Source organism: Comamonas kerstersii (assembly GCF_008801935.1).
In the GTDB taxonomy this organism is placed as follows: domain Bacteria; phylum Pseudomonadota; class Gammaproteobacteria; order Burkholderiales; family Burkholderiaceae_C; genus Comamonas; species Comamonas kerstersii.
Genome location: NZ_VZOT01000004.1, coordinates 112,553 through 169,394 on the forward strand (window position 1 = coordinate 112,553; position 56,842 = coordinate 169,394).

Below are 56,842 nucleotides of genomic sequence, written 5' to 3' on the forward strand. Positions count from 1 at the left end.
GATGGGTGCCGAGAGCCTGCTGGGCATGGGGGACATGCTCTACATGGCCAGCGGCACAGGTCTGCCCATCCGCGTGCACGGCGCGTTTGTGTCGGACGATGAAGTGCACCGCGTGGTAAGTTATCTGAAAGAGCAGGGCGAGCCTGATTACATCGACGGCGTGCTGGAGGCCGCCACCTCTGAAGAGGGCGGCGTGGACGGCGACGGCGAAGTCGGCGGAGAGCGTGACCCCATGTATGACCAGGCCGTGGAAATTGTGCTGAAAGACCGCAAGGCCAGTATTTCCTACGTGCAGCGCAAGCTGCGTATTGGCTACAACCGTTCGGCCAATCTGCTGGAGCAGATGGAAAAAGCAGGGCTGGTCAGCGCACTGACGGCCAGCGGCCAGCGCGAAGTGCTGGTGCCAGCACGGCCGGAATAAAGAGAAAGACAGTTGTCATGAAGAAACAAAGCATAGGCGCATGGGTGCTGCTGGGTCTGCTGCCATTGGCGGCCTGGGCGGATGGGCTGCAGAGCCTGGAGCAATTCATGCGCACGGCCAAGGCTGGGCGGGCGCAGTTCACGCAGACGGTGACAGCCCCTGCAAGGGAAGGCGAGACGGCGCGCAGCAAGGTCAGCAGCGGCAGTTTTGAATTTCAGCGTCCGGGCCAGTTCAAGTTTGTCTACGCCAAGCCTTTTGAGCAGACCATTGTGGCGGACGGCAACAACGTCTGGCTGTATGACGTAGACCTGAACCAGGTCACCCAGCGCAGACAGGCTGATGCGCTGGGCAGCACGCCTGCGGCGGTGCTGGCTTCGGCCAATGACGTGGGGGCGCTGCAAAAGACTTTTCATCTGAAGGCATTGCCTGCAGCGGATGGCCTGGAATGGGTGGAGGCCGAGCCGCGTGAGGCAGACAGCCAGCTCAAGAGCGTGCGCGTAGGCTTTCAGGGTTCTACGCTGGCTGCCATGGACATTCTGGACAGCTTTGGTCAGCGCTCTGTGATCCGCTTTGAGCAGATGCAGGTACTGCCTTCCCTGCCCGCGGTGAATTTCCGATTTGAAGTGCCTGCAGGTGCAGACATCGTGCAGCAGTAAATCAGATGCCGATGCATGCTTTCAAAGCAATAGCTGCTAGCGCTTGAAATTAGAGGGTTTCAGATACTTTTATATCTGAAGTCCTTGATTTATCAGCGCTGGCAGCTTTTCTTTTGATAGTGGCTACGAAAAAAAGCCCTGCGGAGGGCATGTCCGCAGGGCTTTTTTGCTGAAGCAGCAGGCTTTGTGAGGCGCTCAAGCCTTGGCAGGAATGGCGCGAACGCGATCCAGCACGCCTGCCACCACCATGACCACCAGCACGGGCACCAGCCAGCCCAGGCCTACTTCGCTGCCAGGCAGCGAGGCAAACACCTCGGGCACGTTCAGGCCAGCGGCCTTGGCGCCGTCAATCAGGCCAAAGACCAGCGCAGTGCTCATCGCGGGAATGAATACGCGTGCCTTATGGCGCCACAGCTTGGACAGCAGACCCAGTGCAATCAGGGCAATGGCTACGGGGTAGATCAGCACCAGCACGGGTACAGCCACGGCAATCAGCTGGGCCAGGCCCTGGTTGGCCACGGCGGCGCAGAACACCGACATCACCACCACCACGGTGCGGTACTTCACGCCCAGCAGCTGGCTGAAGTAGGCCGAGCAGGCGCTGACCAGGCCCACGCCTGTGGTCAGGCAGGCCAGCAAAATCACGGCCGCCAGCAGCACAATGCCGCTGGTACCAAAAGTGCGCTCTACATAGAGGGTCAGAATCTGCACGCCGCTGGCATCCGCAGGCACGGTGGTGCCGCTCATGGCACCCAGATAGATCAGCGAGACATAGACCAGACCCAGACCCAGCGCAGCAATGATGCCGGCATAGATGGTGTAGCGGGTGTGCAGACGGGTGTCCGTGACGCCTGCGGCCTTGATGGAAGCCACAATCAGGATGCCAAACACCAGTGATGCCAGCGCATCCATGGTCTGATAGCCCATCAGAAAGCCCTGTGCCAGTGCCTTGCCTGCGGCGTCATAGGCGGCTGCAGGGGCGGCGATGTCACCCGCAGGCGCCACGAAGGCGGCAATGCCCAGAATGGCCAGCACAGCAATCAGCGCAGGGGTGATGATCTTGCCGATGTTGTCCATCAGCTTGCCGGGGAACAGTGCCAGCACCATCACCAGCAGGAAGTAGCCAATGGTGAAGATCAGCAGGGCTTCCGGGGTGTTGCCCGTGAAGGGCGCCATGCCCACCTCAAACGACACGGTGGCCGTGCGCGGTGTGGCAAAGAAGGGGCCAATCGTCAGGTAGATGGCCAGGCCCATCAGGGTGCCAGCCAGCTTGCCGATAGGGTGGGTCAGGGTATCCAGACCGCCGCCCACACGTGCCAGCGCAATGACGCCCAGTAGCGGCAGGCCCACGGCTGTCAGCAAAAAGCCAAGCGCTGCCGACCACTGGAACTCACCTGCGGCCAGGCCTACGCTGGGAGGAAAAATGATGTTGCCAGCGCCGAGAAACAGCGCAAATGTCATGAATCCGAGGGCAATGATGTCCCGCGTCTTGAGTGTTTTCATACGAAAAACCGAAATACCTCAGCAACCGCGGCACCGTGGTGCTGCAGTCTGGTGTTAGAACAAGCGATGATTCACGGACTTTGTGAGCGCAGCGTCAGCAGCTGCATGCAGATGGCAGCCAGCGCTGGCTCTCAGATGCGTTGCAGTCGAGGGTCGCAGCGACTGCAAGCGGAGCAGGGAAGATTCGTGCCGTTTAAGCTTGTGGCTTCGCGGAACGAACAAGCAGTGTTGTTGGGCGGTGGTGGTGGCCATCGCGCAAAACATGCAAAGATCCGATGAAACACTGATTCTGCACCATATAAACATCTGTTATATGGCGGCTTTTGTAATACCCGGTAAGAACGAGGCTGATTTGCGTGATATCAAAGCCGATGGCTTGTACCAACCCCTTCCCGAGCGTCTGCGCCCTCGCCATCTGAGCGAGGTGGTTGGCCAGCAGCATGTGCTGGGTGAAGGCATGCCGCTGCGGCTGGCTTTTGAGTCGGGTCGCCCCCACAGCTGCATCCTCTGGGGCCCGCCGGGCGTGGGCAAGACCACGATTGCGCGCCTCATGGCTGATGCCTTTGATGCGCAGTTTCTGACCATCAGTGCCGTGCTCGGCGGCGTCAAGGACATCCGCGAAGCCGTAGAAAAGGCCGAAGCTGCACGCAGCGGCCTGATGCCCCAGTCCACCATTGTGTTTGTGGATGAAGTGCACCGCTTCAACAAAAGCCAGCAGGATGCCTTTTTGCCGCATGTGGAAAGCGGCTTGTTCACCTTTATTGGAGCGACCACGGAAAACCCGTCGTTCGAGGTGAACTCTGCGCTGCTGTCGCGCGCTGCGGTCTATGTGCTGCAAAGTCTGACGCCGGAGGATTTGAAGCAGATTGTGGCCAAGGCGCAGGCGCTGAAAGCGGTTCCAGCTATTGAAGATGAAGCGCTGGAGCGCCTGATTGCCTATGCGGACGGCGATGCTCGCCGCCTGCTCAACACGCTGGAGACGCTGTCCATCACGGCCGAGCAGGCCGGGGTGGCAAGCATTACCGATGCCTGGCTGCTGCAGGTGCTGGGCGAGCGAATGCGCCGCTATGACAAGGGCGGGGAGCAGTTCTACGACAGCATCAGCGCGCTGCACAAGTCGGTGCGCGGCTCCGACCCCGACGCTGCGCTGTATTGGCTGTGCCGCATGCTCGACGGTGGGGCAGATCCGCGCTATATGGCGCGGCGTATTGTGCGCATGGCCTGGGAAGACATTGGCTTGGCAGATCCGCGCGCCATGCAGATTGCCAATGATGCAGCCGCCACCTACGAGCGCCTGGGCAGCCCCGAAGGGGAGCTGGCGCTGGCCCAGGCGGTGATCTATCTGGCAGTGGCGCCCAAGAGCAATGCGGGCTACAAGGCCTACAACCAGATGAAGGCGCTGGTGAAGACCGAAGGCACACGCCCCATTCCCATGCACCTGCGCAATGCACCGACCAAGATGATGCAAGACATGGACTGGGGCAAGGGCTACCGCTATGCGCATGACGAACCCGAGGCCTTTGCGGCGGGTGAGGATTACTTCCCCGAGGGCATGGACAACCCGCATTTTTACCAGCCCGTGCCACGCGGGCTGGAGATCAAGATTGCTGACAAGCTGGCCCGTCTGCAGCAGCTCAATGCACAGTCGCCGCAGCAGCGCAAACCGCCGCGCTAAAGCATGGATGTGCAGCATCCGTGCCTGTTTTTATGACTGGCCAGGGCTCAATGTTTAAATTTGTTGCGGTGCAGCAACGTTTTTTGCATCCTGATGATCGCTGCATGGAAATATGTCTGTGTGCATAATTCATCAGCGATTCAAATGAAGCTGGCACTTACATAGCCCTGTTCGGGTTTGGGTGTTGTCACAGAAATGTCATAAAAAATTCATCCAATCTTCATGCGGTTGTCATGGAGAATTTCTGAAGTTCCATGCACCTGCAATCGGCGTCATGTCGTGGCGCTTTGCAGTCACTGGTCGGCGAGGCACTTTTTTCTGCGCGCTTGCCGTACAACCAAATATTTCAGCAGCCTACGCTTCATGGTGGCGGGACTGCTTAACTTTTACCTGCACATCATCTTTGGGGAATGTCCATGCTGTTTGGCAAACTCTTGCCGCGCGAAGGCAACTTTTTTGAAATGTTCAACCAACATGCGGATCGCATCGTTGAAGCTGCTCGCGCGTTTTCGCAGCTGGTCGCTAACTACAACGATCCGCACTTGCGCGAAAAGTACATCAGCGATGTGGATAACGCAGAGCGTGCCGCAGACCGCGTGACACACGAAGTCACCAAGACGCTGCACCAGACCTTCATCACGCCACTGGACCGTGAGCACATCCACAGCCTGATCAATGGCATGGACGATGTGGCTGACCTGATCCAGGACTCGGCCGAAGCCATGGCGCTGTATGACATCCGCAGCATGAATGAGGAAATCCACCGCCTGACCGATCTGAGCGTCAAGTGCTGCGAGCGCCTGAGCGATGCCGTCAAGCTGCTGGGCAATATTGCAAATCCCGACAACGTGGAAGCGGCCATCAAGACCTGCGAAGAAATCGACCGTCTGGAGTCGGACGCTGACCGCGTGCTGCGCGCAGCCATGAGCAAGCTGTTCCGTGAAGAAGAAGACGTGCGTGAACTGATCAAGCTCAAGGCCGTGTACGAACTGATGGAAACCATCTCCGACAAGTGCGAAGACGTTGCCAACATCATCGAGGGCATCGTCCTCGAAAACTCCTGATTGACCAGCACAGAGACTCCTGATCATGGAAACCGTACAAGCTGCCCTGTGGGTGGTCATTTTGCTGGTGGCAATGGCGCTGATTTTCGACTTCATGAACGGGTTTCATGATGCGGCGAACTCCATTGCAACCGTTGTCTCTACGGGCGTTCTCAAACCCACGCAGGCCGTGGTGTTTGCCGCCTTTTTCAACTTTGTAGCGATTTTTGTCTTTCACCTGAGCGTAGCTGCGACGGTGGGCAAGGGCATTGTGACCCCTGACATCGTGGACACCCATGTGGTGTTCGGTGCGCTGGCGGGTGCCATTGTCTGGAACCTGATTACCTGGTACTACGGCATTCCATCGAGCTCTTCGCACGCGCTCATCGGTGGCATCGTCGGTGCGGTGGTTGCCAAGGCCGGCACTACGCCCTTGATTGCTGCTGGCCTGATCAAGACCGTTGCCTTTATCTTTATCTCGCCATTGCTGGGCTTTGTCTTCGGTTCGCTGCTGATGGTGATCGTGGCCTGGATTTGCCGCCGTGCACGCCCCAACAAGGTGGATAAGTGGTTCCGTCGCCTGCAGCTGGTGTCTGCCGGTGCGTACTCGCTGGGCCACGGTGGTAACGATGCGCAAAAGACCATCGGTATCGTCTGGCTGCTGCTGCTGGCTACGGGCTATATGTCTTCGGGCGATACATCTCCTCCCATGTGGGTGATTGTGAGCTGCTATGCAGCAATTGGCCTGGGCACCATGTTCGGTGGCTGGCGTATCGTCAAGACCATGGGCCAGAAGATCACCAAGCTCAAGCCTGTGGGTGGTTTCTGTGCTGAAACGGGCGGCGCGATCACGCTGTTCACGGCCACCATGCTGGGCGTGCCTGTGTCGACTACGCACACCATCACCGGCGCTATCGTGGGCGTGGGTTCTACGCAGCGCATGAGTGCCGTGCGCTGGGGTGTAGCGGGCAATATTGTGTGGGCCTGGATTCTGACCATCCCCGCCAGTGCCTTTGTGGCCGCGATTGCATACTGGATCAGCCTGCAGCTGTACTAAGTCGCTTTGATAAGCTAGCAAAAACGAAGCTGCTAGCGCTTGAAAATAAAGGACTTTAAGGTGTTTTTGCCTTGAAGTCCTTTTTATTTCAGCGCTAGATGCTCTCTTTTTTGAATAGAGCTCAGACTGGCGCGGTGCTGGAGCCCGCACCCAGGCTTTTTTCCATCATCACCACATCCAGCCAGCGCTCCAACTTCCAGCCCACATTGCGCAGCGTGCCTGCGTGCTCAAAGCCCATCGCACGGTGCACGCCAATGGAGCCCGCGTTGCTGCTGTCGCCAATCACCGCAATCAGTTTGCGCACGCCAGCGGCTTCGCACTCGCGGCACAGGGCTTCGAGCAGCAGGCGGCCAATGCCCCGGCCACGGGCATGCTCGGCCACATAGATGGAGTCTTCCGCAGAAAAGCGAAACGCCGGACGTGGCTTGAACCAGTTGGCATAGGCGTAGCCAAGGATGCTGCCGTCCTCATCTTCGGCCACCAGCCAGGGGAGTTGCTTGTCGAGCACATCCTGGCGGCGTTGCGACATTTCTTGGAGCGACGGAGGTTCGGTTTCAAAGCTGCCCGTGCCGTGCAGTACATGGTGTCGGTAAATGGCCGTAATAGCCGGTAAATCTAAAGGCTGGCTTGCCCGGATGGTAGGCATAAAAATCAGAACCCTATATAATCTTTAGCTTTCGGCGTGTCGCTGGCCGGGTGGCCATGTCGCGTGTCTCAAACGCCGTGAAAAACACTTGCAGTAAATTTGCTGCGACCACCCGAAGGATAAATCATGGTCGTTATTCGACTCTCCCGCGGCGGCTCCAAGGCTCGTCCGTTCTTCAATATCGTTGTTGCTGACAAGCGCGTGCGTCGTGACGGTGCTTTCATCGAGCGCTTGGGTTTCTACAACCCTAACGCCCGTGGCGCTGAAGAAGGCCTGCGTTTGGCTATGGACCGCGTGACTTACTGGAAGAGCGTTGGTGCTCAAGCTTCCGACACAGCGGAGCGCCTGATCAAGCAAGCTGCTGCCAAGGCTGCTGCTTAATCAGTCCTGCTGATTGAAAACGGGTTCCGTTGGCTTGTCTGACGGAACCCGTTTTTTTCTTTTCTTCTGCCTTTTATAGATACCCATGAGCCACATGCCTGAACTTGAGTCCACCACGCTGCCTGCCGATGCCGTGGAGGTAGGGCGTATTGCGGATGCCTGGGGTGTGAAGGGCTGGTTTAAGGTCATTGCCTACAGCGCTGACCCTGAGGCCCTGTTCACCGCCAAGCAATGGTTTTTGCTGCCCGCTGAAAAAGGGGCAAAGAATTTTGCAGGTACCGTGCTGCTGCCTGTGAAGCAGGCGCGTCCTCATTCGGACTCCATTGTGGCGACTTCGCCTGCCGTAGCAGACCGTAATGCTGCGGAAGCGCTGCGCGGCGCCCGTGTGTTCATTGCACGCGAACATTTCCCCAAAACCGATGACGGTGAGTACTACTGGGTGGACTTGCTGGGCCTGAAGGTCAGCAACCGCGAAGGTGTGGCACTGGGTACGGTCAAGGACTTGCTGGCGACTGGCCCTCAGACCACGCTGGTGCTCAGCTATGAAGAGGATGGCAAGGAGCGCGAGCGCATGATCCCCTTTGTGGATGCGTATATCGACCAGGTCGATCTGGCTGCGAAAACCATTGTGGCTGACTGGCAGCCCGATTACTGAGGCCATCTGACATGCGCTTTGACATCATCACCCTGTTCCCCGAGCTGTTTGCCCCATTTCTGGAAAGTGGTGTGACGCGTCGTGCCTATGCCTCCGGGCAGGTGGCCGTGCATCTGTGGAATCCGCGTGATTACGCCCAGGGCAACTACCGCCGTGTGGATGACCGTCCCTTTGGCGGCGGCCCTGGCATGGTGATGATGGCCGAGCCCCTGCAGCACTGCATGGACGCCATCCGTGCAGCGCGCGCTGACAGTGGTGAGACTGAAGCGGTGCCCGTCGTGCTGTTCTCTCCGATTGGCACCACGCTCAAGCATGAGGTGGTGGCGCAGTGGAGCGACAGCCAGGGCGCCATCTTGCTGTGTGGTCGCTACGAAGGCATCGACCAGCGGTTTATCGATAAGCACGTCACGCACCAGATCAGCCTGGGTGACTTTGTGCTCTCGGGTGGCGAGCTGGCGGCCATGGTCATGCTGGATGCAATTGCGCGTTTGCAGCCTGGCGTGCTCAATGATGAAGGCAGCTTTCAGCAGGACAGCTTCAACCCCGCGCTCGACGGCCTGCTGGACTGCCCCCACTACACACGTCCAGAAGTCTGGAATGGGCAGGAAGTGCCGCCAGAACTGCTGTCTGGCCACCATGCCAATATCGAGCGCTGGCGCCGTGAGCAGCGTCTGAAGATCACCGGCCTGCATCGGCCAGAGCTGATCGAGCAGGCACGGGCCAAGGGCTTGCTCACTGCCAAAGATGAAGGGTTTTTGGCAAAAATTGCACAACAGCTATAATTGCCGGTTCTTCGATCCTCTATCCGGCCGCTGCAACGGTTTGAATGCAGCCATAGCACCAATCCCGGTGCTTGCCAATCCTGGCGCGGACAAGATCGATTTGGATGAATCATGAACCTGATCCAAACTCTTGAGCAAGAAGAAATTGCTCGCCTGAACAAGGAAATCCCCGCTTTCGCACCTGGTGACACCGTCATCGTGTCCGTGAATGTGGTGGAAGGTAACCGCAAGCGTGTCCAGGCCTACGAAGGCGTGGTGATCGCTAAGCGTAACCGTGGTCTGAACAGCGCTTTCATCGTGCGCAAGATCTCCTCCGGCGAAGGTGTGGAACGTACATTCCAGACCTACTCTCCTATGATCGCTAAGATCGAAGTGAAGCGCCGTGGTGACGTGCGTCGTGCCAAGCTGTACTACCTGCGTGAGCGCAGCGGTAAGTCCGCACGTATCAAGGAAAAGCTGCCACAGCGCAAGGCTGCTGCAGTTGCTGCTGCTGAGTAATCAGCGCCAGTCTTTCCTGAAGAAAACCGCTACAGTTCGCTGTAGCGGTTTTTTTATGTCTGTACCGAGGGACACTTGTCTTCCAACGATTCTCCGAACCAGCGCTTCAGCTCGCTGACGGCCAGTATTCCCAGCTTTGATCCACGCCAGGTGCCTGTCGTTGGCACGGATGCGCACCTGCCAGCGATTGCTGCGGCTGGCATGACGCCGCAAGCCTTGCGCCAGCGCTTTGCACAGCCTCCGCAGTGGCAGCCCGAGGTGCGCCGTGAAGCACGTTTTGCGCAGCGACAGCCTGTGCCTGCATCCGTGCTGGTGCCCGTGGTGCAGCGGGAAGAGTTGACGGTGCTGCTCACCCAGCGCACGCAGCAGCTGTCTACGCATTCCGGGCAGGTGGCTTTCCCCGGAGGCAAACAGGATCCGGAAGACCGCGACCCCATCATGACGGCCTTGCGCGAGGCGCAGGAGGAAGTGGGGCTGGAGCCGTCGGCCGTGGAAGTGCTGGGCAGCCTGCCGATCTATGAAACGGGTACGGCTTTTATCGTCACGCCCGTGGTGGCGCTGATCTCCCCGCGCATCACTTTGCGGCCCAACCCGCAGGAGGTGGCCGATGTGTTTGAGGTGCCGCTGCGCTTTTTGCTGAACCCGGCCAACCATCGCCGTCATCGCCTGCAGTGGCAGGGCATGGAGCGGGAGTGGTTTTCCATGCCTTATGACGATGGGGGGAAGGAGCGCTATATCTGGGGTGCCACCGCAGGCATGCTGCGCAATTTTTACCGGTTCATGACTGCCTGAGATCAGAGAACTCTCATAGCGCGGTGAGTGCTTGCCGCTATCATAGTCCCATGAGCTTCTTCGCCATCTTGCTTGCCTTGCTGCTGGAGCAGGCCCGACCTCTGTCACGCGATAACCTCGTTCACGCGGGGGCCAGAGCGTGGACCGTGTCCGTACGTCGCAACTTTGATGCGGGACGAGAACACCATGGATGGGTAGCCTGGGGGCTGGCCGTGGTGCCTCCCGCCTTGCTGGCAGTTGGGGTGTACTGGCTGCTGATGCGCTGGGTGGGTTGGCCGGTTGCCATGCTGTGGAATGTGGCGGTGCTGTACGTGACACTGGGCTTTCGCCAGTTCAGCCACAACTTCACGCGCATCCGTGATGCGCTCGATGATGGGGATGAGCAGGCCGCTCGTGAAGCGCTGGCTGAATGGCGTCAGGTGGATGCCTCTGAAGTGCCGCGCAGCGAAGTGGTGCGCCATGTGATTGAGTATTCCGTGCTCAGTGCCCACCGCCATGTGTTTGGTGTGCTGTTCTGGTTTGCCCTGCTGGCTGCGCTGGGCATGGGGCCTGCGGGTGCGGTGATGTACCGCATGGCGGAGTACCTGTCGCGCTACTGGTCGCGTAAATCCATTGCGGGTGCAGCGCCGGTGAGTGAACGCCTGCAGCAGTCGGCCAAGCAGGCCTGGACCGTGATTGACTGGATGCCTGCACGCATGACGGCCATGGGCTTTGCCGTGGTCGGCAGTTTTGAGGATGCGATTGACGGCTGGCGTTTCCACACCAAGTACTTCCCCAACGATAACGATGGCGTGATCCTGGCAGCCACGGCCGGTGCCATCAATGTGCGCCTGGGGGGCGCAGGCCTGAAGATGCGCGAAGACCTGACCGTAGCCCCGATCTACGACGACGAGGATAGCAGGCAGGAGCCCGGGGTGACGCCAGGCCGTGAAGCCGAAGTGGGGCATCTGCGCAGCGTGGTGGGCTTGGTCTGGCGCAGCGTGGTGGTGTGGATGCTGCTGCTGGCGCTGCTGAGTTTGGCGCGTCTGCTTGGCTAATTTGATAGCTGCCAGCGCTTTCTGCATAAGCCTTAGAGCCATATTTGATGCATAAAAAAGCCTGCTGTTTGTACAGCAGGCTTTTTGTTTTTCAGTGGCTGGGCTTCAGTATTTGAAGCCCGCGTTCAGCTCCTCAAACAGCTCGGTATAGATGCGGTAGCGGTTCGGGTGGATGTAGTGTGGGCTGCCTTCATTGTCCACTTCGGCCATGACGGCGCAGCCGGGTTCGTGCAGGTGGGTGCAGTTGTAGAACTTGCACTGGTCGGCCAGTGCGCCAATGTCAGGCATGCACTTGGGCAGGTCGGTGGCTGCAATGTGGTACAGGCCAAACTCCTGAAAGCCGGGAGAGTCAATGATGGCGGTGCTGCGTGCCTCATCCATCCAGTACAGGCTGGTGGTGGTCGTGGTGTGCTTGCCGGTGTTGAGCACGCGCGAGATTTCGTTGGTTGCGGCCTGCGCGCCGGGCACCAGCAGATTGATCAGCGTGCTCTTGCCGACGCCGGAGGGGCCGAGCACAAAGCTGCGCTTGCCCTGCAGCAAATCCATGAGGGCTTCTTTTTGCTCAGGGTCATCGCTGGTCAGGTTCAGCGGGATGATGGGGTAGCGTGCGCTGCCGTCTGCGTTCAGGATGCCGCGGTAAGCCTCCAGCCGCTGCCAGGCCATGGCAAAGGGCTCTTCCAGATCGTACTTGTTGAGCGCAATGATGGGGGTGATGCCAGCATCTTCGGCGGCAATCAGCGCGCGGGCCAGCTGGCTTTCCGAGAACACGGGCTCGGCGGCAATCAGCACCAGCACCTGGTCGATATTGGCGGCAAAGGTCTTGGTGCGGATTTCATCCTGGCGGTACAGCAGGTTGCGGCGCTCGAGCACTTTTTCGATCGTGCCTTCTTCGCCCTGACCCGGAGGTGGCGGCTGCCACAGCACATGGTCGCCAACGACGGCCTGGCTTTTCTTGCCACGGGGGTGGCAGATGCGGCGCTGGCCGTCGGGTGTCTCTACGATGCAGTGGCGGCCATGGCTGCCCACCACCAGACCTTCGGTGGATGCGGCTGCCGAGGCGACTGCTGCTTTGCTATGTCTGCGGCTCATGCGGCGCTCACGGATTCAGGGGCTGTGGGGGCGGGCATGCGTGCCAGGCGCTCCACGGCAGGAGGGTGGGAGTAGTAGTAACGCGCGTACACAGGGTCGGGGGTGAGGGTGGAGGCGTTGTCTTTATAGAGCTTGAGCAGGGCGCTGGCCAGTGCACTGCCTTGGGCTTGCTGCATGGCGTAGGCATCGGCCTCAAATTCATCGCGGCGCGAAAAATGCGCGGTCAGCGGCCCAGCCCAGAAAGTAAAGACGGGCATGGCCAGTGCAAACAGCAGCAGGGCCAGTGCATGGTCATGCGCAGGCAGGCCGAAGGCCATGGCAGGGCTGGGCAGAACGCCCAGGCCCGTAAAGAACCAGACCTGCTGCGACAGCCAGCCCAGCAGGGCAAAGCCAGACAGACTCAAGGCAAACATGCCCAGCATGCGCTTGAGGATGTGCTTGTGCTTGAAGTGGCCCAGCTCGTGGGCGAGCACGGCCTCCACCTCGTCGGCATTGAGCTGCTTGAGCAAAGTGTCATAAAACACCACGCGCTTGGAGTTGCCAAAACCTGTGAAATAGGCATTGGCATGGGCCGAGCGGCGGCTGCCGTCCATGACGAACAGGCCCTTGGCCGCAAAGCCGCAGCGTTGCATCAGCTGTGTCACGCGAGATTTGAGGGATTCATCGGCCAGGGGCTCGAACTTGTTGAACAGCGGGGCGATGAAGCTGGGGAAAATCCACATCAGCAGCAGCTGAAAGCCCGTCCAGATGCACCAGGCCCACAGCCACCACAGGCTGCCAGTGGCTGCCATGAACCACAGAATCACCCATGCAATAGGCAGGCCGATCACAGCGGCCAGCAGGCTGGACTTGAGCAGGTCGCCCAGCCAGATGCCGCGCGTGCTCTTGTTAAAGCCAAAGCGCGCTTCCAGCACAAAGGTCTGGTAGTAGGAGAAAGGCAGGTCCAGCAGGCCGGAAATCAGTGCAAAGCAGCTCAGCAGCACCAGTTGCTGGAGCATGCCGGGTTCCATGGCCTGGAGCAGCAGTTCGTTGAGCAGGTTGAGGCCGCCCAGCAGCGTCCAGCCCAACAAGATCAGTGTGCCCCAGGCCATGTGGGCCAGGCCGAGCCGTGCCTTGGCCAGGGTGTAGTCTGCAGCTTTCTGATGGGACTGCAGGGAAATAAAGGGAGCGAAAACGGCCGGAACAGCATGGCGGTGCTGTGCCACATGGCGCACCTGGCGGGCATTGAGCCAGACCTGCACCAGCAGCTGCAGCACCAGGGCCGCCGCGAAGGCCAGAGTCAATAACATCGAGGGGGAAAGCGAATTTGTTGTCGGCATGTGCCGCGAGTGTAGGCGACAATTTGCGGATGTCTCTTGCTTCTTCCCCTGAAACCCCTGTGTTGCCCAAGTCAGACCTGAACCTGGTGTGGCTGGACTGTGAAATGACGGGGCTGAACCCCGAACATGACCGCATCATTGAAATTGCGGTGGTTGTGACCAATGCCCAGCTCGACATTCGCGTGGAGGGGCCGGTGTTTGCCATTCACCAGAGCGATGCGCTGCTCAATGGCATGGATGCATGGAACAAGGGCACGCACGGCCGCAGTGGTCTGATTGACCGCGTCAAGGCCTCTGAAGTGACCGAGGCCCAGGCGGAAGCCGCGCTGATTGCTTTTCTGAGCAAGTACATCCCCAAGGGCAAGGTGCCGCTGTGTGGCAACAGCATTGGCCAGGATCGCCGCTTTCTGGCGCGCTACATGCCCAAGCTGGAGAGCTATCTGCACTACCGCAATGTGGACGTGAGCACCCTCAAGGAACTGGCCAGACGCTGGAAGCCAGAGGTGGTCAGCCGCTTCAAGAAGGCGCAGCGCCACACGGCACTGGCCGATGTGCTGGAGTCGATTGACGAGCTGGCGCACTATCGCGCGCATTTCCTGGCACTGGCACCTGTGGCGGCTGAATAAAGCCCCTGTCATTGAAGGAAAACCGAGGTCGTGTGATAATCCACCTCTTGCCTTGCTGCGCGAGCAGCTGCATTACACAGGCAATAACGCACATCTCCCATCACTCACCGGGCACCGACACCCGCACGCCGGGCCGCTTGCACAAGCGGCCAGCGCTGCCAGATACGACAGCCCACGGTCTCCACCATGCAGTGGAGCGCATTGTTTGACGGTTGATGTTCCTTCCCTAACCGTCATGAAAGCAGCACCGCCGTTGTGTGTCGTGCAGCTTTCCGTGTGAGAAATACATGAACGACTTTTTGAATGAGCAGGGCCAGCAGGCCGCTGCAGACGTGTCTTTGGACGCAACTTTGGACACCATGCTGGCTGAAATGGATGCGGAAGATACCGCTGCCGCCGCAGAAGAAGTGCCCGCAGGCCCCAATCCTTTTGAAGCACTGGGTCTGGCTCCTGAGCTGGTCCGCGCTGTCACCGACATGGGCTACACCCAGCCTACCCCCGTACAGGCACAGGCCATTCCTCTGGCCATGGGCGAAGGTGCTGATGCGGACGGTTATATCGACCTGATGGTCTCCAGCCAGACAGGTTCGGGCAAGACCGCAGCTTTCCTGCTGCCCGTGCTCAACACCCTGATTCAGCAAAAGGCAGAAGAAGAAGCAGAAGCCAAGGCGGAATACGACCGTCTGGTGGCAGAAGCTGCTGCTCGCGGCGAACCTGCTCCCAAGCGCAACAAGCGCAAGGACCCCACTAATCCTCGCAATTTCAAGGCTGCCGTGCCCGGCGCCCTGATCCTGTGCCCCACACGTGAGCTGGCACAGCAGGTGGCGCATGACGCCATCGAGCTGGTCAAGCACTGCCGTGGCCTGCGCATTGCCAACGTGGTGGGTGGCATGCCTTATCAGGTACAGATTGCCAAGCTGCAGAATGCCAACCTGGTCGTGGCTACGCCAGGCCGCCTGCTGGATCTGCAGCGCTCCATGCAGATCAAGCTGGACAAGGTGCAGTTTCTGGTGGTGGACGAAGCTGACCGCATGCTGGATCTGGGCTTTGCCGATGATCTGGCAGAAGTGAACCAGATGACTGCGCAGCGCAAGCAGACCATGATGTTCTCGGCCACGTTTGCACCACGCGTGCAGCAACTGGCCATGCGTGTGATGCATGATGGTGGTTCCAACGTCAAGAAGGTGACTATCTCTACGGCGCAGGAAAAGCACTCCAATATCAAGCAGGTGCTGTTCTGGGCGGACAACGCCCAGCACAAGCGCAAGCTGCTGGACCACTGGCTGCGTGATGAGTCCATCAACCAAGCCATCGTGTTTGCCTCTACGCAAGTGGAGTGTGATGGTCTGGCAACTGACCTGCAAGAAGCTGGTTTCTCGGCTGCTGCTTTGCACGGCGCTTTGAGCCAAGGTTTGCGTAACCGCCGTCTGATGGCGCTGCGCAATGGCCAGATTCAGGTGCTGGTGGCAACTGACGTTGCTGCGCGAGGTATTGACGTGCCCACCATCACCCACGTGTTCAACTATGGCCTGCCCATGAAGGCAGAAGACTACACCCACCGCATCGGCCGTACTGGTCGTGCCGGTCGTGAAGGTGTGGCTGTGACATTTGCGGAATTCCGCGACCGTCGCCGTGTGTTTGACATTGAAGGCTATACACGCCAGCAGTTCAAGGCAGAAACCATTCCTGGCATGGAGCCTCAGCAGCGCTTCCCAGCCGCTGGCGAGCGCGATGGCCGCCGTGGCGGTGGTGGTCGTGGTGGCTTCGGTGGCCGTCGCGATGGTGATGGCTATGGCCGCAAGCAGGGCTTTGGTGACCGTGGCGGTTTTGGCGGTGGTCGTCGTGAAGGTGGCTTCGGCGGTGATCGTCCTCGATTGGGTGGTGATCGTGACCGTGGTGGCTTCGGTGGTGACCGTCCTCGCTTTGAAGACCGTGGCGGTGATCGCGGTGGCTTCGGCGGTCAGCGTCGCGAAGGTGGTTTTGCAGATCGCAAGCCCGCATTCGGTGACCGTCCTGAGCGCGGTGGCTTCGGTGGCGATCGTCCCCGTTTTGGTGGCGAGCGCGAGCGTGGCAACTTTGGCGGTGACCGTCCTCAGCGCGAGCCTCGCAGCTTTGGCGGTGATCGTTCCCGCTTTGAAGACCGTGGCGGTGACCGTGATCGCGGTGGTTTTGGCGGTGGTCGCCGTGAAGGCAAGTCTTTCGGTGGTCGTGACGACCGTCGCAAGAGCTTCCAGCACGACCGCTAAGCTTGCAAAGCTTTTTGCAAGAAAAAACCGGTTGCGTGCCGGTTTTTTTGTGCCTGTTGTTTTAAAAAGAGAAGCGCCTGGCGCTGGTGAAAAGCCAGTTTCAGAATGCTTTCTATCTGAAAGTGGCTTGCTGCCGGCGCAAGCAGCTATGGTTTGTGTAGAAGGCAACAGCAAAAAAGCCTGTCTTGTTTCCAAGACAGGCTTTGATTTGGTGGGCCCTGAAGGATTCGAACCTTCGACCAACGGATTAAGAGTCCGCTGCTCTACCAACTGAGCTAAGAGCCCTTCTGCAACCAGAAAAGATTCAATGCGCTGTGGCAATGAAGAGAAATTTTGGTGGGCCCTGAAGGATTCGAACCTTCGACCAACGGATTAAGAGTCCGCTGCTCTACCAACTGAGCTAAGAGCCCGACAAGAAACGAAAGCAAGAAGTGGTGGGCCCTGAAGGATTCGAACCTTCGACCAACGGATTAAGAGTCCGCTGCTCTACCAACTGAGCTAAGAGCCCACTTCGTTGCGCTTCGTATCAAGCGAAGCCGCAATTATGCACCAATTTTTTTATCCCTGCGGGAAAACACTTGCAATTTTTGAAAAAGTAGCGGCCTTACTGCATGGCATTGCGGCTGGCTAATTCCACAAACAGCCCGCTGTGGTCCAGATCACCCAGACCGTGCTCCACGCCATCGGCGTACAGCTGCTCAAACAGGGCGGTAATCGGCGCATCAAAACCGATTTCCTGGGCAGTGGCCATGGCGTTGCGCATGTCCTTGAGCTGCACTGTCATCTTGCCGCGTGCAGCAAAGTCGCGCTCCACCATGCGCTGGCCGTGCAGCTGCAGGATGCGGCTGTCGGCAAAGCCGCCGGTAATGGCTTCGCGCACCTTGGCAGGGTCTGCACCGCCTTTGGCGCACAGCAGCAGGGCTTCCGCCACGGCGCCGATGGTGATGCCCACAATCATCTGGTTGGCCAGTTTGGCCAGCTGCCCTGCGCCATGTGGGCCTACATGCGTGGCACGGCCCAGCGGTGCAAACACGGGCAGGGCTGCCTCAAAGTCTTCGGGTTTGCCACCAGCCATGATGGCCAGCGTGCCGGCTTCTGCACCCACAGTGCCGCCGGAAACCGGTGCGTCCAGATGGCGGATACCGCGCTCGGACAGGCGCGCGGCATGGTCGCGGGCTTCGCGGGGCTGGATGGAGGCCATGTCAATCACCAGCACGCCTGCGCGCATGCCCTGGATGGCAGCATCCGGACCCATGCCAAACAGCACTTCACCGACGATCTTGCCGTTTTCCAGCATGCTGATGACGTAGTCGGCATGGAGGCAGGCCAGGCGAGGGCTGTCGTGCACATGGGCGCCTTCCACAGCCAGTGGCTCCGCCTTGGAGCGGGTGCGGTTCCAGATGTGCAGTTCATGGCCTGCAGCCAGCAGTCGGCGTGCCATGGGCAGGCCCATGAGGCCGCAGCCAAGCAAGGCAATGCGCAGGCGTTGCGAAGAGGTGGCAGTCAACGTATGTCTCCGGTCGTAGTTATGGTCGGCTCATGCGCTGCAAGCGGGCGAGACCGTAGGTGCAATGATGGAGAGTTTTTCGCCCATCAGGCTTGCAAATGGCTTGCAAGCCCGGGGCGCTGTGCCTTAGACCGGGGCGTTGGTCTGTGCGTGCCGACCAATGAGCAGGCGAAATGGCAGCAGCAGACACACAGCCATCAGCAGTTTGACGCCCAGATCACCCAGCGCCCAGGTGATCCAGGGCAGGTCTTCTCCGGCAAAGGCCACGCTCCAGAACACCGTGGTGTCCAGCACGGCCGCCAGTGCCGTAGCTGCCAGCGGCGCGCGCCACCAGCGGCTGTGGCGCAGCTTGTTGAACACGGAAATATCGAGCATCTGCGACAGCAAAAAGGCCAGGCCAGAGGCAGCAGCAATGCGTGGTGGTGCCAGCACGGCAGAGGCGGCTACGGCCACGGCAAAGCCTACCCAGGCCACACGTCGCGCCTGCGCTGGGCCAAAGGCGCGGTTGACCAGTTCGGTGACCAGAAAGGCAAACGGATAGGTGATGGCACCCCAGGTCAGCCAGTCATTGATGGCGTACTGCACCAGGATGTTGGACGACAGCACGACCAGGCCCATGGCCAGCACGGCCACGCCCAGTTGTGCAGTGTTGGGACGGGGGTAACGCATCGTGCTGTCCTTCTTAGTAAGCGCCGGAGTTGCGCACGCCAGACGAAGGCACGTCCACGCCCAGAATGGCAGCGGCTACGGCTTCCCCCACCTTGATGCCATCCACACCGGCCGACAGAATGCCGCCTGCGTAGCTGGCACCTTCCCCGGCGGGGTACAGGCCGCGCGTATTCACGCTCTGGAAGTTGGCATCACGCGCAATCTTCACAGGCGATGAGGTACGCGTTTCCACGCCCGTGAGCACGGCATCGTGCATGTCGTAGCCGCGAATCTTCTTGCCAAAGGCAGGCAGGGCTTCGCACATGGCTTCGATCGCAAACGTGGGCAGTGCCTGGTGCAGGTCGCCCCAGGTAATGCCGGGCTTGTAGGAAGGTGGCACGCCACCTACGTCTTGCGAAGGCTTGCCCTTGATAAAGTCGCCCACCAGCTGGCCCGGCGCGTTGTAGTTGCGCCCGCCCAGCACATAGGCCTTGGATTCGAGTTGGCGCTGGAACACGATGCCTGACAGGGGGTGGTACTGGCCTGCGGGCTGGTGCTCTACGCCAAAGGTCTTGCCGTCAAAGGCCCAGGCAAAGGATTCGGCATCCTGTGGGTAGTCCGAGGGCTCAATCGCGCAGACCATGCCCGCATTGGCGTTGCGCTCGGCGCGCGAATACTGGCTCATGCCATTGGTGACCACGCGCTCAGGCTCGCTGGTGGCCGCGACCACGGTGCCGCCGGGGCACATACAGAAGCTATAGACCGCACGGCCATTCTTGGCGTGGTGCACCAGCTTGTAGTCGGCCGCGCCCAGCAGGGGGTGGCCTGCATTTTTGCCCCAGCGTGCCTTGTCAATCACGCTCTGGGGGTGCTCGATACGAAAGCCCACGGAGAAAGGCTTGGCCTCCATGTAGACACCGCGCTCATAGAACATGGTAAAGGTGTCGCGTGAGCTGTGGCCCAGCGCCATCACCACATGATCGGTCTGCAGCGTATAGCTTTCGCCCGTGGCTTGCTTCAAAATTTGTAGTGCCGTGACGTGGCGGTCATCGCCTTCACCTTCGATGGTGATGTCGGTCACGCGCTCTTCAAAGCGGATTTCGCCGCCCAGACGGCGGATTTCTTCGCGAATGCCTTCCACCAGTTTCACCAGTTTGAAGGTGCCGATGTGGGGGTGGGCGGCATACATGATCTCGGGCGGTGCGCCATAGGTGACGAACTCGGTCAGCACTTTGCGGCCCAGATGGCGTGGGTCCTTGATCTGGCTGTAGAGCTTGCCGTCAGAGAAAGTGCCTGCGCCGCCTTCGCCAAACTGCACGTTGGACTCAGGCGTCAGCTCGCGCTTGCGCCACAGACGCCAGGTGTCCTTGGTGCGCTCGCGCACGGTCTTGCCGCGTTCCAGCACGATGGGCTTGAAGCCCATCTGCGCCAGCACCAGCGCAGCAAACATGCCGCAGGGGCCAAAGCCTACGACCACGGGGCGGTGCTTGAGGTCTGCGGGGGCATGACCCACAGGCTTCCACGTCATATCGGGCGTGGGGTTCACATGGGGGTGCTCGGCAAACTGGGCCAGCAGCGCGGCTTCCTGTGCGGGGTCTGCCAGTGTGATGTCGATGATGTAGACGGCCAGCAGTTCGGCCTTGTTGCGCGCATCAAAGCTGCGCTTGTGCACGGTGAGCTGGGCGATGGCCTCAGGTGCAATCCCCAGCCGTGCTGCGGCCTGGGCACGCAGCTGGGCTTCGGGATGGTATTCGGTGTGGTTCTCGGGGTGGTATGAAACGACCGAGAGAGGGACTTTGAGTTCTGCAATACGAATCATGGGCTTGTACCTATCAAGCAAGAGATGCGCATCGTAGCGCCAAGTGTTTGGCCTTGTCGCAGGCTCTGAATGTGCGCTTCACAGACAATCAGCGCCTATGGATACCGCCCGTCTGCCCGTTTTTTCCACCCAGTTATTGATTTGTCCTGCACAGCCTGATGTACCCCTGAGTGCGGCGCAGCAGGCATTCAACCGCTTACTGGAGCAGCTCGATGCTGCCCGCACCCAGTGGCAGGCTTGGCAGGACGCCACGCAGGAAGTGCACACGCGCTATGCGCAGCAGGTGCGCCCGCTGATGCAGCAGCTGTGGCAGGCACAGGCGGCACTGGCGCAGTGGCTGGACAGCTGCTCGGGCCAGGCCATGAGCAAGCTCGATCGCCAGACCCTGCAGCACATGATTGTGCAGCTGAGCGAAGACGGGGCGCAGCAGGCCAGCGGGGTAGTTGGCGCGACACTGGCCGAGCTGCATGCCCGCTATGCACCTGCGCAGCAGGCAGAACCAGAGCCAGCCGAAGAAGTGGCAGCGCAGACGGTTGCGCACAACGCCGCGCCTGAGATCGACTGGAACGATGCAGATGCCGTGGCCGCCTATGTGGAGGCGCAGACCCAGGCTGCACAGCGACAGGCGCAGCGCGCACGGGCCGCACACCAGCAGCAACGTCAGCGCCAGCAAGCACAGCGCAAGGCGCAGGCTGCGCAGCAGGAGGCCAAGCCTTCGGTCAAGGCGGTCTACCGCAAGCTGGCCAGCAGCCTGCACCCGGACCGGGAGCAAGACCCGAAAGCCCGCGCACGCAAAACCGCGCTGATGCAGCGTGTGAATCAGGCCTACGAGGCCGATGATTTGTTGGCCCTGCTGGAGCTGCAATGGGAGGTCGAGCTGCTGGATGCTAAGCGCATGGTGCAGTTGCAGGACGCCCACTTGCAGCGCTACAGCCTGGTGCTGCAGGAGCAATTGCAGCAGCTGCTGCAGGCCACACGAGATGCACAGGCCGAGCTGGCCCAGATGCTGGGCCTGAACCCGCAGCTGCGCCATGCGCCGCACAAAATGCCCAAGCTGCTGCGCCAGTATGTGCAAAGCCTGCAGCAGCAGGTGGCGCAGCTACAGCATGCCACCGTGCATTTGCAGCGCCAGCCAGATGCGCTGGTGGACTGGCTGCGCGCACAGCGCGCATAGCTGGGTTAATACGTCAGGGTGGAATAGCCCACACCGCCCGCCTTGCTCACGCGGATTTGCACGGGAATGCGCTCCTTGAGGGCTTCCACGTGGCTGATGATGCCAATCATCTTGCCGCTGGCGTTCAGGGCATCGAGGGCGCTGAGGGCCGTCTCCAGCGTGTCGCCATCCAGTGTGCCAAAACCTTCGTCGAGGAAGAGCGAATCAATAGACACCTTGTGGCTGACCAGATCCGACAGGGCCAGCGCCAGTGCCAGACTCACGAGGAAGGATTCACCGCCTGAGAGTGTGCGCGTGTCGCGTGCCACATCGCCCTGCCAGCCATCCACAATGTCCAGTTCCAGCTCGCCCGTGGTTTTGCGGCGCAGGCTGTAGCGGCCATGCAGGCGCTGCAGATGCCGGTTGGCCAGGTGCAGCAGGTGGTCCAGCGTCAGACCCTGCGCAAACCTGCGGAATTTGTCGCCCTTGGCAGAGCCAATCAGGGCATCCAGCCGCTGCCAGACGTCGCAGTCCTGCTGCGCACGTTCGATGGCTTGCAGCAAGGCCTGCTGTTGCTCGCGCAGCTGGGCGTCCGCTTCAAGGCGTGCCAGGTTAGCGCCCAGCTGTGTGTTGTGTTGATCGCGCTGGTTCTGCACATCGGCCATGTGTGCCTGAATGGCATCCGGTGCTTCTTCGCTCAATGCCTGTTGCTGTAGTTCAGCCAGACGCTGCTGGGCCGCGTTCCACAGCGCATGGCTGCGCTGCACTTCGCCATGCAGCTGCTCGTGCAGGCGCTGCAGACGTAGCAGCTCGGCTTCAGGCAGCAGTGCGGCAAGGAAGTCCTGCTCTGTGGCGAAAGGGCTGGCCTGTAGGGCCTGCTGCCAGTCGGCTTGCGCAGCCTGCAGGTCTTGCTGCAGTTGATGCAAGGTCGCTTCCGCCTGGCGCAGTTGGCCTTGCTGGCTGTGCTGTTGCTGGCGGCAGTGTTCCAGTTGTTGCACGCAGCTTTCCAGATCCGCTGGCAGTTGGGCATTGCGTCCAGGCAGGGCATCGGGCGCAAGGCCCAGCGCTGCACATTGCTGCTGCCAGTGCTCGGCGGTGGACGCAGCCTGTGTGTGCTGGTGGTGCAGGCTGTCCAGCGTGCGCGCCAGTGCCTGGAGTTGTTGCTGGCGCTGCTGCCAGCTGTGCCACTCCTGCTGGCGGGCCTGCAGCCAGTTCTGCATGTCGGCGGCCTCGGGCAAGGCATAACCCTGTGCCTTGAGACTGTCTGACAGGGCTTGTTGCTGTGCCTGCATGTCCTGCTGCAGCGTCTGTAACTCGGTCTGGGCCTGTTGCAGTTGCTGTACGCGCTCGTGCAGTTGCTGTTCGGTCAGCGCGAGGGTGTGGGCGCAGTCCTTGTGCTGCTGCTCGGCCTGCTGCAGGGCTTGCTGGGTTTGCTGCAGCTGCTGCTCGGCGGCATCGGCAGCTTGCAGCTGTTGGTGCAGCTGTTCGGTGGCTTGCTGGGCTTGCCGGTACTGTGCTTCCAGCGCCTGCGCCGAGGTTTCGGCGGCGGCGGTGCTGGCCGTCAAAACTTCCCAGCGCTGCTGCCATTGCGCCAGCTGCTGCTCAGCGGCTTGCAGCTGGGTGTTCCGCTCTGTCTGCTGGGCGTGGACGGCGGCCAGCTCGGCGCTGACCGTTTCACCCTGGCGCTGTACGGCATCGCGCTCGGCTTCTGCCTGCTGCAGGGCCTGCTGTGTGGCGGAGACATCCAGCGCCGCATAGCGCGCAATGGCCGGGTGTTCCTGAGAGCCGCACAGCGGGCAGGCTTCGCTGGGCTGCAGCGCATGGCGGTACTGCTCCAGACTCTGGATGCGTTGCTCCTGTAGCAGCAGGGTCTGCTTGTCCTGCACTTTTTCCTGCAGGGCCTTGTATTGCGTACGTAGCTGGTGGCGCTGCGCTTCCAGTTGCACGATGCGCTGCGCAATGTCCTGCAGGGCCAGCGCATGCTGCTGGCGTTGCACTTCCATGGCACTGCGCTGCGCGGCATGGTCGCGCAGCTGCTGCCTGTGCTGTGCCGTTTCCAGTGCGATCTGCCAGCGCTGGCGCAGGGCTTGCAGGCTGCTTTCCGCACCCAGTTGCTGCTGCAACGCCTTTGTAGCCCGTGCGTGCTGCTGCTGTGCGGTCTGCACGGCTTGCGCGGCCTGTGTGCAGGCTGTCTGCTGCTGGCCGCGCTGTTGTTGCAGGCGTTCAGCAGCGTGCTTGAGCTCAGCGATATGGCGGTTGTGGGCTGCCAGCTTGCCTTGGTCTTGCTGCAGTTGCTCCAGCTTGGAGCGCCAGCCGCTCAGCGCTTCGCCCAGCTGTGCATAGGGGGCATGTTGCTGCAGCCAGTCTTGCCATTCGGATTGCTGTTGCTGGGTTTGCGCGAGTGCTTGCTCAACCTGCTGCAGCGCATGGGTACTCAGCGTACGGGCCTGCAGGTGCAGCAGCTCCAGCGCCTGCTGTGTCTGCTGCAGGCTGCGCTGCAGTTGCTGGTGCTCGGCGCTGGCCTGTGTGTGTTGCTGCTGCAGGCGCTGGCAGTGGGCATGGCGTGGCGCAATGGCCTGGGCGGGGGCATGGGCCTGCAGACGCTGCAACTCGGCACTGGCGTTGTACAAGGCTTGCTGGGCTGCGGCATGGGCTTGCTCCGCACGCGTGACTTCCTCAGCCGTGCTGGTGGTCTGTGCTTGCCATTGCGCAATGGTGTGCAGTTGGCGCAGCTGTTCCTGTAATTGCTGCAATGTGCTGCGCAGGGTGTCGGACTGGGTTTGCAGCGCTTCGCGTGTGGTGGCGTCCAGCGGCTGCATGCCTTGCAGCAGGGCTTGCTGCTTTTCCAGCTGCTGGCGGGCTTCGCGGGCACGCTCAAACACAGCTTGAGAGATCTGGCCGTAGACCTCGGTGCCGGTCAGCTCTTCGAGCAGCTCGGCACGCTCGTTGGCGTTGGCGTTCAGAAAAGCCGCAAAACCGCCTTGCGCCAGCAGCATGGACTTGGTGAATCGTCCAAAGTCCAGGCCCGTGAGGCCGACGATGCGCTTGAGCTTGTCATTGCTGTGGGTGGTGAGAATTGCTCCTTCACCCGTGGCTGGGTCAATGTGTGCCAGCTCTACCTTGGGTGGCTGCAGTGCGCCATGGACCTTGTCACGCGCACGGCGCTGGCTCCAGAAGGCACGGTAGGTCTGGCCTTTGACGGAAAAAGTCACCTCGGCCATGCAGCCGGCCGTGTGGCGCGTCATCAAATCGTTGTTGCTGCCACCAATGCTGCTCAGGCGCGGGGTCTGGTGGTACAGGGCCAGGCAGATGGCATCGAGCAGGGTGGACTTGCCAGCCCCCGTCGGCCCGGTGATGGCAAACAGGCTGTTGTCGGCAAAGGGCGGCTGGCTGAAGTCAATGGCAAATTCGCCTTTGAGGGCGTTGAGGTTTTTCAGGCGCAGGCTCAGGATTTTCATGCGGCCTCTCCAGTAGTGATGCTGCGCAGCACGTGCTCATAGCGCTGCTGCAGCGCGGTCTGCAGCTCGGGCGCCAGGCTTTCCTGCGCCAGCCTGCGTGCAAACACGTCCTGCGGCGTGAGTTCCTGCAGCGATTCGCTGGGCTCGCCCAACAGCTGGGCGGTGGCTGTGCCGCGCTGGCGCTTGGTGCGCAGCACTTCCACGGGTAAGTCCTCCGTCATGCTGGCAATGCGTGCGGCCAGATCGGGCAGGTAGTCGTCTTCCTGCACCGTCACTTCCACCCAGGCGGGGTGCTCGGTGCTAACGCCTTCACGGGCAGCGATTTCCTTGAGGGCAGCAGGCAAGCTGGTCAGATTGCCGGAGACCGAGGCCAGTACCTGAACCACCGGCGTGGACAGGGGCGTGACGCTGTGCAGGCCTTGTGCGTGGAGATCCACCAGCAGCACTTCCTTGGTCTGTCTGGCTTCGTCGAAGCCCAGTGCAATGGGTGAGCCGCAGTAGCGAATGTGTTCCAGCCCACCGACTTTTTGTGGCTTGTGGATATGGCCGAGCGCAATGTAATCAGCGGGGGGGAAGGCGCTGGTCGGGAACGCTTCTAGTGCACCCACATAAATTTCGCGCACGGATTCATTGCTGCTGGCACCCACGGTGGTCAGGTGCCCGGTGGCAACAATGGGCACTTGCACGCCATGGGCCTGCTGCAGTGCGGTCTGCTGGGCCTGTGCGGCGGCAAACACGCGGGCATAGGTGTCGGCAATGGCGGTTTGCAGGCTGCGCTGCTTGTCTTCGGCGCTTTGCCCCGCCTGGCTGGTGAGTACATCGCGTGGGCGGATAAAGGGCAGGGCGCAGACAATGCAGCCGGGTTGCGCGCTGCCACGCTGGGGCAGGGTGACCACGTGCTGGCTAGCCTCACCCGTCGCAGCAATCACTGTGGTGTTCAGGTGGTGCATCAGCGGCAGGCTTTCGCTGAGCACGCTGACGGAGTCATGGTTGCCGCCCAGCAGCAGCAAGGCCACGCCCTGGCGGTGCAGCTCGGCAATCAGGCGGTAGTACAGCGCACGGGCGTAGCTGGGCGGGGTGCCGGTGTCGAAAATGTCACCCGCAATCAGCACGGCATCCACCGCGTGCTGCTGCACCTGTTCGAGCAGCCAGTCAATCAGCAGCGCGTGCTCGCGCTCGCGGCTGTGGTTCATGAAGTTCTGGCCCAGGTGCCAGTCAGAGGTGTGAAGAATGCGCATGCGGTAGCAAGGAGAAAAGACAAAGCAGACAGCATGTGGATGCTATCAATGCCGCAGTGGCTGTGCGGCGGTGCTTGAAAAATAAGAGCTTCCAGCGCTTGATAGTGCTTGGATTCAAATTGAAAAGCATCTGAAATCCTTGCAATACAAGCGCTGGCAGCTATGAAAAGTAGTAGCGCTTTCAGAGCCTGAAGATGTCCAGCGTGCGGCGCAGAATGCCTGCGTGGGCATCCATGTGGTGGGCCGACTGGGCAGAGACCTCTGCCAACTGTGCATTGTCCTGGGTGACGGTGTCCAGGTCATGGAGCGCATCGTTGACCTGGGCAATGCCCTGGCTTTGCGCGTCCGCTGCCGTGGTCACGTCCTGCAGCAGCTGGCTGACGTCGGTGACTGAGGCCACCACCTGCTGGATGGTCTGGCTGGCCTGCTGCATATGGCGTGCGCTTTGCTCGATCTGGCCGCTGGTGGTGGCAATCAGCTGGCGGATTTCTCCGGCCGCCTGCGCACTGCGCTGGGCTAGGGCACGCACTTCACCGGCCACCACGGCAAAGCCACGGCCCTGCTCGCCAGCACGCGCTGCTTCCACGGAGGCATTGAGCGCGAGGATGTTGGTCTGGAAGGCAATGCTTTCAATGGTGGCAATGATCTGCCCCATCTGCTGTGAAGACTGGTACATGGTCTGCACCAGCGCGCTGACTTCCTCCATGGCGGTGCCGCCCTGCTGGGCCAGGCTGGAAAAGCCGTCAATCTCATGCCGGGCATCCCCCACCACAGCGCGCAAGTTGATCTGCACCTGCTTGAGCCGCTCCAGCAGAAAGCCCATGGGGTGTCGCCCCTGGTAGGCGGGCAGCGCACCATCGAGCTTGCAGCCTGCAATATCGCTGCACAGCGACACGGCGGCCTCAAAAGGCTGGGTAATGCGCAGATGCTGGCGGTACAGCACCAGGCCCGTCAGCGCCGCCAGCAGCATGGCTTGCAGGCCTATCTGCCAGCCCTGCGTGCCCTGGCGGAATCAGGCGTACAGCGCAGTGGCAGCGCGCACTTCGCCGTCTGTAGGCTTGACACGCACCCAGTAGTAGCGCCCGTCCTTGCGCAGGTGCTTGACCAGCCCGATCCAGGTGCGGCCATGGCCGATGGTGGCCCCCATGTCCTTGAAGGCTTCGGCAGGCATGTCGGGGTGGCGCACGATGTTGTGCGGCTGGCCCATGAGCTCATCCATGCTGTAGCCGCTGACGTGGCAGAAGGCAGCGTTGCAGTGGGTGATACGGCCCGTGCGGTCCGTGGTGGACATGAGCAGTTCGTGCTCAGGGAAGACAAATGCCTCATCGCGCACGGCGATGCTGCGCTGTGCGGGTTCAAACACCGGAGGGGGTGGAGGTGGTGTCTGAATTCTGGGCGATGTGCGGCGCTGTGTGATGGCGTCAGATCGCGAAGCCGTAACCTGCATGGAGCCTCCTTCATGCTGCGTTTTTTCAGGTCAAAAACGCTGACATGCTAGGTAGACCCTGTCTCAAAGCAGGCACCGCTCATCACATGAACGGTGCCTGCATGGCAGCTTGTTTTAGAGCAAGCAGTTACAGCTGCCCTTCCGTGGGCTCATTCAGGAAACCCCCACTCTGGTGGGCCCACAGGCGTGCGTAGATGCCGCCCAGCTGCAACAGCTCCTGGTGCGTGCCCTGCTCCACGATATGGCCCTTGTCCATGACGATGAGGCGGTCCATGGCGGCAATGGTGGAGAGGCGGTGGGCAATCGCAATCACGGTCTTGCCTTCCATGAGGTCGTCCAGGCTTTGCTGGATCGCGGCTTCCACCTCGCTGTCCAGCGCGCTGGTGGCCTCGTCCAGCAGCAAGATGGGCGCGTCCTTGAGCATCACGCGCGCAATCGCCACGCGCTGGCGCTGGCCGCCTGAGAGTTTCACGCCGCGCTCGCCCACTTGTGCGTCATAGCCGCTGCGGCCATGGCGGTCGGTCAGCGTGTCAATGAACTCGGCCGCCTTGGCACGCTCGGCGGCGGCGCGCATTTGCTCCTCGGTGGCATCGGGGCGGCCATACAGAATGTTTTCACGCATGGAGCGGTGCAGCAGCGAGGTGTCCTGCGTCACCATGCCAATTGCGCCGCGCAGGCTGTCCTGCGTGACCTGGCTGATGTCCTGGCCGTCAATGGTGATGCGGCCTGCCTGTGGCTCGTGAAAGCGCAGCAGCAGGTTCACCAGCGTGGACTTGCCTGCACCCGAGCGGCCAATCAGGCCAATGCGCTCGCCGGGGCGAATGTGCAGGTCCAGCCCGTCGATGATTTTCTTGGCGCCGTCCTTGTAGCCAAAGCTCACGTGCTCAAAACGAATTTCGCCCTGCTTGACCTGCAGCGCAGGAGCGTTGGGTGCATCCACAATGGTGCGGGGCTTGGACAAGGTGGTAATGCCGTCATGGATGGTGCCAATGTTTTCAAACAGGCCCGTCATCTGCCACATCACCCAGTGGGAGTAGCCCGCAATGCGCAGCGCCATAGCAATCACGGCCGCGACCACGCCTGCACCGGTCTGGCCCGTGCTCCACAGCCACAGCGCCATGCCGCCACTGCTCAGAATCAGGAGCGTGATCATGGTGTGGTTGCTCAGCTCGAACAGGCTGACCAGACGCATCTGCGCGTAGCCGGTTTTCTTGAAGTCTTCCATGGCGCTGCGTGCGTACTCGGCCTCGCGGCGGGTATGGGCAAACAGTTTGACGGTGGCGATGTTGGTGTAGGCATCGGTCACACGGCCCGTCATCATGGATCGCGCATCGGCCTGCTCCTGGCCAATCTTGCCCAGACGCGGCACAAAGTACCAGCAGGCCAGGGCGTAGCAGAGCAGCCAGATGCCAAAGGGCAGCAGCAGGTAGGCATCAAAACTGCCAGCCAGCAGCAAGATGCTGATGAAGTACACGCCCACGCCGACCAGCACATCGACCACGATGAAGATCACCTCACGCACAGCCAGCGCGGTCTGCATGATCTTGGTGGTGATGCGTCCGGCAAACTCGTCTGCGTAGAACGACATGCTCTGGCCCAGCATCAGCCGGTGGAACACCCAGCGCATGCGCATGGGAAAGTTGATCGCCAGCACCTGGTGCATGACCATGGTGTGCAGGGCCAGCAGCACGATGGAGCCCAGCAAGATGGCTGCAATGCCGAGCAGACTGCCGCGCTGCACCTGCCAGAACTCTGCCATCGGCGTGGTAGACAGCCAGTTCACCACGCGGCTCATCACGCCAAACAGAAAGGCTTCATAGATGGCCAGCAGGGCGCTGGTGATGGTCATCAGCACAATCCAGCCGCGCATGCCGCGCGTGCAGGACCACAGAAAGGCGACAAAGCCCGTGGGCGGCAGCTGGGGCTCGTCCGCGGGATAGGGGGGAATGCGTTTTTCAAAAAATCCGAACAAGCTGTGTTTCTCCTTGTTCGGGCAATGGTAGGCAAGAGCCTTGACCTGTGAGGGTGCAGGGATTCGTTCTCTGAAAACAATAGCTGCCAGCGCTTGTATTTATTGAATTTCAGATAGAAAACTATCTGAAATCCTTTATTTGCAAGCGCTGGCAGCTATAAAAAAGCCGCCGGCATGGCGTGCGGCGGCTGATGGGGCAAAGACAGCGCGTCTTATGCGCCGGTAGGCAGAAAACCTTCCACGGACAGATAGCGCTCGCCCGTGTCATAGGCAAAGCCCAGCACCTTGGCGCCAGCGGGCAGCTCAGGCAGCTTTTGCGCAATCGCGGCCAGCGTTGCCCCCGACGAAATACCGACCAGCAGGCCTTCCTGCGCAGCTGCGCGGCGGGCGTATTCACGGGCAGGCTCGCCTTCGACCTGGATGACACCGTCCAGCAGCGCCACGTCAAGGTTCTTGGGAATAAAGCCCGCACCAATGCCCTGAATAGGGTGGGGCGCAGGGCTGCCGCCAGAGATCACGGGCGAAGCCGCAGGCTCCACGGCAAACACTTTCAGATTCGGGAACTTGGCCTTGAGTACCTTGGCCACGCCAGACAGGTGGCCGCCCGTGCCTACGCCGGTGATCAGCACGTCCAGCCCATCGGGGAAGTCCGCCAGAATTTCCTGGGCCGTGGTGGCTTCGTGGATGTCTACGTTGGCAGGGTTTTCAAACTGTTGGGGAATCCATGCGCCGGGAGTCTGTGCCGCCAGTTCCTGCGCGCGGGCGATGGCGCCCTTCATGCCTTTTTCCTTGGGGGTCAGATCAAACGTAGCGCCATAGGCCAGCATCAGGCGGCGGCGCTCGATGGACATGCTCTCTGGCATGACCAGAATCAGCTTGTAGCCCTTGACTGCTGCGACCAAGGCCAGACCCACGCCGGTATTGCCGCTGGTGGGCTCAATGATGATGCCGCCGGGTTTGAGTGCGCCGGATTTTTCTGCCGCTTCCACCATGACCAGTGCAATACGGTCCTTGATGGAGCCACCGGGGTTGCCGCGCTCAGACTTGATCCACACATTGGCATTGCTGCCGAAGATGCGGTTCATGCGGATGATGGGCGTGTTGCCAATCGTCTGTAAAACGTTGTCGAACTTCATTGCGGCTCCTTGGGTGCATGCACGTTAGATCAGAACATTGTGGCGCAATTGTTCACACACCGGGCGATATGCATATAGCTGCTTGCCATATGTTCCGTATCAGCTTGTGCGTGCAGACTGCTTGCTATCCGGTACGGCCTCCGTTACCGTGTCACACAGACTGACAAAGGGGGTCCAAGCGTGCCTTTACTGCACATCAACATGGCCGTGATGACGGTTGCCTGCCTCTTGCTGCTGGTAGGTTTTTCACTGCGCGAATACGTATGGGGTCCGGGAATGATGCTGCTGGGCTCACTGACCATCATGGGCCTCATCATCTACGACATACGGATTCTTTCCGCCATGTCCTGAGGGTGCACAGATTCCTGAGGGATAATGGCCGCCGTGAAGTTCGCCAGACTGCCGCTGGTGCAAGCGTGGAAACACGGCACTGGAGGAACGTCCGGACTGCATAGGGCAGCGTAGCAGCTAACAGCTGTCCACCGTGAGGTGAGGATCAGAGCAACAGAGACGTAGTCTTGGGGGCGTACCGCAAGGTAAACCACCAAGGGTGAAACGGGCAATCTCTACGCGCAGCAATACCAAGTAGGCACACGTTGACGGGGCCCCCGGAGTGTGCGGGTAGGTAGCATCGAGCCAGTTGGGCGACCACTGGCCCAGAGTAATGGCAGTCACGCAGCGGGTAACCGCTGTGCACAGAATCCGGCTTATCGGCGGACTTCACACTTATCAAACACCCATACCAGCGCCCCGGACCTCCGGGGCGCTGCTGTTTCTGGCGCGTGCAACGGCTTTGCAGGTGACAGCTCTGACAGCATGCTTGCTCAATAATGTGCAGCATGCTGCGTCCTGAACAATTGCTCTATCCCCAGCGGGTGCCCAGCGAGCCGCTGGCTGCCTCCACCTTGCTGCTGCTGCGTGACCGCCCCGAAGGTGGCTGGGAGGTCCTGATGACACGGCGCTCCAGCGCCGCCAGCTTTGGCCCTGGCATGTACGTCTTTCCTGGTGGCTGCATTGAAGCGCAGGATGGGCAGATCCCTGCAGAGGTGGTGCAGTTCCGCCCGGAGATGGAGGCCGCGACCCGCACGGCCACCGTGGCGGCCCTGCGCGAAACTCTGGAAGAGATGGGCGTGCTGCTGGCCTTGCGTGCCGATGGTGCGCCTGCCGCGCAGGCAGAGGTGGATGCGCTGGACCGCCATGCACCGCTGTGGCCCCAGCTGCAGCAGGCCGGGTTGCGGCTGGATGCAGCAGCGCTGTGGCAGGTCGGGCACTTCACGGCTCCGGCCCATCTGCCCAAGCGCTTTGCCGTGCCCTTTTTTGTGGCACGCATGCCAGAGGGGCAGACGCCCTTGCCTGACAACAGCGAGCAGTTTGAAGCTGTCTGGATAGAGCCCAAGGCCGCACTCGACAAGCACCGCAGCAAGCAGATGCCCATGATGCTGCCCACGGTGTATACGCTCAAATACCTGTCACGCTATGACAGCGTGCAGGCGATCCAGCAGGCCGCAGCCCATGGTTTGCTGTGGAGCCATGCACCACGCTTTGTGCTGGACCAGGGCAAGGAGCGGGCGCTGATTGAAAGCGATCTGGCCTATGGTGAAGCGGCCATGGTCTGCCCTGATGGCCAGGTGCTGCACGACATTGCCTGGCAAAACGAGCGTGCCGTGCCGCTGCGCAAAAACCTGCTGCGCTTGACGGCACCGAACGCCAATGTGATGACTGGCCCTGGCACCAACAGCTATCTGGTGGGGGAGCAGGCTACGGGCTATATCGCTATCGACCCTGGACCGGCAGACCGCGCGCATGTGCAGCGCCTGCTGGATGCGGCTGGGGGGGATATTCGCCACATTGTCTGCACCCATTCCCATCCGGATCACTCGCCCGGCGCATTTTTGCTGCAGTCGCTGTGCGAGACGCGGGGCTGGCGGCCGCAGATTTACGGCATGCCATCGGCGGCCACTTCCCGTGCAGACAGCCAGTTTGTGCCCGATGTGGTGCTGCAAGATGGTGAGCAGCTTAGGCTTGTGGGACAAGCGCTGGATGGCAAAAACATTGTCCATACCCTGCGTGCTGTCTTCACGCCGGGCCATGCGGCCAATCACCTGTGCCTGCTGCTGGAAGAGGATGCGCTGCTGTTCAGCGGTGACCACATCCTCAATGGCAGCACCACCATCATCGATCTGCCGGATGGCAATATGCGCGACTACATTGCCAGCCTGGACAAGCTGGCGGCGCTGTGTGCACAGCAGGGCGTGGAGTTCTTGCTGCCTGCCCATGGCTATGTGCTGGGTCAGGCGCAGCAGGTGATTGCCCAGCTCAAGGCCCACCGCCTGGCGCGTGAGGCCAAGGTGCTCGCTGCCATGCAGCAAAAACCTGATGGAACGCCGCAGGACTGGGTGGCACTGGCTTATGCCGACACGCCCCAGCATCTGTGGAAGCTGGCAGAAAGAAGCCTGATGGCGCACGTGGATCGGATTCGTGCCCTAAGCTTATTGCATGTCACAGACTGAATCCCACAAGGACAACGCCGTTCGGCTGTCCAAGCGACTGGCCGAGCAACTGCAATGCTCGCGCCGCGAAGCAGCGCTTTATATTGAAAACGGGGCCGTGCAGGTGGACGGTATCACCGTCGAACACCCGGGTGCGCGCGTGCTGCCAGAGCAAACCATCACGTTGGAGGCCGGGGCCAAGCCGCAGGAGGTGCCGCCTGTCACCATCTTGCTGCACAAGCCTGCCCATTACGCCGCATTGACCCCGCGCGGTGCAGAGCAGAGTGCGCAGGACTTGCTGACGGTTGACCACTGGAACCAGGGCAATACGCCAGCTCCCATCCGCGTGCTGAACAAGCATTTTCAGCATCTGGAGTGCCTGGAAGCTTTGCCGCTGCCTGCCAGTGGACTGACGATTTACTCTCAGGACAGGCGCGTGATACGCAAGCTGCAGGAGGAAGCTCGTTTTCTGGAGCAGGAGTGCATTGCCGAAGTGCAGGGCAAGATCGTGGACGGCGGCCTGGAGCGCCTGTGCAATGGCACTGCGATAGAAGGCAAGCAGCTGCCACGCATCAAGGTCAGCTGGCAAAGCGAGCAACGCCTGCGTTTTGCGCTCAAGGGGATTGCCCCGCATGAAATCGATGCCATGTGCCGGGGCGTGGGGCTGAAGCTGGTCGGGCTCAAGCGCCTGCGCGTAGGCCGCATCTCCATGGCTGGGCTGACCGAAGGGCAGTGGCGTTACCTCATGCCCTGGGAGCGCTTTTAACTGCTTGCTTCACGCAGCAGCAAATGCAAAGGGGCCGTCAGGCCCCTTGTGCTTTTCAGGTGCAAAGCGTTTATTTGCTTTTGCTGTGTCCCATGGCAACCACCAGCGCGGTCACCAGAAAAAACGCCTGCAGCTCCAGCATCCAGCCCCCCGATTTGTTGAGAAGCAGAAACTGCTGGCTGTGCACCAGAATCAGTGCTACGACCATATTGATGGCGATGACCAGTGCCGCAGGCACTACGTACAGCCCTACGAGCAGAAACAGTGGGGCTACCACCTCGCCCAGAAATACCGCATAGGCCAGAAAACCTGGCAGCCCGGTCTGCGCCACCATGGCTTCAATATGCCCGATGCCATAGCGGACCTTGGCCCAGCCGTGGAACAACATCAGTATCGCCAGTGTGACTCTCAGTAACACCATGGCTGCCTGCGGATGGTAGAAATATTTCCAGAAGCTCATGGGCGTTCAGCTTACGCAGTTTCGCGCGTCAATGAAAGGGTGGTGGCAGGGTAAAGGCTGCTCCAGCGCATATTGCTGTTTAACGTGCAGCATGAACGATGCAGATCAGGGTGCAGCCTGTGTAGTCCAAGTTCGCTACTTGTGGCTGAAAAGCAGGAATGTGGCGCTTTCCGTCACCTGAGCCAGCAGGCATTGCGTATGCTTTCAATCATGGGTGTGCACTGCACACGTATGTCAAAAAGGGGTGTGAATGAAACAGTCTTTGCAAGCAAAAGTATGGGCCGCCAGCCTGGTGGCTGTGCTGGGTATGGTGGGCTGCTCCACCACGGGAACAACGCAGGGCCAGGGTGGAGCACCCAGCACGCGGGCGGAGCTGGAGGTGCAATCGACCGCAGCGCTCAACCGCCTGTACAAGGCCATGCCAGATACGCAGCAGCTGGTGGCCAAGTCCACCGGGGTCTTGATCTGCCCGGCGGTGATTGGTGGCAGCTTTGTCGTGGGTGCTGAATATGGTCAGTGCGTGCTGCGCTCTGGTGGCGCTACGCACGGTGTGTATCGGCTGATGGGCGCATCGGTGGGCTGGCAGGCTGGTGGCTTGTCCAAGTCCGTGATTTATGTGTTCACCACGCGCGACGCCTACCAGAACTTTGTGGACAGCGATGGCGTCTCCTTTGGTGCCGGGGTGAATGTGGCTGTGGGCCGTGCAGGGGTGAATGGCCGTATCGACACGGAAACGGCCATGGCCCCAGTCAGTGCCTATGTGCTCAACAACGTGGGGCTGGAAGCTGGCGCTTCGGTGCAGGGGCTGAAGTTCAGCAAGATTGCGCAGTAATCACAGACTGCCATGCTGAGACTGACCGGCTGCGGCCGGTCTTTTTCATGGTGCACAGTGCTGACAGGCAGATAATTCGCACCTGTCCCTGCCGCATGTTCCCACTGAACAGGTGCAAGCAGCAGGCTGACATATCTATCACTTTCGCGTGGCCATGGCCACGCATGGATCTCACTGCACCATGCACATTCGCTTCACCAAAATGCAGGGCGCGGGCAATGACTTTGTCGTGCTCGATGAAACACAAGGCCAGCTGGGCCTGACGCCAGCGCACTACCGTTTTCTGGCCGATCGCCACTTTGGCGTAGGTGCCGACCAGATTCTGACGGTGCGCCCTGCGCCAGCCGATGGCCTGGATTTTGAATATGTGATCCATAACGCCGATGGCGGTGAAGTCGAGCAGTGCGGCAATGGGGCACGCTGCTTTGCGCGCTACGTGTATGACAAAGGCTTGACCAGCAAGACCGAAATCCGTGTGCAGACCAAGGCCGGAGTGATTGCTCCACGGCTGACGGATGATGGCCGCGTGACCGTGAATATGGGCAGGCCTGTGCTGGATGCAGCCCAAGTGCCTTTTGATGTCAGCGGCCTGACGGCACGCCAGCAGTCCCATGCCCAGGTCTGGCCTCTGGCGTTACCTGCATCTGCTTGCGTTGCGCAGGTGGAGGTCGTGGCAGTTTCCATGGGTAATCCCCATGCCGTGCAATGGGTAGAGAACGTGGACACGGCGCCTGTTGCAGAGCTGGGCCCGCTGGTAGAGTTGCATCCGCGTTTTCCGCAGCGCGTGAATGCGGGTTTTGCACAGCAGCTATCTGCTTCGGAGATTCGACTGCGTGTGTATGAGCGTGGTGCCGGTGAAACCCTGGCGTGCGGGACAGGAGCCTGTGCTGCCGTGGTTGCCGGTATCCTCTTGGGGAAACTGGAGCACTGCGTGGACGTACACACGCGCGGTGGACGGTTGACCATTGAATGGTCAGGTGGGGCCCAAGATGCTGTCATGATGACGGGTCCGGCTACCACCGTGTTCGAAGGCCAGATTGAGATACCTGACGAGATATGAACAGCATCGACAACTCCGCTATCAATGAAGAGCGCATCGCTGAATACCTGCTGCAGCATCCCGAATTTTTTGAGCGCCATGCGGAAATGCTCACCCGTGTGCAGCTGAGCAGTGGTCATGGTAGCCGTGCCGTCAGCCTGCAGGAGCGCCAGGCTGAAATGCTGCGTGACAAGATCAAGGGGCTGGAGCAGCGCATCATGGAAATGGTGCGCAACAGCAGCGAGAACGCATCGATTGCACACAAGGTGCACCGCTGGAGCTGTGCGCTGGCACAGGTCAGCGATCCCCGCAATCTGCCCCATGCCATTGCAGAGGGCATCCAGCAGGAGTTTGATGTGCCCCAGGTAGGGATACGCGTCTGGGATGTGGCTGGCCCTTATGTGGGTTCGCTCTTCACCATGGGCGTGAGTGATGATGCGAAATCCTTTGCCACATCGCTGACCATGCCGTTCTGTGGTCCTAACCTAGGCTTTGAACCCACAGCCTGGCTGCCTAACCCCAGCGAAGTGCAGTCCATTGCCTTGCTGACACTGCGCGAAGGCAGCAACGACAGCCAGACCCCGGCCTTTGGTTTGCTGGTGCTGGGTTCACCAGATCCGCTGCGTTTCGATGCCACCATGGGCACGGAATTCCTCTCGCGCATTGCGGAACAGGCCAGCGCCGCGCTGGGCCGTTTGCGTGTAACAGCATCTGGCAACTGATCGCGCCACCATGCCAGCGGCTGCCGAGCTTGCTCCAGAACTGCAGCGCTATGTGCAGCATGTAAGCAGTGAGCGTAGGCTGGCAGCACGCACTGTCGCCATTTATACGGAAGGGCTGCAGCAGCTGCAGACCATGGCCCAGCAGGCAGGGCATGAGGTGCTGGCGCTGCAGTCAAATCATATTCGCCGTTTTGTGGCGGCACTGCATGCCAAAGGCCGACATGGACGCAGCATTGCGCTGTGGCTGTCGTGCTGGCGGGGTTTTTTCAGATGGGCTGCCTGGCAAGGGCTGGTGGCGCGTAACCCGGTAGAAGGGATTCGTGCCCCGAAAACCTCTAAACCCCTGCCCAAGGCGCTGGGGGTGGATGCCGCGGTGCAGCTCGCCTCTTTTTCCGATCCTCAAGCCGATCCCTGGGAAGAAGCGCGCGATGCAGCCATGACAGAGCTGCTCTACAGCAGCGGCCTGCGTGTCAGTGAGCTGGCGAATCTGGACGTTGAAGCAGGTGCTGGCCTGGGCTGGCTGGATCTGCAGGCGAGGCTGGTGCATGTCACCGGCAAGGGCGGCAAGCGCCGCAGCGTACCTGTGGGGACTGCTGCCAAGGCTGCCTTGCAACGCTGGCTGGATCTGCGTGCCAGTCGTTTTTCACCGCACTGGCAGGAAGCAGCCTTGTTTGTCGGTGTGCGCGGTGCACGTATGACACCGCAAGCGATCTGGAAAAGTCTGCGCCAGCGCAGCCAGCAGGCCGGGCTGACGCAGGCGGTGCATCCCCACGTGCTGCGGCACTCCTTTGCCAGCCATGTGCTGCAGTCCAGTGGCGATCTGCGCGCGGTGCAGGAGCTGCTGGGGCACGCCAACATCACGACCACCCAGATCTATACCCGGCTGGATTTCCAGCATCTGGCGCAGGCCTATGCCCAGGCACACCCCAGGGCACAGAAAAAATCTTGAGGGCTGCAGCACTTGCGAAGCCCACGAATGACGCCATGTTTAGCTGCTCAGGCAGCTTCGAGCATCTCCGGTAAAAGCCATATGCTTGGTGGGATGGCTACACTTGCTGCCTTCAACGCCGCCCTGACAGCGGCTCGCGTTGTGTTTTTTGACTAATTGGCAAGCTGCCTATTGGGTGGTTTGCATACTGCGACAAGGTTGTATTTCCATGGCACTCATTCCCGTCAGCATCCTTACCGGCTTCCTGGGCTCGGGCAAGACCACGCTGCTCAAGCGCGTGCTCAGCGAGTCGCACGGCATGAAGATTGCCGTGATCGAAAACGAGTTCGGTGAAGAAAATATTGATACCGACATTCTCAAGACCGAATCCAAAGAACAAATCCTGCAGATGAGCAATGGCTGCATCTGCTGCACCATCCGCGAAGACCTGCGCGAAGCTCTGCAGCTGCTGGCTGCCAAGCGCCGTAAAGGGCTGGTGGAGTTCGACCGCATCGTGATTGAAACCACGGGTCTGGCTGATCCTGGTCCTGTGGCTCAGACTTTCTTCATGGACGATGAGATCGCTGAGACCTACATGATCGATTCCATCCTGACGCTGGTGGATGCCAAGCATGCCAACCAGCAGCTGGATGACCGCCAGGAAGCGCGCCGCCAGGTTGGCTTTGCTGACCAGATCTTCCTGTCCAAGACCGATCTGGTGACTGAAGCTGAAAAAGATGCGCTGATTCATCGCCTCAAGCACATGAACCCACGTGCACCTATCAAGGCGGTGCATTTTGGCGAAGTGGCGCTGAATGAAGTGTTTGACCTGCGCGGCTTCAACCTGAACGCCAAGCTGGACATCGACCCTGACTTTCTCAAGGAAGACGAGCACGATCACAGCCATTGTGACCATGAGCATGGCCACTGCACGCATGACCACGACCACGAGCATCACCATGGTCATGACTGCGGCCACGATCACGAACATGGCGAACACTGCAGCCATCCTCACCACCATCACCACGACGATGATGTGAAGAGCTTTGTGTATCGTGCCGATCGTGCTTTCGATCCTGCCAAGCTGGAGGACTTTCTGGGTGCCATCGTCAATATCTATGGCCCCAAGATGCTGCGCTATAAAGGCGTGCTCGACATGAAGGGTACCAACCGCAAGGTGATTTTTCAGGGGGTCCACCAGTTGATGGGCAGTGACTTGGGCCCAGAATGGGCACCCGACGAGCAACGCCAGAGCAAGATGGTCTTTATTGGCATTGATCTGCCACAAGATATATTCCGCCAAGGTCTGGAGCAGTGCCTGGCCTGAGGGCTTACATTCCTCAGCCAGGGATTTATCCAGATAAGACTGTGCGTTATGTGCAACTACAGGGGCGTGAAGGTATCTGGTCGATACAATCGCGGCCCTGACAAGCGTCGGGCGCTCCTGTTCCATCGGGGCAGGGCTGCCCAGGCCATGCTAGTACTGTGAGGAGACAGGAAGTGACAGCAGTAGAAACCAGTAAGAAAAAAGCGACGACCAAAGCAGCTGCCAATGCCACAGAGCAGAAGGTCAAGGTTGCAGCCAAGAAGACTGCTGCCAAGTCCAGCGCTACTGCTGCCAAAACCACGGCGGGAGCCAAATCCCGCTCGGTTCCCAATGAATCCATCAAGGCTTCTGTTGCTGCTACTCACGCAACCTCAGCCGTTTCTGAAAAAACCATGCCAACGACTACTTCCTCTGTGATCCAACGTGATCCCAAGCTCGCCAACAACTGGAAAACCAAGCCTGTGGAAGCGCTGACTGACGCTGAAATCGTGGCCATGCCTGATGACGAGTACATGAACGATGTACAGCTGGCGTATTTCCGCGCCAAGCTGTCCAAGCTCAAGCAGGACATGCACCAGAACGCGGGTGAAACTGCTGAAAATCTGCGTGAAGACACTGTGGTGGTGCCTGATCCAGCAGACCGCGCGACCATCGAAGAAGAGCATGCGCTGGAGCTGCGTACGCGCGACCGCGAGCGCAAGCTGTTGAAAAAAATCGAGCAGGCTATTGCGCGTATTGATGCGGGCGAATATGGTTACTGCGACGAGACGGGCGAGCCCATCGGCGTGCCCCGTCTGCTGGCTCGCCCCACAGCTACGTTGTCGCTGGAAGCACAGCAGCGTCGTGAGCTCAAACAGAAAATGTTTGGTGACTAAATCTTCTGCCGTGCCTGATGCACGGCTTTGAACTATTTGCCCATGCACCCAGATAGCAGCAAATCAGGCGGTTTTTTCAGCAAAGTCATGCATCTGATGCGCAGCAAGGCTGGCACGGATACTCCGTCGGATGCAGACCATCTGGGTGTTTTGGAAACTTCGCAGGAAGTGCGTGAGCGCAGGCGTCGCAATGAAGCCATTCGCCGCCAGGAATTTGCGCAGTTGCGTGCGCTGCGACAAAACGGTGCCGAAGGTGCAGCGCTGACACCAGCGCACCAGCGCGATGAAGTCCTGCAGTCCGTTCTGGGACAGGAAACGCGCACTGCGGAAACCCTGCAAAAAATCGATGCCATCGAGGCACAGATGTCTGACCAATGGTGGCGTCAGCGGCCTGCATCAGCCGATAAGGCTACGACGACGGCTTTTCAGGGAAGTGAATGCAGCGCATCAACCACTGCCGAAAAGCTTCCTGCAGGTGCAGCAGCCACTGCGGTGAGCACCGATGCCGCTGCAGCCCAGATGCAGTCTGTCGAAGCCCCGCAGCCTGCGTCTGCTGCAGATACTGCGCTTACACCGGTGTTGCGCTCCTTTGTTCCTCACCCTGATGTGGAGGAGGCCGCCATCTTGTTTGCCCATGGCGATATGGATGGTGCACGCACGTGTCTGCTGGAGCAGCTGCTGCAAGCGCTCAATAACTCACCTGTAGACGACGGCAAGGTCGCAGTCCTGTGGCATGCCGCGCTGGACCTGTGTCGGGCGACTGGTGATGAAGAAGCCTTTGAGTCGCTGGCGATTGACTATGCCGAGCACTTTGGTCGTTCTGCGCCGCTGTGGGTGTCCATTCCTGAACGTCTGGGTCTGCCTGCCCTGTGTGGTGCGATGCGGCCTGTGGTGAACAAGCGTCAGTTTCAATGGTCTGCCGCAAGCGTGCTCACGGTCAGCAGTGTGGCTGCGCTGCGAGCATCCAAGGAAGGGGCACAGCAGCCCTGGCACCTTTCCTGGACGCGCCTGACGGAGATCGAAGCCGCAGCGCTTGCGCCGCTGGCGGATCTGCTGCAGGAGTGGGCAGACAGTGCGGGCCAGTTCGTTTTCTCAGATGCCGCCAAGCTGCTGCAGGTGCTGGAGCAGCACACGCTGGTATCTGATGCCAGTCAGCGCATGGAGTGGTGGACGCTGCGCATGGCGCTGCTGCGGCTGATGGGGCGCATGGAAGCTTACGAGCAGGTGGCGCTGGATTACTGCATCACCTACGAGGTGTCACCGCCATCCTGGGTGGAGCCTCAGTGCCATTGCGTGGTCCAGGAAGAGGGCGAGGCCGATGTCTCGCTGCTGCATGACGCATCGCAACACACGGGGGCTGCTCAGGAAGGTGGCGCGGTGCCCGTGGTCATTGACCGCAGCCAGGGGCTGGCGGGGGTGATCGAGGGCGATCTGCAGGAATGGCTGGATTTGCTGGGGCAGCAGGCACAGCCCGGGCAAGTGCTGGATGTGTCGTGCGACAACCTGATCCGGCTGGATTTTGTGGCGGCCAGCTGCGTGCTCAACTGGGCTGCGGAGATGCAGAGCAAGGGCGTGCAGCTGCGCTTTAGCCGCCTGCACCAGCTGATGGCGGCGTTTTTCCATGTCATGGGGGTGCATGAGCACGCCACCGTGCAGGCCACGCTGGCCTGAAAAAATCTTCAAAAAAAGCGCTTGCATTGATGGCAAGTGTCCCCATCTGAAGCGACCTATGGAACAGTATCACGGCACAACCATCATCAGCGTGCGTCGCCAGACGCCCGAAGGCATTCAGGTCGCTATTGGCGGCGACGGGCAAGTGACCCTGGGGCACATCGTGGTTAAGGGCAGCGCACGCAAGGTGCGCAAGCTCTACCACGGCAAGGTGCTGGCAGGTTTTGCCGGAGCTACGGCAGACGCATTTACCTTGTTCGAGCGCTTTGAGGCCAAGCTGGAAAAACACCAGGGCCATCTCACACGTGCAGCGATTGAGCTGACCAAGGAATGGCGCACCGACCGCGTGCTGCGCAAGCTGGAAGCCATGCTGGCCGTGGCCGATCACAGCGCTTCACTCATCATCACCGGCAACGGCGATGTGCTCGAGCCCGAGCAGGGCATTGTGGCCATCGGCTCCGGTGGTGCGTATGCCCACTCCGCTGCCAAGGCCCTGCTGAACAACACCGAGCTGCCAGCGGAGGTCATCGTCAAAAAATCTCTGGAGATTGCGGGCGAGTTGTGCATCTACACCAATATGAACCACACCATCGAGACGCTGTAAGCGGCTTGGTGATCTCTGAATTGATAGCTGCTAGCGCTTTCTGCATAAGCGCTAGAGCCTGATTTGACTAATATTTTGCTTATGTCTTCCATGACGCCCCAAGAGATCGTTTCCGAACTCGATCGCCACATCGTGGGTCAGCCTGCTGCCAAGCGCGCGGTGGCGATTGCGCTGCGCAACCGCTGGCGTCGCCAGCAGGTCGCAGAAGGCCTGCGCCAGGAAATCACACCCAAGAACATTCTCATGATTGGCCCCACCGGTGTGGGCAAGACTGAGATTGCACGCCGTCTCGCACGTCTGGCGGATGCGCCCTTTATCAAGGTCGAAGCCACCAAGTTCACGGAAGTGGGCTATGTGGGCAAGGATGTGGACGCCATCATCCGTGATCTGGCGGAAATCGCCGTCAAGCAGGCGCGAGAGACCGAGATGAAGAAGCAGCGCATGCGCGCCGAAGATGCGGCCGAAGACCGCATCCTCGATGTATTGCTGCCACCTGCACGCACGGGTGAAGCCCCCGAAGAGACAGGCACGCGCCAGATCTTCCGCAAGAAGCTGCGTGAAGGCCAGCTGGACGACAAGGAAATCGAAATCGAGCTGGTGGATAGCAAGCCACAGCTGGAAATTCTTGGACCCCAGGGTATGGAAGAGATGGCCGAGCAGCTGCGCGGCATGTTCAGCCAGATGGGGCAGGAGCGTCGCAAGACACGCAAGCTCAAGATCAAGGATGCGCTCAAGCAGCTGATCGATGAGGAAGCCGCCAAGCTGGTCAATGAGGAAGAGACCAAGACGCGCGCACTGGCCAATCTGGAGCAAAACGGCATTGTCTTTATCGATGAGATTGACAAAGTCGCTACGCGTCAGGAAACCAGTGGCTCGGATGTCTCGCGCCAGGGCGTGCAGCGCGACCTGCTGCCGCTGGTGGAGGGCACGACCGTCTCGACCAAGTACGGCATGGTCAAGACCGACCACATCCTGTTCATCGCCTCGGGAGCTTTTCACCTGTCCAAGCCCAGCGATCTGATTCCTGAGCTGCAGGGGCGCTTCCCTATTCGTGTGGAGCTGGATTCCCTGTCGGTGCAGGACTTTGAGGCCATCCTCACGCAAACCCATGCATCGCTGGTCAAGCAGTACCAGGCACTGCTGGAAACTGAAGGCGTGAAGCTGGAATTCACGCCTGAGGGCATCACACGTCTGGCCTACACGGCCTACACCGTCAATGAACGCACGGAAAACATTGGTGCGCGCCGCCTGGCAACGGTGATGGAGCGTCTGCTCGATGAAGTGAGCTTTGACGCCGTGAAGCTGGCAGGTCAGACCGTGACCATTGACGCCGCCTATGTGGATGCCCGTCTGCAGATGCTGAGCCAGGACGAAGACCTGTCCCGATACATTCTGTAAACCGCAAAAACTTGCACGTCCCCCTTGCCGATGTCATGTCGGCAAGGGGGATTTGTTTTGCAAAAGAATGCCAAAAGTGTGTAGGACGGTAACGTTTCTTTGAATTTGTCTAAGCATTTGAATTCAAAGGGAATTTTTCGTTTTATGGGTGTTTTTGTCTGCTAAGCCATTGATTTCATTGCAAACCTTTGTGTTTCCTCTAGTGGTGGAGCACAAATTTGCTGCTACAGTGCAAAAAAGTGCAATTAAGTGGTGAAAGTTGCCTAAAGCGTCCTGCGCAGGATGTCCAAGGCCCAAGCGAACGGGGTGTTAACCAATCGTGTTTCAAGGGGCTTCGTCATTGAATCTCGATGGAAAGGGGCGGTTGTCCATACCGACCCGGCATCGTGACGCCCTCATTTCGCAAGCGCAAGGTCAAGTCACTATCACCAAGCATCCGCACGGCTGCCTGATGCTTTTCCCCCGTCCTGAATGGTTGTTGTTTCGTGAACGTATCGGTCAGCTGCCGATGTCTGCGCAATGGTGGAAACGTATTTTTCTGGGCAATGCCATGGATGTGGAGATGGATGGCACGGGGCGCGTGTTGATCTCTCCGGAGCTGCGCAAGGCCGTGAACTTGAGTCGCGAAGTGATTTTGCTCGGCATGGGCAACCATTTTGAGCTCTGGGACCAAGCCACTTATGAAGCCAATGAGGCAGAGGCCATGCAGGCCCCCATGCCCGATGTATTCCAGGATTTCGCTTTTTAAAAAAGGATCAGCGTTGAACCCGCAGCCTCTCCAACACATAACCGTTTTGCTGCATGAGGCCGTCGATGCCTTGCTGGGTGGAGCTGTGTCTGCTGCCAACGGCACCTACGTGGATGGAACGTTTGGCCGGGGTGGTCACTCGCGCCTGATTTTGTCCAGGCTCAGCCCGCAGGGACGCCTGATAGCTTTCGACAAGGATCCCTTGGCGATTGCAGAAGCCGGGCGTATTGAAGACGCCCGTTTTTCTATTCGCCACGAGGGTTTTCGGCACATGGGCGAGCTGCCTGCAGCCAGTGTCGATGGCATTTTGATGGACCTGGGCGTCAGCTCGCCGCAGATTGACCAGGCCGACCGCGGTTTCAGTTTCCGCTTTGAAGGTCCGCTGGACATGCGCATGGACACAACGCGCGGTATGAGTGTGGCCCAGTGGCTGGCTGAAGCCGAGGTGCAGCAGATCACTGACGTGATTCGCGACTATGGCGAAGAGCGCATGGCCTACCCGATTGCCAAAGCCATCGTGGCGCATCGCGAGGCCCATGGTCCGCTGCAGACCACGACCGAGCTGTCCAATCTGGTCGGCAAGATTGTGAAAAGCCGTGACGGACAGAACCCGGCTACCCGTACCTTTCAGGCGCTGCGCATTTTCATCAATGCGGAGCTGGTGGAGCTTGAAGAAGCGCTGCAGGCCAGCCTGCGCGTGCTCAAGCCAGGTGGGCGTCTGGCAGTGATCAGTTTCCACTCGCTGGAAGACCGCATCGTCAAGCAGTTCATTGCGGATCACTCCAAGGAGGTCTTTGACCGCCGTGCGCCATTTGCGGCGCCCAAGCCCATGCACCTGAAGGCGCTGGAGCGTATCAAGCCCAGCAAGGCCGAGGTCGAGGCCAACCCGCGCTCACGCAGTGCCGTGATGCGTGTGGCTGAGCGTACCGAGGTGCCTGTATGAGCAAGCTGGTCTGTTCATGCATGTCAAGGGGGAGGTCATGCTTCGCCTGAACTTCCTGCTGTTGCTTGCCGTCATGCTGAGTGCTCTGTACCTGGTGCAGACCCAGTATGAATCACGTCGCCTGTTTACTGCATTGCACCAGGCGACGAATGAGGCACGCAATCTGGAAACGGAGTATCAGCGACTGCAGGTGGAGCTGCGCGCACAGTCTGCGCCTTCGCGGATTGAGTCCATGGCAGCCGCTCAGGGCATGCAGAGTGCATCGCCTGCCATCACGCACTATGTGCATGATGTGCAGCAAGAGGGAGGTGCGCAGTGAGGCGCGGCCTGAACTACACCTCCAGCCCCTTGCTGGCCAGCAAGACACCTGCATGGCGTAGCAAATTTGTCATGGCCTGTCTGGTGCTGGCTTTTACGGGGCTGGCCGCACGAGCCGCCTGGGTGCAGGTGATCGACAATGACTTTTTCCTGCGTCAGGGAGAGGTGCGCTTTGCGCGTACGCTGGAGTTGTCTGCCAACCGCGGCCGCATTCTGGACCGCAATGGCCTGATTCTGGCCTCCAGCGTGCCAGCGGCCAGCATCTGGGCCATTCCCGAAGATGTGGAAAAGAACACGCCGGAAGATCTGGCCAAGCTGCCTCAACTGGCCAAGCTGATGGACATGCCGCTCGATCAGCTCAAGAAAAAGCTGTCGGAAGACAAGAGCTTTGTCTGGGTCAAGCGCCAGCTGGACTGGGAAGTCGGTCAGAAGATCAAGGAACTGGGGATCAAGGGTGTCTACCAGTCACGCGAGTACAAGCGCCAGTATCCCGAAGGTGAAGCTGCCGCCCACATCGTGGGTTTTACCAATGTGGAAGACAAAGGCCAGGAAGGCATGGAGCTGGCTTTTGAGAACGATCTGGCGGGCCGCAAAGGTTCACGCCGCGTGATCAAGGATCGTCTGGGGCGTGTGGTCGAAGGCGTGGGGGAAGAAATCCCGCCCATCGATGGCCGTGACATTCAGCTGTCGATCGACAGCAAGATTCAGTTCTTTGCCTACCAGAAGCTCAAGGAGCAGGTGATTGCACACAAGGCCGTAGGCGGCAGTGTGGTGGTCATGGATGCCAAGACTGGTGAGTTGCTGGCACTGGCCAATTATCCGAGCTTTGACCCGGCTAACCGCAAGCGCCTGACCGGTGAGCAGCTGCGCAACCGTGCCATTACCGATGTGTTCGAGCCTGGCTCGATCATGAAACCTATTACCGTGGGCATCGCACTGGAGAGCGGCAAGTTCAGACCAAGTTCGGTGATTGACACCACACCAGGTCGCATCAATGTGACCGGTTCTGTCATTTCCGACACGCGCAACTATGGTGTATTGACGGTGGAGGGCGTGATCCAGAAGTCTTCCAACGTGGGTACGACCAAGATTGCCCAGCAGCTGAGTGCCCAGGAAATGTGGGAAACCTTCTCTGCGGTGGGCTTTGGCCAGAAGCCGCAGATTTCCTTCCCTGGTGCTGCCAGTGGCCGTCTGCGCCCCCACAAGACCTGGCGACCTGTGGAACAGGCCACCATGTCCTATGGCTATGGACTCTCAGCCAGCTTGGTGCAGATGGTGCGTGCCTATACCGTGTTCTCCAATGGTGGCAAGGTGATACCTGCCACCATGCTCAAGCTCGACAGGCCTCCTGTGGGCGTTCCCGTGTTTTCGGAGCGTACTGCCGAGCAGGTGCGCAAGATGCTGGCGTTGGCGACAGGTCCAGGTGGTACAGGCCAGCGGGCGCAAACCGTGGGCTATTCCGTCGGTGGCAAGTCGGGTACAGCACGCAAGCAGGTGGGCAAAAGCTATGCCGCAGGAAAATACCGGGCTTGGTTTGCTGGCATGGCGCCGATTGAGAATCCGCGCGTAATTGTGGCGGTCATGGTCGATGAGCCTAGCAACGGCACTTATTACGGTGGAGCTGTGGCAGCCCCCGTGTTCAGTACCGTCGTGCAGCACAGCTTACGGCTGTTGGGGGTCGCGCCTGACATGGCAGTGCAACCACAAATCGTGGCCGACCCCGTGGAGGAATCGCTGTGAGCAGCGCAATCAAGCAAATTCAAGACCTGCAGCAGGCAGTGGCGTGGCTGCGCGCCCGTGTGAGCGGTCATTTACGCACCGACAGCCGTCAGGTGCAGCCCGGCGATGGTTTTATTGCATGGCCAGGTGGTGTCACCGATGGCCGCAAATATGTGGCAGCAGCGCTGGAGCGCGGCGCAGCAGCTTGCCTGGTCGAGCAGGATGGCCTGCAAGCCTTTGACCTGCAGGGGCCTGTGGCCAGTATGACGGGTCTGAAGGCGGCGACCGCCCTGATTGCGGATGCCTGGTATGGCCAGCCCTCGGGCCAGCTGCAGGTGCTGGCGGTGACTGGTACCAATGGCAAGACGTCGACAGCCTGGTGGCTGGCGCATGCGCTGGCGCAGTACCAGCACGGCGTGCGCAAGGGCTGCGCCATGGTCGGTACGCTGGGGGTTGGTGTGCCACCTGCGGTACAGACCACCGGCATGACCACGCCAGACCCCGTGTGCCTGCAGCAGGCTTTTGCCGACTATGCAGCCCAAGGCATTGCTGCCTGTGCCATCGAAGCTTCTTCGATCGGCATTGAGGAGCATCGCCTGGATGGCACGCAAATCCACGCCGCCATCTTCACCAATTTCACCCAGGATCACCTGGACTACCACGGCAGCATGGATGCCTACTGGCAGGCCAAGGCCAGGCTGTTTGCATGGCCGGGTCTGAAAGCCGCCGTCATCAATATCGATGATGCACATGGCGCAGCACTGGCTCAGGACTTGATGGCTCAGGGTCAGCTGGATGTCTGGACGGTGGCTGTCGATGCACCAGCCCGTCTGCAAGCCAAAGATGTACGCCATGGCCTGCGCGGCCTGCGCTTTGAAGTGCAGGAGGGCGAACAGGTCTTCACCATGGAAACCGGTCTGATCGGCCAGTACAACGTCAGCAACATGCTGGGTGTGCTGGCCACGCTGCGTACGCTGGGCATCGGCCTGGTGGATGCAGTGCAGATCTGTGCCGATCTGGAGCCTGTTCCGGGCCGCATGCAGCAGATTGCCCTGCCCGAGCAACCGCTGGTGGTGGTGGACTATGCGCATACGCCCGATGCGCTGGAGCAGGCCCTCAAAGGCCTGCAACCTGTGGCCAGGGCGCGTGGCGGCCAGCTGCACTGTGTGTTTGGCTGCGGAGGTAACCGCGACGCGACCAAGCGCCCCCTGATGGGCCTGGCTGCACAGCGTCAGGCTGACGTGGTCTGGGTGACCAGCGACAACCCCCGTGGTGAAGTACCCGATGCCATTGTGCAGGACATTGTGCAGGGCATGCAGCTGCAAGGCGTGCATGTGCAGGTGGATCGCACACAGGCCATTACGCAGGCCATTGCCCAGGCGGATGCCCACGATGTGGTGCTGCTGGCGGGTAAGGGGCATGAGGACTACCAGGAAATCCAGGGTGTGAAGTACCCGTTTTCCGATATGGACAAGGCGCGCGGAGCATTGGCTTTGCGCAAAGGAAGTAGCAAGTGATGATGAATTTGCAACAGGCTCTGGCGTGGATTGCCACCTTCCAGCCGCAGGCGCGGCTGGTGGGTGATGCCGCCACGGCGCTGCTGCGCGTGCATACCGACAGCCGCACGCTGCAGGCCGGAGACCTGTTTGTGGCGCTCAAAGGCGAGCGCATGGATGCGAATGACTTTTTGCCTCAGGTCAAAAGCCAGGGATTGGCTGCCGCTGCCATTGCGCATGGCGGGCTGGAGGCGCTGGGCCTGGCGGGCATTGAGGTGCCAGACACCACGGTAGCCCTGGGCGCGCTGGCGGCAGGCTGGCGCAGCCAGTTTGCGCTGCCCCTGATTGCCGTGACCGGCAGCAATGGCAAGACTACGGTCACGCAGATGATGGCCAGCATTTTGCGTGCCCACGCAGGCGATGCCGCACTGGCCACCCAGGGTAACTTCAACAACGCCATTGGTGTGCCGCTGACCCTGTTTCGCATGACGGCGCAGCACCGCATTGGCGTGGTGGAGCTGGGCATGAACCACCCCGGCGAGATTGACCATCTGGCTCGGATCACACAGCCTACCGTGGCACTGGTGAACAACGCCCAGCGTGAGCACCAGGAGTTCATGCACACCGTGGAAGCTGTGGCGCGTGAAAACGCCAGCGTGTTTGCCCACCTGCCTGCGGATGGCGTGGCCGTATTCCCGGCAGATGATGCTTTCACTCCTTTGTGGCGCGAGCTGGCAGCGGGTCGCGAGTGCATGTGCTTTGGTGCTGCAGATGCCGATGTGCAGGCCACCTCTGCCGCCTGGGCAGACAGCGCCTGGCAGGTGCAGGTGCGCACGCCACAGGGCAGTTTTGACTGTGCGCTGCATATTGCAGGCCAGCACAACGTGCGCAATGCACTGGCTGCAACGGCCTGTGCGCTGGCCGCGGGTGTGCCGCTGGCAGCGATTGCTGCGGGACTGAGCGCCTTTGAACCTGTCAAGGGTCGTTCACGCTCCACAGCTGTGCACTGCGCAGGCCGTCGCATTGATGTGGTGGACGACACCTACAACGCCAATCCTGACTCCATGCAGGCCGCGATTGCGGTGCTGGCTGAGCTGTCTGCACCGCGCCTGCTGGTGCTGGGTGACATGGGCGAGGTGGGTGATCAAGGCCCAGCCTTCCACGCCGAAGTGGGCGCCAGCGCCCGTCAGGCCGGTATTGAGCATCTGATGACCATTGGCACGCTGATGCAGCATGCCGTGGATGCCTATGGCGCAGGTGCTGAGCATTTTGAGGACATGGCTGCGCTGATTGCGGCTGTGCAGCAGCGGGTGGGGCAGGTTGGCGCAGTGCTGGTCAAGGGCTCCCGGAGCATGAAGATGGAACAAGTGGTGCAAGCCCTGGAAAACGCTTGCAGTAAGGAGGCAGGATGCTGCTGATTTTGGCTGGATGGTTGCAGTCCCTGTCGCCAGACTTGAGTTTTTTGCGCGTGGTGCAGTACATCACGTTCCGTGCCGTGGCTGCGGCTTTGACCGCGCTGACCATTGGTCTGTGGGTGGGCCCCAAGGCCATTCGCATGCTGACTGCACTGAAGATGGGTCAACCCGTGCGTGGCTACGCCATGCAGACCCACCTGGTCAAGAACGGCACCCCCACCATGGGCGGTGTGCTGATTCTGTTTGCCATTGCCGTGTCTACGCTGCTGTGGTTTGACCTGAGCAACCGCTTTGTCTGGATTGTGCTGCTGGTCACGCTGGGTTTTGGTGCGATTGGCTGGGTGGACGACTGGCGCAAGGTGGTCAACAAAGACCCCGAAGGCATGCGTTCGCGCGAGAAGTATTTCTGGCAGTCGGTCATTGGTGTGATTGCTTCGGTGGCGCTGGTGTTCAGCATTTCCGAAAACTCCAATGCACGTGCGTTTGAGCTGTTTGTGACCTGGGTGCAGTCGGGCTTTTCGATGGACTTGCCGCCCCAGGCAGGCCTGCAGGTGCCGTTCTTCAAGGAAGTCAGCTACCCGCTGGGCGTGCTGGGCTTTGTGATCCTGACGTATCTGGTCATCGTGGGTGCCAGCAATGCCGTGAACCTGACCGATGGCCTCGATGGTCTGGCCATCATGCCCGTGATCATGGTGGGCACAGCCCTGGGCATTTTTGCCTATGTGACGGGCAACGCACAGTACGCACGCTATCTGCATTTCCCGAGCATCCCCGGCACGGGCGAGCTGATGATTTTCTGCGGTGCCATGGCGGGGGCTGGCTTGGCTTTCCTGTGGTTCAACGCCCACCCTGCACAAATCTTCATGGGTGATGTGGGGGCACTGGCACTGGGCGGTGCGCTGGGCACGATCGCCGTGATCGTGCGCCAGGAAATTGTGCTGGCCATCATGGGCGGCATCTTTGTGGCCGAAGCCGTGTCCGTGATGCTGCAGGTCGTGTGGTTCAAGTACACCAAGAAGCGTTACGGCGAAGGCCGACGCCTGCTGAAGATGGCGCCGCTGCACCACCACTTTGAAAAGAGTGGCTGGAAGGAAACGCAGGTCGTGATCCGCTTCTGGATCATCACCATGCTGCTGTGTCTGATTGGCCTGTCCACCCTGAAGCTGAGGTAAGCCATGCAAGACCCAGACTTCATGCACCAGCAGCCTTCTGTCACAGAGCCAGAAGCTGCAGCTGCGGTGGAAAATGCAGAATTGATAGCTGCTAGCGCTGAAGAAATCAGTGTTTCAGATGGAAAAGCATCTGAAATAATTGATGAACAAGCGCTGCAAGCTACAGAAATAAAAGCGATATCGGTGGCTGACACCGTGATTCCCTCGCTGGATACGCTGACCGCTGCCAAGGACGCTGCCGCTTTTGTGGCCCAGATTTTTGCCGACCCCGGTGTCTCGGACGCCGCAGACAACGAAGTCACGCAGCCCGAGCCGCAGGAGGCGGTGGAGGTGGTGGAGCTGCCGCCCGTGCCCGCCCAATGGCCTCAAGGCCAGGCGCAGCATCTGCAGGGCCAGCGTGTGCTGATTCTGGGCCTGGGTGCTTCTGGCATGGCCATGGCGCGCTGGTGTGTGCGTGCAGGTGCGCAGGTCACGGTGGCCGACACCCGCGAAGCACCGCCCCAGCTGCCCAAGCTGCAGCAGGAATTGCCCAGCGTGCGATTTGTGGGCGGCGCGCTGACGGCGGCACTGGTCGATGGGCAGAACCTCACGGCGGTGTATCGCTCGCCCGGCCTCACTCCCGAGTCCATCGCGGAGGTCGTACATGCTGCGCGTGCGATGGGGCTACCCGTGGGCGGCGAACTGGATCTGTTTGCCGCTGCGCTGCAAGGTTTGCAGCAGGCCCATGGCTATGCACCCAAGGTGCTGTCGGTAACGGGCACGAACGGCAAGACCACGGTGACTTCGCTGACCGGCAAGCTGCTCGAGCATGCTGGCATGCGCGTGGGCGTGGCCGGTAATATCGGCCCCACATTGCTCGATACGCTGAGCGCTCGCATTGATGCTGAGGATTTGCCGCAGGCATGGGTGCTGGAGCTGTCGAGCTTCCAGCTCGATGGCGTGCAGGGCTTTGAACCCACGGCCGCCGTGGTGCTCAACGTCACGCAGGACCACCTCGACTGGCACGGCAGCATGCAGGCCTATGCTGCTGCCAAGGCCTGCATCTTCGGGGAAACGGCGCTGATGGTGCTCAACCGCGAAGACCGCATCGTCATGGACATGCTGCCTGCGCCGGTCAAGGTCAAACTGCAAAAGCCCCAGCTGCGTGCCCATGTGACCTTTGGCTATGACATGCCACGCCGCCCCGGTGACTTTGGCATTGAAATGGTCGCAGGCATGCCCTGGCTGGTGCGCGCCATGGACGCAGACAACACCGGCCGCCGTGCGCGTGATCCGGAGGAGGAACTGCACATCCAGCGCCTGCTGCCTGCAGACGCTTTGCGCATTCGTGGTCGCCACAACGCTACCAATGCCATGGCCGCACTGGCTCTGGCGCAGGCGGCGGGAGCCGCGCTGGCCCCCATGCTCTACGGTCTGCGTGAATACCGGGGCGAGCCCCACCGCGTGGAGCCCATCGGCATGGTCAACGGCGTGGAATATTTCGACGACAGCAAGGGCACGAACGTGGGCGCGACGGTGGCTGCGCTCACCGGCCTGGGAGCAGACCGTCGTATGGTGCTGATCCTGGGTGGTCTGGGCAAAGGCCAGGACTTTGCGCCACTGGCTGCCCCTGTGGAGCGCTATGTGCGCGCCGTGGTGCTGATTGGCCGCGATGCCCCCTTGATTCGCCAGGCCCTGCAGGGCACGGGCGTGCCGCTGCTGGATGCACAGGACATGGCGCAGGCCGTGCAGCTGGCCAGCCAGCATGCCAAAGCCGGAGAAGCTGTATTGATGAGCCCTGCCTGCGCCAGCATGGACATGTACCGTGACTATGCGCATCGCGCACAGGCCTTTATCGACGCGGTCAAGGATCTGGCGGATGAGGCTGGGCAAGTGCTGGAGGGCTATCCCCTATGAAGGACTGGTCCGCCCTGCGCGCACGTTTTTCGCACTGGCTGAAAGGGGCTGAAGACAAGCCCGTGGATGTGCTGCCCGTGCGCGTGAGCGGAACCGAGTATCGGCAGACGCGTGCCCTGCCGCCTGCGGCACTGGGGCTGGACCAGGCGCTGATCTGGGTGGTCATCGGTCTGCTGGCATGGGGGCTGGTCATGGTGTATTCAGCCTCGATTGCCATGCCGGACAACCCGCGCTTCGGCAAGATTGAGCACTACCACTTCCTGCTGCGCCATTCGATGGCGCTCGGTGTGGGCTTTGTCGGGGCATTGATGGCGTTTCAGATTTCCATGAAGACATGGGAGCGGCTGGCCGTTCCAATGTTTCTGGTGGCCCTGTTTCTGCTGGTGCTGGTGCTGGTGCCGGGGGTGGGGCTGGTCGTCAACGGTGCGCGGCGCTGGCTGCCGCTGGGGGTCATGAACTTCCAGCCATCTGAACTGGCCAAGTTCGCCGTACTCATCTATGCCGCCAACTACATGGTGCGCCGCATGGATGTGAAGGAGCGGTTCTTCCGCGCTGTCTGGCCCATGGCGGTGGCCGTGGTGATGGTGGGCGTGCTGCTGCTGGCAGAGCCTGATATGGGCGCCTTCATCGTGATCGTAGTGATCTCGATGGGCATTCTGTTCCTCGGCGGTGTGAATGCACGCATGTTCTTTCTGATGGCAGCGCTGGTGGTCGCAGCTTTTGTCACCATGATTGCCCTCTCGCCCTGGCGGCGTGAGCGAATCTTCGCGTATCTGGACCCGTTCTCGGCCGACCATGCGCTGGGCAAGGGCTACCAGCTCTCGCACGCGCTGATTGCGATTGGTCGCGGCGAAATGTTTGGCGTGGGGCTGGGCCGCAGCGTGGAAAAACTGCACTGGCTGCCAGAGGCGCACACTGACTTTTTGCTGTCCGTGATCGGTGAGGAGTTCGGCTTTGTCGGCATCTTGCTGCTGATCATTGCCTTTGTGTGGCTGACCCGTCGCATTACCGAAATCGGCCGCGAAGCCATTGCGCTGGACCGTGTGTTCTCTGGTCTGGTCGCGCAGGGCGTCGCGCTGTGGTTTGGCTTCCAGGCTTTCATCAACATGGGTGTGAACCTGGGCGCCTTGCCCACCAAGGGTCTGACGCTGCCGTTGATGAGTTTTGGTGGCTCGGCCATTTTGATGAACTTGATCGCCTTAGCCGTGGTGCTGCGGATTGACTACGAAAACAAGCTCCTCAGCCCGAGGATGAGAAGGATATGAAAGAAAAAGTGGCTTTGATCATGGCCGGCGGCACGGGAGGGCACATCTTCCCGGGGCTGGCCGTGGCTCAGGCATTGCGTGAGCAAGGCTGGCGTGTGCACTGGCTCGGCGCTCCCAACAGCATGGAAGCGCGCCTGGTGCCGACCTATGGCTTTGCGCTGGAAACCATTGATTTCGGTGGCGTGCGCGGCAAAGGGCTGACCACGCTGGCGCTGCTGCCGCTGCGTTTGCTCAAGGCATTCTGGCAGTCGCTGGCCGTGGTGCGTCGGGTCAAGCCTGATGTGCTGGTGGGCTTTGGGGGCTACATCGCCTTTCCCGGCGGGATGATGGGCGTGCTGACTGGCAAGAAGCTGGTGCTGCACGAACAGAACTCCGTGGCCGGTGCTGCCAACAAGGTGCTGGCAGGCATTGCCGACCGTGTCTTTACCGCCTTTCCCAAGGCACTGAAAACAGGCCAGTGGGTGGGCAATCCGCTGCGTGAAGACTTTTTGCGCCAGCCAGACCCTGCCCAGCGTTTTGCCGGGCGCAGCGGCCCGCTCAAGGTGCTGGTGGTGGGCGGCAGTCTGGGTGCCAAGGCGCTCAATGACATCGTGCCGCAAGCACTGGCATTGATCCCGGCTGAACAGCGCCCACAGGTGGTGCACCAAAGCGGCGCCAAGCAGATCGATGCCCTGCGTGCCAACTACGAGGCTGCTGGTGTGCAGGCAGAGCTGCTGCCTTTTATCGACAACATGGCTCAGGCCTTTGCCGACGCCGATCTGGTGATCTGCCGCGCAGGTGCCAGCACGGTCACGGAAATTGCTGCCGTGGGCGCGGCTGCCATCTATGTGCCTTTCCCCCATGCGGTGGATGACCACCAGACGCACAACGCGAAGTTTCTGGTCGATGCAGGTGGTGGATGGTTAATACAACAAGATGCATTGAATGCACCAAAATTGGCTGAAATGCTACAGAATATGCAGCGTTCCGTACTCTTGAATGCTGCCCTTAAAGCGAAAACGATGCAGAAGATTGATGCAACCCATGCCGTGGTTGCTGCGTGCGAGGAGATCGCCGCATGAAACACGCCATTCAAAACATCCACTTTGTGGGTCTCGGTGGCTCGGGAATGAGTGGTATTGCCGAGGTGTTGCACAACCTCGGCTATTGCGTCTCTGGCTCTGACCTGGCGCACAGTGCCACGCTGCAGCGTTTGCAATCGCTGGGGATCAAGACCTTTGTGGGCCACGATGCGGCCCATGTGCAGGGGGTCGATGTGGTGGTGACTTCCACCGCCGTCAAAGCCGACAACCCCGAAGTGATCGAAGCGCGTGCGCGCAAGATTCCTGTGGTGCCGCGCGCCCTGATGCTGGCTGAGCTGATGCGCTTCAAGCAAGGCATTGCCATTGCGGGCGCTCACGGTAAGACCACCACCACCAGCCTGGTCACCAGCGTGCTGGCGGAAGGCGGCCTGGACCCCACTTTTGTGATTGGCGGCAAGCTCAACAGCGCCGGAGCCAACGCCAAGCTGGGCCATGGCGACTACATCGTGGTGGAAGCGGATGAGTCCGATGCCTCGTTTCTGAACCTGCTGCCCATCATGGCCGTGGTCACGAACATCGATGCTGACCACATGGAAACCTACGGCCATGACTTTGGCAAGCTCAAGCAGGCCTTTGTGGATTTCCTGCACCGCATGCCTTTCTATGGCCGTGCCATCGTCTGTGCGGAAAGCCCTGCGGTGCGCGAGATCCTGCCGCAGCTGGCACGTCCCGTAACTACCTACGGCTTCGCAGAAGACGTGCAGGTGCGTGCCATCAACGTGCGTGCCGAGCATGGCCAGATGCGCTTTACCGTGCTGCGCCAGAACGGCCACACCTATCCAGCGCTGGACGTCACCCTGAGTCTGGCTGGCGAGCACAACGTGCTCAATGCGCTGGCTGCCGTGGCGGTGGCCATGGAACTGGAGATTCCTG

51 protein-coding genes, 3 tRNA genes and 1 other RNA gene (2 of these 55 cut by a window edge) are annotated in these 56,842 nt (G+C 60.4%); 38 read left to right on the forward strand and 17 right to left on the reverse strand.

The window, feature by feature from the left end; all coding sequences use genetic code 11:
• A protein-coding gene (locus F7P80_RS07835) for a DNA translocase FtsK (protein WP_151043808.1) crosses the window boundary here: on the forward strand, positions 1 to 421 show its 3' end. The gene continues 1,904 nt to the left of window position 1, outside the view; the window shows 421 of its 2,325 coding nt (coding positions 1,905-2,325); the start codon falls outside the window, past its left edge; its stop codon occupies positions 419 to 421.
• Between the two features lie 17 nt (positions 422 to 438).
• A complete protein-coding gene (gene lolA, locus F7P80_RS07840; protein WP_151043811.1) occupies positions 439 to 1,077 on the forward strand; it encodes an outer membrane lipoprotein periplasmic chaperone LolA in 639 nt (212 codons plus the stop codon).
• 195 nt (positions 1,078 to 1,272) lie between these two features.
• Here lolA and brnQ read toward each other — a convergent pair whose 3' ends face one another.
• A complete protein-coding gene (gene brnQ, locus F7P80_RS07845; RefSeq protein ID WP_054067534.1) occupies positions 1,273 to 2,580 on the reverse strand; it encodes a branched-chain amino acid transport system II carrier protein in 1,308 nt (435 codons plus the stop codon).
• Positions 2,581 to 2,932: 352 nt separating this feature from the next.
• On the opposite strand from brnQ, the gene F7P80_RS07850 reads away from it, so the two are divergent.
• From F7P80_RS07850 to F7P80_RS07860, 3 genes are all read left to right on the forward strand, one after another.
• The gene (locus tag F7P80_RS07850; RefSeq protein ID WP_242603957.1) at positions 2,933 to 4,255 is read left to right on the forward strand and encodes a replication-associated recombination protein A; all 1,323 of its coding nucleotides are present in this window, start codon (positions 2,933 to 2,935) and stop codon (positions 4,253 to 4,255) included.
• 416 nt (positions 4,256 to 4,671) lie between these two features.
• The gene (locus F7P80_RS07855) at positions 4,672 to 5,319 is read left to right on the forward strand and encodes a DUF47 domain-containing protein (protein ID WP_054067563.1); all 648 of its coding nucleotides are present in this window, start codon (positions 4,672 to 4,674) and stop codon (positions 5,317 to 5,319) included.
• A 25-nt stretch (positions 5,320 to 5,344) separates the two neighbouring features.
• Entirely contained in the window at positions 5,345 to 6,355 is a 1,011-nt protein-coding gene (locus F7P80_RS07860; RefSeq protein WP_054067533.1) for an inorganic phosphate transporter, read from the forward strand.
• Positions 6,356 to 6,476: 121 nt separating this feature from the next.
• Here the strand turns inward: F7P80_RS07860 and F7P80_RS07865 are convergent, their stop codons facing one another.
• Complete coding sequence (locus F7P80_RS07865; protein ID WP_054067532.1) at positions 6,477 to 7,001, reverse strand: GNAT family N-acetyltransferase; 525 nt, start codon at positions 6,999 to 7,001, stop codon at positions 6,477 to 6,479.
• Positions 7,002 to 7,127: 126 nt separating this feature from the next.
• Here F7P80_RS07865 and rpsP point away from each other — a divergent pair, with 126 nt between their 5' ends.
• The 6 genes from rpsP (at position 7,128) to F7P80_RS07895 (ending at position 11,146) form a co-directional block, all read left to right on the forward strand.
• Positions 7,128 to 7,382, forward strand: coding sequence for a 30S ribosomal protein S16 (gene rpsP, locus F7P80_RS07870; RefSeq protein ID WP_054067531.1), 255 nt, complete (start codon positions 7,128 to 7,130; stop codon positions 7,380 to 7,382).
• 85 nt (positions 7,383 to 7,467) lie between these two features.
• Positions 7,468 to 8,037, forward strand: coding sequence for a ribosome maturation factor RimM (gene rimM / locus F7P80_RS07875; protein ID WP_077345148.1), 570 nt, complete (start codon positions 7,468 to 7,470; stop codon positions 8,035 to 8,037).
• An 11-nt stretch (positions 8,038 to 8,048) separates the two neighbouring features.
• Positions 8,049 to 8,819 (forward strand): tRNA (guanosine(37)-N1)-methyltransferase TrmD, encoded by a 771-nt coding sequence (gene trmD / locus F7P80_RS07880; RefSeq protein WP_151043814.1) that lies wholly within the window; start codon positions 8,049 to 8,051, stop codon positions 8,817 to 8,819.
• A 111-nt stretch (positions 8,820 to 8,930) separates the two neighbouring features.
• Positions 8,931 to 9,317, forward strand: coding sequence for a 50S ribosomal protein L19 (gene rplS / locus F7P80_RS07885; RefSeq protein WP_054067528.1), 387 nt, complete (start codon positions 8,931 to 8,933; stop codon positions 9,315 to 9,317).
• 75 nt (positions 9,318 to 9,392) lie between these two features.
• Complete coding sequence (locus F7P80_RS07890; RefSeq protein ID WP_054067527.1) at positions 9,393 to 10,109, forward strand: CoA pyrophosphatase; 717 nt, start codon at positions 9,393 to 9,395, stop codon at positions 10,107 to 10,109.
• 50 nt (positions 10,110 to 10,159) lie between these two features.
• Positions 10,160 to 11,146, forward strand: a complete 987-nt coding sequence (locus tag F7P80_RS07895) for a CobD/CbiB family protein (RefSeq protein ID WP_058880086.1) — start codon at positions 10,160 to 10,162, stop codon at positions 11,144 to 11,146.
• Positions 11,147 to 11,251: 105 nt separating this feature from the next.
• Here the strand turns inward: F7P80_RS07895 and rsgA are convergent, their stop codons facing one another.
• Together rsgA and F7P80_RS07905 are read right to left on the reverse strand one after the other, a co-directional pair.
• Positions 11,252 to 12,235 carry a ribosome small subunit-dependent GTPase A gene (gene rsgA / locus F7P80_RS07900; protein ID WP_151043817.1) on the reverse strand — a complete coding sequence of 328 codons (984 nt, stop codon included), beginning with the start codon at positions 12,233 to 12,235 and terminating at the stop codon, positions 11,252 to 11,254.
• On the reverse strand, positions 12,232 to 13,524 hold the full coding sequence (locus tag F7P80_RS07905) for a M48 family metallopeptidase (RefSeq protein ID WP_080025149.1): 1,293 nt from the start codon (positions 13,522 to 13,524) through the stop codon (positions 12,232 to 12,234). Before F7P80_RS07905 ends, rsgA begins: the two co-directional genes overlap by 4 nt.
• 59 nt (positions 13,525 to 13,583) lie before the next feature.
• Between F7P80_RS07905 and orn the strand changes: the two genes are divergently transcribed.
• Both orn and F7P80_RS07915 read left to right on the forward strand, forming a co-directional pair.
• The gene (gene orn, locus F7P80_RS07910; protein WP_054067523.1) at positions 13,584 to 14,180 is read left to right on the forward strand and encodes an oligoribonuclease; all 597 of its coding nucleotides are present in this window, start codon (positions 13,584 to 13,586) and stop codon (positions 14,178 to 14,180) included.
• Positions 14,181 to 14,467: 287 nt separating this feature from the next.
• A complete protein-coding gene (locus F7P80_RS07915) occupies positions 14,468 to 16,426 on the forward strand; it encodes a DEAD/DEAH box helicase (protein WP_151043820.1) in 1,959 nt (652 codons plus the stop codon).
• Between the two features lie 209 nt (positions 16,427 to 16,635).
• Here F7P80_RS07915 and F7P80_RS07920 read toward each other — a convergent pair.
• The 6 genes from F7P80_RS07920 to F7P80_RS07945 all read right to left on the reverse strand — a co-directional run bounded on the left by F7P80_RS07920 (position 16,636) and on the right by F7P80_RS07945 (position 20,400).
• Positions 16,636 to 16,711: transfer RNA gene (locus tag F7P80_RS07920), tRNA-Lys, on the reverse strand.
• Positions 16,712 to 16,760: 49 nt separating this feature from the next.
• Positions 16,761 to 16,836, reverse strand: a tRNA-Lys gene (locus F7P80_RS07925).
• Positions 16,837 to 16,858: 22 nt separating this feature from the next.
• Positions 16,859 to 16,934 (reverse strand) — tRNA-Lys (locus tag F7P80_RS07930).
• Positions 16,935 to 17,030: 96 nt separating this feature from the next.
• Positions 17,031 to 17,933 carry an NAD(P)-dependent oxidoreductase gene (locus tag F7P80_RS07935; protein WP_210606718.1) on the reverse strand — a complete coding sequence of 301 codons (903 nt, stop codon included), beginning with the start codon at positions 17,931 to 17,933 and terminating at the stop codon, positions 17,031 to 17,033.
• A gap of 126 nt (positions 17,934 to 18,059) precedes the next feature.
• A complete protein-coding gene (locus F7P80_RS07940; RefSeq protein WP_054067521.1) occupies positions 18,060 to 18,602 on the reverse strand; it encodes a VUT family protein in 543 nt (180 codons plus the stop codon).
• 13 nt (positions 18,603 to 18,615) lie between these two features.
• A complete protein-coding gene (locus tag F7P80_RS07945) occupies positions 18,616 to 20,400 on the reverse strand; it encodes an NAD(P)/FAD-dependent oxidoreductase (RefSeq protein WP_151043823.1) in 1,785 nt (594 codons plus the stop codon).
• 97 nt (positions 20,401 to 20,497) lie between these two features.
• Between F7P80_RS07945 and F7P80_RS07950 the strand changes: the two genes are divergently transcribed.
• A complete protein-coding gene (locus F7P80_RS07950) occupies positions 20,498 to 21,574 on the forward strand; it encodes a J domain-containing protein (RefSeq protein WP_151043826.1) in 1,077 nt (358 codons plus the stop codon).
• Positions 21,575 to 21,579: 5 nt separating this feature from the next.
• On the opposite strand, the gene F7P80_RS07955 is transcribed toward F7P80_RS07950, so the two are convergent.
• From F7P80_RS07955 to cysK, 6 genes are all read right to left on the reverse strand, one after another.
• On the reverse strand, positions 21,580 to 25,011 hold the full coding sequence (locus tag F7P80_RS07955; protein WP_151043829.1) for an SbcC/MukB-like Walker B domain-containing protein: 3,432 nt from the start codon (positions 25,009 to 25,011) through the stop codon (positions 21,580 to 21,582).
• Positions 25,008 to 26,249 (reverse strand): exonuclease subunit SbcD, encoded by a 1,242-nt coding sequence (gene sbcD, locus F7P80_RS07960; RefSeq protein ID WP_151043832.1) that lies wholly within the window; start codon positions 26,247 to 26,249, stop codon positions 25,008 to 25,010. Before sbcD ends, F7P80_RS07955 begins: the two co-directional genes overlap by 4 nt.
• A 181-nt stretch (positions 26,250 to 26,430) precedes the next feature.
• Positions 26,431 to 27,219 (reverse strand): methyl-accepting chemotaxis protein, encoded by a 789-nt coding sequence (locus tag F7P80_RS17290; protein WP_428840861.1) that lies wholly within the window; start codon positions 27,217 to 27,219, stop codon positions 26,431 to 26,433.
• 42 nt (positions 27,220 to 27,261) lie between these two features.
• A complete protein-coding gene (locus F7P80_RS17395) occupies positions 27,262 to 27,696 on the reverse strand; it encodes a PAS domain-containing protein (protein WP_249041414.1) in 435 nt (144 codons plus the stop codon).
• Between the two features lie 127 nt (positions 27,697 to 27,823).
• Complete coding sequence (locus tag F7P80_RS07970) at positions 27,824 to 29,668, reverse strand: ABC transporter ATP-binding protein (protein WP_077345156.1); 1,845 nt, start codon at positions 29,666 to 29,668, stop codon at positions 27,824 to 27,826.
• 212 nt (positions 29,669 to 29,880) lie between these two features.
• Positions 29,881 to 30,804: a cysteine synthase A gene (gene cysK / locus F7P80_RS07975; RefSeq protein ID WP_151043836.1), complete on the reverse strand. Its 924-nt coding sequence runs from the start codon at positions 30,802 to 30,804 to the stop codon at positions 29,881 to 29,883.
• A 180-nt stretch (positions 30,805 to 30,984) separates the two neighbouring features.
• Between cysK and F7P80_RS16750 the strand changes: the two genes are divergently transcribed.
• The 4 genes from F7P80_RS16750 (at position 30,985) to F7P80_RS07990 (ending at position 34,059) form a co-directional block, all read left to right on the forward strand.
• Positions 30,985 to 31,155, forward strand: a complete 171-nt coding sequence (locus F7P80_RS16750) for a hypothetical protein (RefSeq protein WP_162777462.1) — start codon at positions 30,985 to 30,987, stop codon at positions 31,153 to 31,155.
• 35 nt (positions 31,156 to 31,190) lie between these two features.
• Positions 31,191 to 31,530, forward strand: an RNA gene (gene rnpB / locus F7P80_RS07980) — RNase P RNA component class A.
• A 113-nt stretch (positions 31,531 to 31,643) separates the two neighbouring features.
• Entirely contained in the window at positions 31,644 to 33,314 is a 1,671-nt protein-coding gene (locus F7P80_RS07985) for an MBL fold metallo-hydrolase (protein WP_151043839.1), read from the forward strand.
• Positions 33,301 to 34,059, forward strand: a complete 759-nt coding sequence (locus F7P80_RS07990) for a S4 domain-containing protein (protein WP_077345157.1) — start codon at positions 33,301 to 33,303, stop codon at positions 34,057 to 34,059. The genes F7P80_RS07985 and F7P80_RS07990 overlap by 14 nt, the downstream gene beginning before the upstream one ends.
• 70 nt (positions 34,060 to 34,129) lie before the next feature.
• On the opposite strand, the gene F7P80_RS07995 is transcribed toward F7P80_RS07990, so the two are convergent.
• Entirely contained in the window at positions 34,130 to 34,519 is a 390-nt protein-coding gene (locus F7P80_RS07995; protein WP_058880096.1) for a DoxX family protein, read from the reverse strand.
• A gap of 262 nt (positions 34,520 to 34,781) precedes the next feature.
• On the opposite strand from F7P80_RS07995, the gene F7P80_RS08000 reads away from it, so the two are divergent.
• The 20 genes from F7P80_RS08000 to murC form a co-directional block, all read left to right on the forward strand.
• Positions 34,782 to 35,351 carry a lipid-binding SYLF domain-containing protein gene (locus tag F7P80_RS08000; protein ID WP_240183981.1) on the forward strand — a complete coding sequence of 190 codons (570 nt, stop codon included), beginning with the start codon at positions 34,782 to 34,784 and terminating at the stop codon, positions 35,349 to 35,351.
• Between the two features lie 181 nt (positions 35,352 to 35,532).
• A complete protein-coding gene (gene dapF / locus F7P80_RS08005) occupies positions 35,533 to 36,411 on the forward strand; it encodes a diaminopimelate epimerase (RefSeq protein ID WP_151043842.1) in 879 nt (292 codons plus the stop codon).
• Complete coding sequence (locus F7P80_RS08010; protein WP_054067508.1) at positions 36,408 to 37,112, forward strand: DUF484 family protein; 705 nt, start codon at positions 36,408 to 36,410, stop codon at positions 37,110 to 37,112. Before dapF ends, F7P80_RS08010 begins: the two co-directional genes overlap by 4 nt.
• A gap of 10 nt (positions 37,113 to 37,122) precedes the next feature.
• Positions 37,123 to 38,061: a tyrosine recombinase XerC gene (locus F7P80_RS08015; protein WP_054067507.1), complete on the forward strand. Its 939-nt coding sequence runs from the start codon at positions 37,123 to 37,125 to the stop codon at positions 38,059 to 38,061.
• Positions 38,062 to 38,269: 208 nt separating this feature from the next.
• Positions 38,270 to 39,367, forward strand: a complete 1,098-nt coding sequence (locus F7P80_RS08020; protein ID WP_054067506.1) for a CobW family GTP-binding protein — start codon at positions 38,270 to 38,272, stop codon at positions 39,365 to 39,367.
• Between the two features lie 173 nt (positions 39,368 to 39,540).
• The gene (gene dksA, locus F7P80_RS08025) at positions 39,541 to 40,242 is read left to right on the forward strand and encodes an RNA polymerase-binding protein DksA (protein ID WP_151043845.1); all 702 of its coding nucleotides are present in this window, start codon (positions 39,541 to 39,543) and stop codon (positions 40,240 to 40,242) included.
• 42 nt (positions 40,243 to 40,284) lie between these two features.
• Positions 40,285 to 41,913: an STAS domain-containing protein gene (locus F7P80_RS08030; RefSeq protein ID WP_151043848.1), complete on the forward strand. Its 1,629-nt coding sequence runs from the start codon at positions 40,285 to 40,287 to the stop codon at positions 41,911 to 41,913.
• 58 nt (positions 41,914 to 41,971) lie between these two features.
• Positions 41,972 to 42,517, forward strand: a complete 546-nt coding sequence (gene hslV, locus F7P80_RS08035) for an ATP-dependent protease subunit HslV (protein WP_151043851.1) — start codon at positions 41,972 to 41,974, stop codon at positions 42,515 to 42,517.
• 81 nt (positions 42,518 to 42,598) lie between these two features.
• Positions 42,599 to 43,915 carry an ATP-dependent protease ATPase subunit HslU gene (gene hslU, locus F7P80_RS08040; protein WP_054067503.1) on the forward strand — a complete coding sequence of 439 codons (1,317 nt, stop codon included), beginning with the start codon at positions 42,599 to 42,601 and terminating at the stop codon, positions 43,913 to 43,915.
• 319 nt (positions 43,916 to 44,234) lie between these two features.
• Positions 44,235 to 44,663 (forward strand): division/cell wall cluster transcriptional repressor MraZ, encoded by a 429-nt coding sequence (gene mraZ / locus F7P80_RS08045; protein WP_054067502.1) that lies wholly within the window; start codon positions 44,235 to 44,237, stop codon positions 44,661 to 44,663.
• Entirely contained in the window at positions 44,638 to 45,606 is a 969-nt protein-coding gene (gene rsmH, locus F7P80_RS08050; protein ID WP_417034238.1) for a 16S rRNA (cytosine(1402)-N(4))-methyltransferase RsmH, read from the forward strand. The genes mraZ and rsmH overlap by 26 nt, the downstream gene beginning before the upstream one ends.
• A 37-nt stretch (positions 45,607 to 45,643) precedes the next feature.
• Positions 45,644 to 45,925, forward strand: a complete 282-nt coding sequence (gene ftsL, locus F7P80_RS08055; RefSeq protein ID WP_054067559.1) for a cell division protein FtsL — start codon at positions 45,644 to 45,646, stop codon at positions 45,923 to 45,925.
• Positions 45,922 to 47,664, forward strand: a complete 1,743-nt coding sequence (locus F7P80_RS08060) for a peptidoglycan D,D-transpeptidase FtsI family protein (RefSeq protein ID WP_054067500.1) — start codon at positions 45,922 to 45,924, stop codon at positions 47,662 to 47,664. Before ftsL ends, F7P80_RS08060 begins: the two co-directional genes overlap by 4 nt.
• The gene (locus F7P80_RS08065) at positions 47,661 to 49,160 is read left to right on the forward strand and encodes a UDP-N-acetylmuramoyl-L-alanyl-D-glutamate--2,6-diaminopimelate ligase (RefSeq protein WP_211372005.1); all 1,500 of its coding nucleotides are present in this window, start codon (positions 47,661 to 47,663) and stop codon (positions 49,158 to 49,160) included. The genes F7P80_RS08060 and F7P80_RS08065 overlap by 4 nt, the downstream gene beginning before the upstream one ends.
• On the forward strand, positions 49,160 to 50,557 hold the full coding sequence (locus F7P80_RS08070; RefSeq protein ID WP_151043860.1) for a UDP-N-acetylmuramoyl-tripeptide--D-alanyl-D-alanine ligase: 1,398 nt from the start codon (positions 49,160 to 49,162) through the stop codon (positions 50,555 to 50,557). The genes F7P80_RS08065 and F7P80_RS08070 overlap by 1 nt, the downstream gene beginning before the upstream one ends.
• A complete protein-coding gene (gene mraY, locus F7P80_RS08075; protein ID WP_054067497.1) occupies positions 50,548 to 51,726 on the forward strand; it encodes a phospho-N-acetylmuramoyl-pentapeptide-transferase in 1,179 nt (392 codons plus the stop codon). Before F7P80_RS08070 ends, mraY begins: the two co-directional genes overlap by 10 nt.
• A 3-nt stretch (positions 51,727 to 51,729) precedes the next feature.
• Positions 51,730 to 53,622 carry a UDP-N-acetylmuramoyl-L-alanine--D-glutamate ligase gene (murD, locus tag F7P80_RS08080; protein ID WP_151043865.1) on the forward strand — a complete coding sequence of 631 codons (1,893 nt, stop codon included), beginning with the start codon at positions 51,730 to 51,732 and terminating at the stop codon, positions 53,620 to 53,622.
• The gene (gene ftsW / locus F7P80_RS08085; RefSeq protein WP_151043868.1) at positions 53,619 to 54,887 is read left to right on the forward strand and encodes a putative lipid II flippase FtsW; all 1,269 of its coding nucleotides are present in this window, start codon (positions 53,619 to 53,621) and stop codon (positions 54,885 to 54,887) included. The genes murD and ftsW overlap by 4 nt, the downstream gene beginning before the upstream one ends.
• Positions 54,884 to 55,948 carry an undecaprenyldiphospho-muramoylpentapeptide beta-N-acetylglucosaminyltransferase gene (gene murG / locus F7P80_RS08090; protein WP_151043871.1) on the forward strand — a complete coding sequence of 355 codons (1,065 nt, stop codon included), beginning with the start codon at positions 54,884 to 54,886 and terminating at the stop codon, positions 55,946 to 55,948. The genes ftsW and murG overlap by 4 nt, the downstream gene beginning before the upstream one ends.
• A protein-coding gene (gene murC / locus F7P80_RS08095; protein WP_151043873.1) for a UDP-N-acetylmuramate--L-alanine ligase crosses the window boundary here: on the forward strand, positions 55,945 to 56,842 show its 5' portion. Its footprint extends 536 nt past the window's final position; the window shows 898 of its 1,434 coding nt (coding positions 1-898); the start codon lies at positions 55,945 to 55,947; its stop codon lies off the right edge, out of view. Before murG ends, murC begins: the two co-directional genes overlap by 4 nt.

Coding starts and splice junctions, on each gene's coding strand:
- F7P80_RS07865 (WP_054067532.1), bottom strand. CDS start 7,001: ATGCCTACCATCCGGGCAAGCCAGCCTTTAGATTTACCGGCTATTACG.
- F7P80_RS07905 (WP_080025149.1), bottom strand. CDS start 13,524: ATGTTATTGACTCTGGCCTTCGCGGCGGCCCTGGTGCTGCAGCTGCTG.
- rsgA (WP_151043817.1), bottom strand. CDS start 12,235: ATGAGCCGCAGACATAGCAAAGCAGCAGTCGCCTCGGCAGCCGCATCC.
- dapF (WP_151043842.1), top strand. CDS start 35,533: ATGCACATTCGCTTCACCAAAATGCAGGGCGCGGGCAATGACTTTGTC.
- hslU (WP_054067503.1), top strand. CDS start 42,599: ATGTCTTCCATGACGCCCCAAGAGATCGTTTCCGAACTCGATCGCCAC.
- ftsW (WP_151043868.1), top strand. CDS start 53,619: ATGAAGGACTGGTCCGCCCTGCGCGCACGTTTTTCGCACTGGCTGAAA.
- rimM (WP_077345148.1), top strand. CDS start 7,468: ATGAGCCACATGCCTGAACTTGAGTCCACCACGCTGCCTGCCGATGCC.
- ftsL (WP_054067559.1), top strand. CDS start 45,644: ATGCTTCGCCTGAACTTCCTGCTGTTGCTTGCCGTCATGCTGAGTGCT.
- lolA (WP_151043811.1), top strand. CDS start 439: ATGAAGAAACAAAGCATAGGCGCATGGGTGCTGCTGGGTCTGCTGCCA.
- F7P80_RS07950 (WP_151043826.1), top strand. CDS start 20,498: ATGGATACCGCCCGTCTGCCCGTTTTTTCCACCCAGTTATTGATTTGT.
- orn (WP_054067523.1), top strand. CDS start 13,584: ATGTCTCTTGCTTCTTCCCCTGAAACCCCTGTGTTGCCCAAGTCAGAC.
- F7P80_RS08030 (WP_151043848.1), top strand. CDS start 40,285: ATGCACCCAGATAGCAGCAAATCAGGCGGTTTTTTCAGCAAAGTCATG.
- F7P80_RS07895 (WP_058880086.1), top strand. CDS start 10,160: ATGAGCTTCTTCGCCATCTTGCTTGCCTTGCTGCTGGAGCAGGCCCGA.
- F7P80_RS07945 (WP_151043823.1), bottom strand. CDS start 20,400: ATGATTCGTATTGCAGAACTCAAAGTCCCTCTCTCGGTCGTTTCATAC.
- mraY (WP_054067497.1), top strand. CDS start 50,548: ATGCTGCTGATTTTGGCTGGATGGTTGCAGTCCCTGTCGCCAGACTTG.
- F7P80_RS07955 (WP_151043829.1), bottom strand. CDS start 25,011: ATGAAAATCCTGAGCCTGCGCCTGAAAAACCTCAACGCCCTCAAAGGC.
- F7P80_RS17290 (WP_428840861.1), bottom strand. CDS start 27,219: ATGCTGCTGGCGGCGCTGACGGGCCTGGTGCTGTACCGCCAGCATCTG.
- F7P80_RS07860 (WP_054067533.1), top strand. CDS start 5,345: ATGGAAACCGTACAAGCTGCCCTGTGGGTGGTCATTTTGCTGGTGGCA.
- murG (WP_151043871.1), top strand. CDS start 54,884: ATGAAAGAAAAAGTGGCTTTGATCATGGCCGGCGGCACGGGAGGGCAC.
- F7P80_RS07915 (WP_151043820.1), top strand. CDS start 14,468: ATGAACGACTTTTTGAATGAGCAGGGCCAGCAGGCCGCTGCAGACGTG.
- F7P80_RS17395 (WP_249041414.1), bottom strand. CDS start 27,696: ATGCAGGTTACGGCTTCGCGATCTGACGCCATCACACAGCGCCGCACA.
- rsmH (WP_417034238.1), top strand. CDS start 44,638: ATGTATTCCAGGATTTCGCTTTTTAAAAAAGGATCAGCGTTGAACCCG.
- trmD (WP_151043814.1), top strand. CDS start 8,049: ATGCGCTTTGACATCATCACCCTGTTCCCCGAGCTGTTTGCCCCATTT.
- sbcD (WP_151043832.1), bottom strand. CDS start 26,249: ATGCGCATTCTTCACACCTCTGACTGGCACCTGGGCCAGAACTTCATG.
- F7P80_RS08015 (WP_054067507.1), top strand. CDS start 37,123: ATGCCAGCGGCTGCCGAGCTTGCTCCAGAACTGCAGCGCTATGTGCAG.
- cysK (WP_151043836.1), bottom strand. CDS start 30,804: ATGAAGTTCGACAACGTTTTACAGACGATTGGCAACACGCCCATCATC.
- F7P80_RS07940 (WP_054067521.1), bottom strand. CDS start 18,602: ATGCGTTACCCCCGTCCCAACACTGCACAACTGGGCGTGGCCGTGCTG.
- F7P80_RS07990 (WP_077345157.1), top strand. CDS start 33,301: ATGTCACAGACTGAATCCCACAAGGACAACGCCGTTCGGCTGTCCAAG.
- brnQ (WP_054067534.1), bottom strand. CDS start 2,580: ATGAAAACACTCAAGACGCGGGACATCATTGCCCTCGGATTCATGACA.
- rplS (WP_054067528.1), top strand. CDS start 8,931: ATGAACCTGATCCAAACTCTTGAGCAAGAAGAAATTGCTCGCCTGAAC.
- F7P80_RS08010 (WP_054067508.1), top strand. CDS start 36,408: ATGAACAGCATCGACAACTCCGCTATCAATGAAGAGCGCATCGCTGAA.
- F7P80_RS07995 (WP_058880096.1), bottom strand. CDS start 34,519: ATGAGCTTCTGGAAATATTTCTACCATCCGCAGGCAGCCATGGTGTTA.
- hslV (WP_151043851.1), top strand. CDS start 41,972: ATGGAACAGTATCACGGCACAACCATCATCAGCGTGCGTCGCCAGACG.
- rpsP (WP_054067531.1), top strand. CDS start 7,128: ATGGTCGTTATTCGACTCTCCCGCGGCGGCTCCAAGGCTCGTCCGTTC.
- F7P80_RS07855 (WP_054067563.1), top strand. CDS start 4,672: ATGCTGTTTGGCAAACTCTTGCCGCGCGAAGGCAACTTTTTTGAAATG.
- F7P80_RS07985 (WP_151043839.1), top strand. CDS start 31,644: ATGCTGCGTCCTGAACAATTGCTCTATCCCCAGCGGGTGCCCAGCGAG.
- F7P80_RS08020 (WP_054067506.1), top strand. CDS start 38,270: ATGGCACTCATTCCCGTCAGCATCCTTACCGGCTTCCTGGGCTCGGGC.
- F7P80_RS08070 (WP_151043860.1), top strand. CDS start 49,160: ATGATGAATTTGCAACAGGCTCTGGCGTGGATTGCCACCTTCCAGCCG.
- murD (WP_151043865.1), top strand. CDS start 51,730: ATGCAAGACCCAGACTTCATGCACCAGCAGCCTTCTGTCACAGAGCCA.